This window comes from Streptomyces akebiae (genome assembly GCF_019599145.1).
Classification (GTDB): Bacteria; Actinomycetota; Actinomycetes; order Streptomycetales; family Streptomycetaceae; genus Streptomyces; species Streptomyces akebiae.
Genome location: NZ_CP080647.1, coordinates 5910176 through 5966330, shown reverse-complemented (window position 1 = coordinate 5966330; position 56155 = coordinate 5910176). Strand labels below are relative to the sequence as shown.

General features: G+C 71.7%; 54 protein-coding genes, 1 tRNA gene and 2 pseudogenes (2 of these 57 cut by a window edge). 25 read left to right on the top strand and 32 right to left on the bottom strand.

Going from position 1 to position 56155, the window contains the following annotated elements; genetic code table 11:
* Window positions 1-55, top strand: partial view of a DMT family transporter gene (locus tag K1J60_RS25830; protein ID WP_220648264.1) — the final stretch only. It extends 791 nt beyond the left edge of the window; the window shows 55 of its 846 coding nt (coding positions 792-846); its start codon lies beyond the left edge, outside the window; the stop codon is at window positions 53-55.
* Window positions 56-71: 16 nt separating this feature from the next.
* On the opposite strand, the gene K1J60_RS25825 is transcribed toward K1J60_RS25830, so the two are convergent.
* The gene (locus K1J60_RS25825; RefSeq protein ID WP_220648263.1) at window positions 72-809 is read right to left on the bottom strand and encodes a hypothetical protein; all 738 of its coding nucleotides are present in this window, start codon (window positions 807-809) and stop codon (window positions 72-74) included.
* Window positions 810-960: 151 nt separating this feature from the next.
* Here K1J60_RS25825 and K1J60_RS25820 point away from each other — a divergent pair.
* The 3 genes and pseudogenes from K1J60_RS25820 to K1J60_RS25810 form a co-directional block, all read left to right on the top strand.
* A pseudogene (locus tag K1J60_RS25820) lies at window positions 961-1065 on the top strand (EamA family transporter); the annotation flags it as partial.
* 113 nt (window positions 1066-1178) lie between these two features.
* Window positions 1179-1454 carry a DUF1876 domain-containing protein gene (locus K1J60_RS25815; protein WP_033532019.1) on the top strand — a complete coding sequence of 92 codons (276 nt, stop codon included), beginning with the start codon at window positions 1179-1181 and terminating at the stop codon, window positions 1452-1454.
* A gap of 184 nt (window positions 1455-1638) precedes the next feature.
* On the top strand, window positions 1639-2673 hold the full coding sequence (locus K1J60_RS25810; RefSeq protein WP_220648262.1) for a helix-turn-helix domain-containing protein: 1035 nt from the start codon (window positions 1639-1641) through the stop codon (window positions 2671-2673).
* 274 nt (window positions 2674-2947) lie between these two features.
* On the opposite strand, the gene K1J60_RS25805 is transcribed toward K1J60_RS25810, so the two are convergent.
* The 6 genes from K1J60_RS25805 to K1J60_RS25780 form a co-directional block, all read right to left on the bottom strand.
* Window positions 2948-4123, bottom strand: coding sequence for a serine hydrolase domain-containing protein (locus K1J60_RS25805; RefSeq protein WP_220648261.1), 1176 nt, complete (start codon window positions 4121-4123; stop codon window positions 2948-2950).
* Between the two features lie 195 nt (window positions 4124-4318).
* Window positions 4319-4825 carry an organic hydroperoxide resistance protein gene (locus K1J60_RS25800; protein WP_317619727.1) on the bottom strand — a complete coding sequence of 169 codons (507 nt, stop codon included), beginning with the start codon at window positions 4823-4825 and terminating at the stop codon, window positions 4319-4321.
* A gap of 146 nt (window positions 4826-4971) precedes the next feature.
* On the bottom strand, window positions 4972-5445 hold the full coding sequence (locus tag K1J60_RS25795) for a MarR family winged helix-turn-helix transcriptional regulator (protein WP_220648260.1): 474 nt from the start codon (window positions 5443-5445) through the stop codon (window positions 4972-4974).
* An 84-nt stretch (window positions 5446-5529) separates the two neighbouring features.
* Window positions 5530-6306 (bottom strand): energy-coupling factor ABC transporter ATP-binding protein, encoded by a 777-nt coding sequence (locus tag K1J60_RS25790; protein WP_220648259.1) that lies wholly within the window; start codon window positions 6304-6306, stop codon window positions 5530-5532.
* Window positions 6294-7055 carry a cobalt ECF transporter T component CbiQ gene (cbiQ, locus tag K1J60_RS25785; RefSeq protein ID WP_220648258.1) on the bottom strand — a complete coding sequence of 254 codons (762 nt, stop codon included), beginning with the start codon at window positions 7053-7055 and terminating at the stop codon, window positions 6294-6296. The genes K1J60_RS25790 and cbiQ overlap by 13 nt, the downstream gene beginning before the upstream one ends.
* Window position 7056: 1 nt before the next feature.
* The gene (locus K1J60_RS25780; protein WP_220648257.1) at window positions 7057-8127 is read right to left on the bottom strand and encodes an energy-coupling factor ABC transporter permease; all 1071 of its coding nucleotides are present in this window, start codon (window positions 8125-8127) and stop codon (window positions 7057-7059) included.
* A 286-nt stretch (window positions 8128-8413) separates the two neighbouring features.
* Here K1J60_RS25780 and K1J60_RS25775 point away from each other — a divergent pair, with 286 nt between their 5' ends.
* On the top strand, window positions 8414-8758 hold the full coding sequence (locus K1J60_RS25775) for an SsgA family sporulation/cell division regulator (protein ID WP_220648256.1): 345 nt from the start codon (window positions 8414-8416) through the stop codon (window positions 8756-8758).
* 180 nt (window positions 8759-8938) lie between these two features.
* The gene (locus tag K1J60_RS25770; RefSeq protein ID WP_259408313.1) at window positions 8939-9721 is read left to right on the top strand and encodes a histidine phosphatase family protein; all 783 of its coding nucleotides are present in this window, start codon (window positions 8939-8941) and stop codon (window positions 9719-9721) included.
* Here K1J60_RS25770 and K1J60_RS25765 read toward each other — a convergent pair.
* Both K1J60_RS25765 and K1J60_RS25760 read right to left on the bottom strand, forming a co-directional pair.
* Entirely contained in the window at window positions 9705-10592 is an 888-nt protein-coding gene (locus K1J60_RS25765; RefSeq protein WP_220648255.1) for an intradiol ring-cleavage dioxygenase, read from the bottom strand. The genes K1J60_RS25770 and K1J60_RS25765 overlap by 17 nt on opposite strands.
* 141 nt (window positions 10593-10733) lie before the next feature.
* Window positions 10734-11252: a hypothetical protein gene (locus K1J60_RS25760; RefSeq protein WP_220648254.1), complete on the bottom strand. Its 519-nt coding sequence runs from the start codon at window positions 11250-11252 to the stop codon at window positions 10734-10736.
* A gap of 101 nt (window positions 11253-11353) precedes the next feature.
* On the opposite strand from K1J60_RS25760, the gene K1J60_RS25755 reads away from it, so the two are divergent.
* Window positions 11354-11818, top strand: coding sequence for a hypothetical protein (locus tag K1J60_RS25755; protein WP_220648253.1), 465 nt, complete (start codon window positions 11354-11356; stop codon window positions 11816-11818).
* 22 nt (window positions 11819-11840) lie between these two features.
* Here the strand turns inward: K1J60_RS25755 and K1J60_RS25750 are convergent, their stop codons facing one another.
* The 3 genes from K1J60_RS25750 to K1J60_RS25740 all read right to left on the bottom strand — a co-directional run bounded on the left by K1J60_RS25750 (window position 11841) and on the right by K1J60_RS25740 (window position 15678).
* Entirely contained in the window at window positions 11841-12365 is a 525-nt protein-coding gene (locus K1J60_RS25750; RefSeq protein WP_220651699.1) for a DinB family protein, read from the bottom strand.
* A 201-nt stretch (window positions 12366-12566) separates the two neighbouring features.
* Window positions 12567-14918 carry an MMPL family transporter gene (locus K1J60_RS25745; RefSeq protein WP_220648252.1) on the bottom strand — a complete coding sequence of 784 codons (2352 nt, stop codon included), beginning with the start codon at window positions 14916-14918 and terminating at the stop codon, window positions 12567-12569.
* Between the two features lie 154 nt (window positions 14919-15072).
* Complete coding sequence (locus K1J60_RS25740; protein WP_220648251.1) at window positions 15073-15678, bottom strand: TetR/AcrR family transcriptional regulator; 606 nt, start codon at window positions 15676-15678, stop codon at window positions 15073-15075.
* 243 nt (window positions 15679-15921) lie between these two features.
* On the opposite strand from K1J60_RS25740, the gene K1J60_RS25735 reads away from it, so the two are divergent.
* Window positions 15922-19302, top strand: coding sequence for a S41 family peptidase (locus K1J60_RS25735; protein WP_220648250.1), 3381 nt, complete (start codon window positions 15922-15924; stop codon window positions 19300-19302).
* Window positions 19303-19344: 42 nt separating this feature from the next.
* On the opposite strand, the gene K1J60_RS25730 is transcribed toward K1J60_RS25735, so the two are convergent.
* Window positions 19345-20007 (bottom strand): NADPH-dependent F420 reductase, encoded by a 663-nt coding sequence (locus K1J60_RS25730; RefSeq protein WP_220648249.1) that lies wholly within the window; start codon window positions 20005-20007, stop codon window positions 19345-19347.
* 101 nt (window positions 20008-20108) lie between these two features.
* Between K1J60_RS25730 and K1J60_RS25725 the strand changes: the two genes are divergently transcribed.
* Window positions 20109-20465: a winged helix-turn-helix transcriptional regulator gene (locus K1J60_RS25725; protein ID WP_220648248.1), complete on the top strand. Its 357-nt coding sequence runs from the start codon at window positions 20109-20111 to the stop codon at window positions 20463-20465.
* Between the two features lie 89 nt (window positions 20466-20554).
* Here K1J60_RS25725 and K1J60_RS25720 read toward each other — a convergent pair whose 3' ends face one another.
* The 4 genes from K1J60_RS25720 to K1J60_RS25705 form a co-directional block, all read right to left on the bottom strand.
* Window positions 20555-20854: a hypothetical protein gene (locus K1J60_RS25720; RefSeq protein WP_220648247.1), complete on the bottom strand. Its 300-nt coding sequence runs from the start codon at window positions 20852-20854 to the stop codon at window positions 20555-20557.
* A gap of 101 nt (window positions 20855-20955) precedes the next feature.
* Window positions 20956-21852, bottom strand: a complete 897-nt coding sequence (locus K1J60_RS25715; RefSeq protein WP_220648246.1) for an SDR family oxidoreductase — start codon at window positions 21850-21852, stop codon at window positions 20956-20958.
* Window positions 21849-22784: an alpha/beta fold hydrolase gene (locus K1J60_RS25710; protein WP_220648245.1), complete on the bottom strand. Its 936-nt coding sequence runs from the start codon at window positions 22782-22784 to the stop codon at window positions 21849-21851. The genes K1J60_RS25715 and K1J60_RS25710 overlap by 4 nt, the downstream gene beginning before the upstream one ends.
* Window positions 22781-24340 (bottom strand): flavin-containing monooxygenase, encoded by a 1560-nt coding sequence (locus K1J60_RS25705; protein WP_220648244.1) that lies wholly within the window; start codon window positions 24338-24340, stop codon window positions 22781-22783. Before K1J60_RS25705 ends, K1J60_RS25710 begins: the two co-directional genes overlap by 4 nt.
* 157 nt (window positions 24341-24497) lie before the next feature.
* Here K1J60_RS25705 and K1J60_RS25700 point away from each other — a divergent pair, with 157 nt between their 5' ends.
* Both K1J60_RS25700 and K1J60_RS25695 read left to right on the top strand, forming a co-directional pair.
* Window positions 24498-25157 carry a MerR family transcriptional regulator gene (locus tag K1J60_RS25700; RefSeq protein WP_220648243.1) on the top strand — a complete coding sequence of 220 codons (660 nt, stop codon included), beginning with the start codon at window positions 24498-24500 and terminating at the stop codon, window positions 25155-25157.
* Between the two features lie 311 nt (window positions 25158-25468).
* Window positions 25469-25879 carry a zinc ribbon domain-containing protein gene (locus tag K1J60_RS25695; RefSeq protein ID WP_220648242.1) on the top strand — a complete coding sequence of 137 codons (411 nt, stop codon included), beginning with the start codon at window positions 25469-25471 and terminating at the stop codon, window positions 25877-25879.
* A gap of 83 nt (window positions 25880-25962) precedes the next feature.
* On the opposite strand, the gene K1J60_RS25690 is transcribed toward K1J60_RS25695, so the two are convergent.
* Window positions 25963-26808 carry an exodeoxyribonuclease III gene (locus K1J60_RS25690; protein ID WP_220651698.1) on the bottom strand — a complete coding sequence of 282 codons (846 nt, stop codon included), beginning with the start codon at window positions 26806-26808 and terminating at the stop codon, window positions 25963-25965.
* Window positions 26809-26836: 28 nt separating this feature from the next.
* On the opposite strand from K1J60_RS25690, the gene K1J60_RS25685 reads away from it, so the two are divergent.
* Window positions 26837-27319, top strand: coding sequence for a GNAT family N-acetyltransferase (locus K1J60_RS25685; RefSeq protein ID WP_220648241.1), 483 nt, complete (start codon window positions 26837-26839; stop codon window positions 27317-27319).
* 56 nt (window positions 27320-27375) lie between these two features.
* Window positions 27376-27891, top strand: coding sequence for a hypothetical protein (locus K1J60_RS25680; RefSeq protein WP_220648240.1), 516 nt, complete (start codon window positions 27376-27378; stop codon window positions 27889-27891).
* 4 nt (window positions 27892-27895) lie between these two features.
* Here the strand turns inward: K1J60_RS25680 and K1J60_RS25675 are convergent.
* The 7 genes from K1J60_RS25675 to galU form a co-directional block, all read right to left on the bottom strand.
* Window positions 27896-27969: transfer RNA gene (locus K1J60_RS25675), tRNA-Ala, on the bottom strand.
* 158 nt (window positions 27970-28127) lie between these two features.
* Window positions 28128-29480 (bottom strand): divisome protein SepX/GlpR, encoded by a 1353-nt coding sequence (gene sepX / locus K1J60_RS25670; RefSeq protein WP_220648239.1) that lies wholly within the window; start codon window positions 29478-29480, stop codon window positions 28128-28130.
* A 223-nt stretch (window positions 29481-29703) separates the two neighbouring features.
* Window positions 29704-30345 (bottom strand): GNAT family N-acetyltransferase, encoded by a 642-nt coding sequence (locus K1J60_RS25665; protein WP_220648238.1) that lies wholly within the window; start codon window positions 30343-30345, stop codon window positions 29704-29706.
* 17 nt (window positions 30346-30362) lie between these two features.
* On the bottom strand, window positions 30363-30944 hold the full coding sequence (locus K1J60_RS25660; RefSeq protein WP_220648237.1) for a MogA/MoaB family molybdenum cofactor biosynthesis protein: 582 nt from the start codon (window positions 30942-30944) through the stop codon (window positions 30363-30365).
* Window positions 30941-31423, bottom strand: coding sequence for a cyclic pyranopterin monophosphate synthase MoaC (gene moaC, locus K1J60_RS25655; RefSeq protein WP_220648236.1), 483 nt, complete (start codon window positions 31421-31423; stop codon window positions 30941-30943). Before moaC ends, K1J60_RS25660 begins: the two co-directional genes overlap by 4 nt.
* A gap of 84 nt (window positions 31424-31507) precedes the next feature.
* Window positions 31508-32830 carry a molybdotransferase-like divisome protein Glp gene (gene glp, locus K1J60_RS25650; protein WP_220648235.1) on the bottom strand — a complete coding sequence of 441 codons (1323 nt, stop codon included), beginning with the start codon at window positions 32828-32830 and terminating at the stop codon, window positions 31508-31510.
* Window positions 32831-32835: 5 nt separating this feature from the next.
* On the bottom strand, window positions 32836-33738 hold the full coding sequence (galU, locus tag K1J60_RS25645) for a UTP--glucose-1-phosphate uridylyltransferase GalU (protein WP_220648234.1): 903 nt from the start codon (window positions 33736-33738) through the stop codon (window positions 32836-32838).
* 133 nt (window positions 33739-33871) lie between these two features.
* Here galU and K1J60_RS25640 point away from each other — a divergent pair, with 133 nt between their 5' ends.
* A complete protein-coding gene (locus K1J60_RS25640; RefSeq protein ID WP_220648233.1) occupies window positions 33872-34447 on the top strand; it encodes a 5-formyltetrahydrofolate cyclo-ligase in 576 nt (191 codons plus the stop codon).
* A 50-nt stretch (window positions 34448-34497) separates the two neighbouring features.
* Here the strand turns inward: K1J60_RS25640 and K1J60_RS25635 are convergent, their stop codons facing one another.
* Window positions 34498-37269 carry a penicillin acylase family protein gene (locus tag K1J60_RS25635; protein WP_220648232.1) on the bottom strand — a complete coding sequence of 924 codons (2772 nt, stop codon included), beginning with the start codon at window positions 37267-37269 and terminating at the stop codon, window positions 34498-34500.
* Window positions 37270-37531: 262 nt separating this feature from the next.
* On the opposite strand from K1J60_RS25635, the gene K1J60_RS25630 reads away from it, so the two are divergent.
* From K1J60_RS25630 to mscL, 6 genes are all read left to right on the top strand, one after another.
* Window positions 37532-39097 carry a potassium/proton antiporter gene (locus tag K1J60_RS25630; protein ID WP_220648231.1) on the top strand — a complete coding sequence of 522 codons (1566 nt, stop codon included), beginning with the start codon at window positions 37532-37534 and terminating at the stop codon, window positions 39095-39097.
* A 340-nt stretch (window positions 39098-39437) separates the two neighbouring features.
* Window positions 39438-40727, top strand: coding sequence for an MFS transporter (locus tag K1J60_RS25625; protein ID WP_220648230.1), 1290 nt, complete (start codon window positions 39438-39440; stop codon window positions 40725-40727).
* A 69-nt stretch (window positions 40728-40796) separates the two neighbouring features.
* Window positions 40797-41123, top strand: coding sequence for an FmdB family zinc ribbon protein (locus K1J60_RS25620; protein ID WP_220648229.1), 327 nt, complete (start codon window positions 40797-40799; stop codon window positions 41121-41123).
* Between the two features lie 155 nt (window positions 41124-41278).
* Complete coding sequence (locus K1J60_RS25615) at window positions 41279-42187, top strand: S-methyl-5'-thioadenosine phosphorylase (RefSeq protein WP_259407915.1); 909 nt, start codon at window positions 41279-41281, stop codon at window positions 42185-42187.
* Window positions 42188-42397: 210 nt separating this feature from the next.
* A complete protein-coding gene (locus K1J60_RS46080; protein ID WP_259407914.1) occupies window positions 42398-43018 on the top strand; it encodes a CpaB family protein in 621 nt (206 codons plus the stop codon).
* A gap of 129 nt (window positions 43019-43147) precedes the next feature.
* Entirely contained in the window at window positions 43148-43624 is a 477-nt protein-coding gene (gene mscL / locus K1J60_RS25605; protein WP_220648228.1) for a large conductance mechanosensitive channel protein MscL, read from the top strand.
* A gap of 10 nt (window positions 43625-43634) precedes the next feature.
* On the opposite strand, the gene K1J60_RS25600 is transcribed toward mscL, so the two are convergent.
* On the bottom strand, window positions 43635-43823 hold the full coding sequence (locus K1J60_RS25600) for a hypothetical protein (protein ID WP_220648227.1): 189 nt from the start codon (window positions 43821-43823) through the stop codon (window positions 43635-43637).
* A gap of 163 nt (window positions 43824-43986) precedes the next feature.
* Between K1J60_RS25600 and K1J60_RS25595 the strand changes: the two genes are divergently transcribed.
* The 4 genes from K1J60_RS25595 (at window position 43987) to K1J60_RS25580 (ending at window position 48688) form a co-directional block, all read left to right on the top strand.
* The gene (locus K1J60_RS25595) at window positions 43987-45264 is read left to right on the top strand and encodes a low temperature requirement protein A (RefSeq protein WP_220648226.1); all 1278 of its coding nucleotides are present in this window, start codon (window positions 43987-43989) and stop codon (window positions 45262-45264) included.
* Entirely contained in the window at window positions 45254-46285 is a 1032-nt protein-coding gene (locus K1J60_RS25590) for a P1 family peptidase (protein WP_220648225.1), read from the top strand. The genes K1J60_RS25595 and K1J60_RS25590 overlap by 11 nt, the downstream gene beginning before the upstream one ends.
* 269 nt (window positions 46286-46554) lie before the next feature.
* Entirely contained in the window at window positions 46555-47772 is a 1218-nt protein-coding gene (locus tag K1J60_RS25585) for a L,D-transpeptidase (RefSeq protein WP_220651695.1), read from the top strand.
* A 157-nt stretch (window positions 47773-47929) separates the two neighbouring features.
* Window positions 47930-48688, top strand: a complete 759-nt coding sequence (locus K1J60_RS25580) for a DUF6227 family protein (RefSeq protein ID WP_220648224.1) — start codon at window positions 47930-47932, stop codon at window positions 48686-48688.
* A 71-nt stretch (window positions 48689-48759) separates the two neighbouring features.
* Here the strand turns inward: K1J60_RS25580 and K1J60_RS25575 are convergent, their stop codons facing one another.
* The 5 genes and pseudogenes from K1J60_RS25575 to K1J60_RS25555 all read right to left on the bottom strand — a co-directional run bounded on the left by K1J60_RS25575 (window position 48760) and on the right by K1J60_RS25555 (window position 55169).
* The gene (locus K1J60_RS25575; RefSeq protein WP_220648223.1) at window positions 48760-49038 is read right to left on the bottom strand and encodes a hypothetical protein; all 279 of its coding nucleotides are present in this window, start codon (window positions 49036-49038) and stop codon (window positions 48760-48762) included.
* Window positions 49039-49217: 179 nt separating this feature from the next.
* A complete protein-coding gene (locus K1J60_RS25570) occupies window positions 49218-51323 on the bottom strand; it encodes a PTS fructose transporter subunit IIABC (protein WP_220648222.1) in 2106 nt (701 codons plus the stop codon).
* Between the two features lie 172 nt (window positions 51324-51495).
* Window positions 51496-52443, bottom strand: coding sequence for a 1-phosphofructokinase (gene pfkB, locus K1J60_RS25565; protein ID WP_220648221.1), 948 nt, complete (start codon window positions 52441-52443; stop codon window positions 51496-51498).
* A 149-nt stretch (window positions 52444-52592) separates the two neighbouring features.
* Window positions 52593-53348 (bottom strand): annotated as a pseudogene (locus tag K1J60_RS25560) (DeoR/GlpR family DNA-binding transcription regulator); the annotation flags it as partial.
* A gap of 204 nt (window positions 53349-53552) precedes the next feature.
* A complete protein-coding gene (locus tag K1J60_RS25555; protein WP_259407913.1) occupies window positions 53553-55169 on the bottom strand; it encodes an MFS transporter in 1617 nt (538 codons plus the stop codon).
* Window positions 55170-55232: 63 nt separating this feature from the next.
* Between K1J60_RS25555 and K1J60_RS25550 the strand changes: the two genes are divergently transcribed.
* Window positions 55233-56155, top strand: the 5' portion of a protein-coding gene (locus K1J60_RS25550) for a helix-turn-helix transcriptional regulator (protein ID WP_220648220.1). The gene runs 52 nt beyond the window's last position; only the first 923 of its 975 coding nucleotides appear in the window; its start codon is at window positions 55233-55235; its stop codon lies off the right edge, out of view.

Sequence of the window (56155 nt, the reverse complement as noted above, 5' to 3'; positions counted from 1 at the left end):
GGTGGCGGCGGGGCTGCTGGTGGTGGGGATCGGGCTGATGCTGCGGGCCGGGTAGACGGGATACGTGCTGGCTAGGACTCGTCCGAGGGCAGGCCGCTCAGGTCCAGGACATCGGCCGCCGGCGGGGGCTGAATGTCCACAGGGTCACCGAAATCGCCGAACCGCGTGATTCGGCGGTAGTGGGAGTCCGTGTAGTCGATCCGCAGAAGGTACGGCTTGCCCTCTGCCGCGACGTAGTAGGTATAGGAAATGTCCTCGAACTCCGCGTCCTTCACTTTCACCGGGATGACCGGCTCGCCGTCGAGTTCGGTCGGGTTGTCCTTCCTCGTTTTGCCCAACGAGGAGGGGGAGTACGACCACGCGCAGTCGGCCAGGCCGTCAGCCCCCCTCGCCGCGCTCACCGGGCTCTTGAGCCAGGCTTTCTGTCGCATCGCGGGGACCGTCTTCCGCGACCACAACTGCAGGTACACGTCGTTGGGATGGATGTAGTCCGTCTCACCGATCCGGATCTGCTCCATCTCTGCCACCCCGGAGCCATAGGACGTGGTTTGCTTCCAGGTGCACCTGCTCTTGAGATCGGTCGTCAGGCGGCCGGAAGAGAGGTTGGCACCGCCCGAGGCCGCGGTGACATCCGTGCGGATGGTCACCGACGTGAGCGCCTTCATGGTGCGGTCGGCCTCGCCGAGCAATTGGTCGGCGGAGCGCGTGTCAGCCGTGTCAGTCGTGTCACTGGCGTTGGCACAACCGACCGCGACAGCACTCATGAACAGGCACAGCGCAGCGGTGATCGTCTTCGTGTTCGTGGGCACAATCCCCCCTGGCGTATAGGGCGGCACAGGCTACCGGAATAGATCGCTCCGCCTCCCGGCGGGCGTCCCAACCGGCCCCGACAGCCGCTCACGCTCCTGAAGCGAAGCCCGGCAAGCCTGCCCGGCAGGGGTCCCGCCGGCCTCGGAGCGCGCGGCGATCGGGGCGGTGTTCTTCAAGGAGCGGTTCGGGGCGCCCCGGCTGGTGGCGGCGGGGCTGCTGGTGGTGGGGATCGGGCTGATGCCGCGGGCCGGGTAGACGGGGAGACGGGACGGACACCGCCCAGACCCGCACGGACGGGCACCGCACAGGCCGTGCATCCGTCGGCGGGGAGGAGCACTCTGGAAAGAGCGGTTCCGGAGGTGATCGTGATGATGAAGACCGCAGTCGGATGGCACATCGAGCTGGAGTTCCAGGAGGACGATCAGCGCACCCGGGCGGCGGCCCTCGTGCGGCTCCCCGACGGGAAGGAAGTACGCGCCAACGGCTACGCCAGCCGCCACCAGACCGACGCCAATCAGCCCCGGGTCGGCGAGGAGATAGCCGGGGCCAGGGCCCTGAACGAGCTCGCCATGAAGCTTCTCACCAAGGCCCACGACGAGATAGACGAGGCATCGGGCCGGACGTCCCACCCGATAGCGCTCTGAGCCCCGTACCCCACCCCCCGGCCGTACCCGGCTGCGGGCGGTCGTCCCGCTGGGGCGGCAGGGGGTGGGCGCGGCGGCCCGTCGGCACCTCGCGAGCGCCGGTGGAACGAGGTCCGCCTGGTCTCGCGGTCGCGGCCCGCGGGTGCCAGGCGGCCCCGTTCGTGCCCTGTGGTTGACTGGCCCCGTGTTGCACGAGTCGGTCTTCCGGTCCGTGGACCTCCCGGTGGACGCCCGGTTCGAGGCCTGGGCGGAGCTGCTGCGGCAGACACACGCGCCCATGGACCTGGCCCCCATCCCGCTGTCGACGGCCGGCCGCGGCCACCACCCCGCCGCCGACTACCACGCGCACCAACGCCTGATCGCCCTCGGTGACGTGACGATCTGGCCCGCCACCTTCGACCCGATCGTCTTCCGCCGCACGCCGAGGATGGTCCGGCAGTCCGACCCGGAGACGTTCCATCTCTCCCTCCTCCTCCAGGGCGAGGGCGCCGCCAGCTGGGGCAGGCAGCAAACCGCGTACGAGGCGCAGGACTTCCACGTCAACTGCACGTCGATGGCGTACGAGATCCTCACCGGCACCGAACCGGTCACCACCGTCGGTGTCGAGATACCCCGCTCCCTCGTCGCCCTGCCCGCGCGCAAGGCGGACCAGGTGATCGGCAGCCGTCTGTCGGGCCGGGAGGGCGTCGGCGCGCTGCTCGCGCAGTTCCTGATGCGGCTGGCGGAGGACACCACCCCGTACGGGCCGGCCGACGCACCCCGTCTGGGCACGGTCGTCGCCGATCTGGTCACCGCGCTCTTCGGCCATGTCGCCGACACGGAGCCGCAGCTGACGCCGGAGGCCCACCGGCGGACGCTGCTCCTGAACGTCAAGGTGTTCATACGGCGGCATCTGGGCGACCCCGACCTCACCCCCGCGGCCATCGCGGCCGCCCACCACATCTCACGCAGCTATCTGCACCGGCTCTTCCAGTCGGAGGGCCTGACCGTCGCGACGTACGTCCGCGACCAGCGGCTGCGGAACGCGTACCGCGATCTCACCGCCCCCGACCCCGAGCTGCGGGCCACACCGATCCACGCGATCGGGGCACGCTGGGGGTTTCCGCGTGCGGCCGAGTTCAGCCGGGCGTTCCGTACGGCGTACGGGGTGCCGCCGAGTGAACTGCGGAGCCGGGTGGCCGTCGAGGGGGCGGTGAACAGTGGACTCGTTGCCAACTGACCGTGGACCGTCTGCCAACGACACGCGGGGGAATTCGGCGCATCCTGGTGAGCGCCGCCGCTGAGGGCGGCCGTCCGGATCTCCGGGATCGGGCCAGGACACCACGGGGGAGCCCTGGGCCGGTCCGGCCGCTCACCGTGACGGCCGCTCTCAGTGACGGCCGCCCTCAGTGACGGCCGCCCTCAGTGACGGGCTCTCGCCGTGACGGCTTCTCTCCCTGGCGGCCTGGTACCCCGCGCCCGGAAGGCCCTCATGGGCTGCGCCCCTCAGCCCTTCAGCCCTTCAGTGCCGCCTTCACCGCCGCCACCAGCGCCTGCGCCCTCGGGTCCGCCGTCACCGTCTTGCGGTAGCCGTTCGTGACGTAGCCGAAGGCGATGCCGGACTCGGGGTCGGCGAAGCCGAGCGGGCCGCCTCGGCCGGGGTGGCCGAAGGATGTCGGCGCCAGCAGCGGGGAGGCGGCGCCGTGGAGCATGTAGCCGAGTCCGAAACGGGTGTTGACGACCAGGACGCGGTCGGGGCCGGAGGACTCCTCGGCGCGGGCCGCCGCCAGGGTCGCCGGGCCGAACAGCCGTACGCCGTCGACCTCGCCGACGAGCGCCGCGTAGAAACGGGCCAGGCCGTCCGCCGTGGCGATGCCGTTGGTCGCCGGGAGCGCGGACGCGCGGTACGCGGGGTCGTTCTGATCGGGGAACGGGGTGATCGCGGCGAAGGCGCGACGCGTGAGGGAGTCCGGGTCGTCGTAGGCCTCGGTGACCGACCGCTTGGCGCGGACCCTGAGGCCGCCGGTGGGCTCGGGCGCCGCCGCCAGGCGTCCGGCGCGGCCGACCCGGCCCGTCGCCGCCACCGAGTCCGGCAGGCCCAGCCACAGGTCCCCGGCCAGGCCCAGCGGAGCGGCGATGTCGGACGCGATCCACTCGCCGGTGCCTCGGCCGGTCACGCGCCGGACCAGTTCGTCGAGCAGCCAGCCGTAGGTGAGGGGGTGGTAGCCGTGGGCGGTGCCGGGCTCCCAGGCGGGGGTCTGCGCGACGAGGGCCTCGGGGCCCCGGCGCGGGTCCAGGGCCTCGGCGGGGGTGAGGGGGTGGTCGAGGACCGGGAGCCCGGCCCGGTGGTTGAGCACCTGCCGCACCAGCACACCGTCCTTGCCGTGCGCCTTGAACTCCGGCCAGTACCGGCCCACCGGCGCGTCGAGCTCCAGTTCCCCGCGCTCGGCCAGCATCAGCGCGACGGCGGCGGCGACGCCCTTCGTCGCCGAGCGCACGATCTGGGCGGTGTCCCGCTGCCAGGGCTCGGTGCCGTCGACGTCCCGGGTGCCGGCCCACAGGTCGACGACCCTGCGCCCGTGCCGGTACACGACGACCGCCGCGCCCCGCTCGCCGAGCGCCTCGAAGTTGCGTACGAACGCAGCCCTGACCGGCTCGAAGCCCTCGGCGACCGTACCGTTCACGTCCACGTCGGCGCTCCCTGTCCGTTCCCTCGCCGTACTCGTCACGCCGTACTCGTCACGCTGTACTCGTCACGACGAACGGCTGCAACGTACACGCACGGCCCGGGATTCCCCCGCCCGGGGCCCGCCGAGCCCGAGAGAGCCCGGCTGGAGACCTCTGGAGCCCTCTGGAGAAGCCGCCTGGGTCCGCCAGGGTCCGCCTCAGCCGAGCACGATCGTGACGTCGATGTTGTCGCGGGTCGCGTTCGAGTACGGGCAGACCTGGTGGGCCGCGTCGACGAGCTTGGCCGCGATGTCCTGGTCGATGACCGGGAGGGAGACGCTGAGGGCGACGGCGAGGCCGTAACCGCGCTGCCGGTTGGGGCCGATGCCGACCTTCGCGGCGACGGTGGAGCCGGTGAGGTCGTATCCCGCGCGGCGGCCGACGAGGACCAGCGCGTTGTGGAAGCAGGAGCTGTACCCGGCGGCGAACAGCTGCTCGGGGTTGGTGCCGTCGCCGTCGCCGCCCATCGCCGGCGGCATCGCGACCTTCAGGTCGATCTGGCCGTCCTGGCTGCTGATGTAGCCGTCGCGACCGCCGTGCGCGGTGGCCTCGGCGACATACATGATCTTCGTCGGACGGGTGTCGGGCCGGTCCTCGCGAAGACCCTCCGGGCGGGCGTCGGGACGCGTATCGGAACGGGTCTCCACCGCGGTGTCGTCAGTCATTCCCTTGGCCTCCCCCGGGACAAGCGCGTGGCCTCCCCAGGACAGGCGCGCACGAATACATCGTGCACAAGGTACCGGGCGGTAGGCAGTACGCGGTTACCAGGGGGTAGTAACCACGGGTAACACAAGGTCACCGTCGGCCGCGCTCACCGGCCCGCCGCCTTGGTCGCCCGCGCCGTCAACTGCCACAGCTCCTCACGCAGCCGCGTCACCTCGGGGCCGTGCAGGCCGGTGGCGGCGGCGACCGTGGCGGGGACGGCCGCCGCGCGGTCACGGAGCTGTTCGCCGCGTCCGGTCAGGGTGATCCGCACCGAACGTTCGTCGCGCGGCGACCGCTCCCGACGCAGCAGTCCGGCCGTTTCCAGCCGCTTCAGCAACGGCGAGACCGTGCCGTAGTCGAGTCGCAGGGTGCCCGCCAGTTCCTTGACGCTGGTCTCCCCGTGCTCCCAGAGGGAGAGCATGACCAGGTACTGGGGGTAGGTCAGGCCGAGTTCGTCGAGCAGCGGGCGGTACGCGGCGGTGACCGCGCGCTGGGCCGCGTAGAGCGCGAAACACAACTGCTCGTCGAGGAGCAGCGAACCGTGCCGGGGCGCATCCGCTTGGTTTGTCACGGGGCCCATTGTCGCGGACGCGGTATTCGTCCGGGGGTGGGTGGGGGTCGCTCGCGCGTTTCCCCGCGCCCCGCCGTCCTCTGTCGGGCCGCCCTACCCCACCCTCACCGACCGCGGATCGAACCCGAACGGCAGCTCAAGCCGATGCGCCCGCATCAGGTCGTCGTCGACCAGGAGTTCACCCGTCGGGCCGTCCGCCGCGATGACCCCCTCGCTGAGGATCAGCGACCGGGGGCACAGTTCCAGCGCGTACGGCAGGTCGTGCGTGACCATGAGGACCGTGACGTCCAACGATCGCAGGATGTCGGCCAGTTCGCGCCGCGAGGCCGGGTCGAGGTTGGAGGACGGCTCGTCGAGGACGAGGATCTCCGGCTCCATGGCGAGCACCGTCGCCACGGCCACCCGGCGCCGCTGCCCGAAGGAGAGGTGGTGCGGCGGCCGTTCCTTGAACTCCGCCATGCCGACCTGTTCGAGGGCCCGGTCCACCCGGGCCTCCAACTCGGGCCCGGTCATGCCCGCCGCCGCGGGCCCGAAGGCCACGTCCTCCCGCACGGTCGGCATGAAGAGCTGGTCGTCGGGGTCCTGGAAGACGATGCCGACCTTCCGCCGGATCTCGGCCATGTGCCGCTTGCCGACGGGCATCCCGGCGACGGTCACCGTGCCCGCGCCCCCGGTGAGGATGCCGTTGAGATGCAGGACGAGGGTGGTCTTGCCGGCCCCGTTCGGCCCGAGCAGCGCGACCCGTTCACCGCGCCCGACGGTGAGGTCGACACCGAAGAGGGCCTGATGGCCGTCGGGGTAGGCGAAGGCGAGCCCGGCGACTTCGAGGGACGGGGCGACGGGGGGTTCGGACACGGTCACAGGCTCCATCCCAGCAGACAGACGACGAGCGCGGCGACCGGGAGGGCGAAGGCGTACGACCACTGCGCCCGGGACGCGGTCACCTCGTCGATGACGGGCATGGTGCCCGCGTACCCCCGGCTGATCATGGCCAGATGGACCCGCTCGCCCCGCTCGTACGAGCGGATGAACAGCGCCCCGGCCGACTTGGCGAGCACGCCCCAGTGCCGTACGCCGCTCGCCTCGAACCCGCGTGACTCGCGCGCGATCCGCATCCGCCGCATCTCGTCGGCGATCACATCGCCGTAGCGGATCATGAAGGACGCGATCTGGACGAGCAGCGGCGGCAGTCTGAGCCGCTGGAGGCCGAGGAGGAGCGCGCGGAGTTCGGTGGTGGAGGCGAGGAGGACGGAGGCGGCGACGCCCAGTGTCCCCTTGGCCAGGACGTTCCAGGCGCCCCACAGCCCGCTGACGCTCAGCGACATCCCGAGGACCTCGACGCGCTCGCCCTGCGCCACGAACGGCATCAGCACGGCGAACGCGACGAACGGGACCTCGATCAGCAGCCGCCGGAGCAGGAACCCGGCGGGGACGCGGGCCACGTACGCGACCACGCCCAACAGCACGGCGTACAGCCCGAACGCCCACATCGCCTCCCGCGGCGTCGACACCACGACGAGCACGAAGGCGAAGACGGCCGCGAGTTTGGTGTGCGGCGGCAGGGCGTGCACCGGCGAGTGCGCGTGCCGGTAGAGCTTGTGGACGTGGCCGGCGCCCATGTCAGGCGTTCTCGGGCACGGAGGTGGGGGACGCGGCGTCGTCCTCGCCGGTGCGCCGCTTGCGCACGGCCCAGAAGATCCCCGTACCGGCGACGACGGTGACGCCGACGCCGATCACGCCCGCGAGGCCGCCGGCCAGGCGGGCGTCGGTGAGGCCCTCGACACCGTAGTCGGCGAGCGGGGAGTCGGCGACGGCGTGGTCCTCGACCTTGGCGTCGAAGCCCTTGTCGGCGGCGACCTTCTCCAGGCCGTCGGGGCTGGCGGAGGCGTAGAAGCTGACGACACCGGCGAGGAGGAGGGAGGTGCCGAGGCCGGCGAGGATCAGCTTGCGGGGCGAGCGGGCAGCGGCGGGTGCGGTCGCGGTGGCCGGCTCGGCGGCGGGGGCGTCCACCAGCTCACCGTTCACCCGGAGCTTGAGCGGGGCGGTCAGGCCCCGGGCGCCGTGGACGAGGTCCGGGCGTACGGCGACGACGGCGCCGACCGTGGCGGCGGTGATCGCGGCCTCGCCGATGCCGATGAGGGTGTGGACGCCGACCATGGCGGTGAGGACCGAGCCGATCGGCACGTCCGTGGTGCCGCCGACCGCGTAGACGAGCGTGAAGGCGGCGGCCGAGGCGGGCACGGAGATCAGGGCGGCGACGAAGGCGGAGACGGTGATCGAGCGCCGCTTCCGGGGGAGGATCCTGACCAGCGCGCGGAAGACGGCGTAGCCGACGACGGAGGTGATCACCCCCATGATCGTGATGTTCACGCCGAGGGCGGTGAGGCCGCCGTCCGCGAAGAGGATGCCCTGCATGAGGAGCACCACGGACACACAGAGGACCCCGGTGTAGGGGCCCACGAGTATCGCGGCCAGGGCCCCGCCGAGCAGATGTCCGCTGGTCCCGGCCGCGACCGGGAAGTTCAGCATCTGCACGGCGAAGATGAACGCGGCGACGAGCCCGGCGAGGGGCGCCGTCCGCTCGTCCAACTCGCGCCGGGCACCGCGCAGACTCACGGCGACCGCAGCGGCGGCGACGACTCCGGCGACCGCCGAGACGGGGGCGTTGATGAATCCGTCGGGGACATGCATACGAGGGCTCGCTCTCCTGGCAGGGGGCCGGGCCACCGAGTGGGGACGCGCTGGCTGGAACCTTACGATGATAGAGCCTTATTGCGACTCTCTTGCAAGAGCGCGTACGGACCGATTAGCCAACGGGTCGCCGGACGCCCCGACTCCCCCGGCCGCCTTGCAGCGCTCTCGCGGCACCCTTCCAGGGCTTCCGGGCGCGCGCGGCCGAAAATATGCGACATTGGAGAGGCAGTGGACAGCGGATTCACAGCTTCTGCTTGTGTCACTCAGCGTGAGGAGCGGTTCGATGTCCGTCACCGTCGAGCAGTACGCCCGGGCCCATGTCGTCACGGACTCCCCCGAGGACCGGGACACCGTGCCGGTCCTCCTCCGCTACGACCCCGACAGCGCCGCCTCCGCCGTACACGTACGCCTCCCGGGCCCGGACGAGTGGACCTTCCCCCGTGAGCTCCTGGAGCGCGGCATCCGCACCCCCACCACCGCCGGTCCCGTGAGCATCTGGCCCTGCGGCCGGGTCCAGGCCGTCATGGAGTTCCACTCCGCCCGGGGTGTGGCGGTCATGCAGTTCGACACCAAGGCGCTGGTCCGCTTCCTGCGGCGGACGTACACGGCCACGCCGGTGGCGCACTGAGTGAGGCGTCCGGTGCGGGCCCGCGGGTATGCATGACGTCGACCGACACGCAGGCTCGGGTCGCCGGAAGCATGGGGGACTGGACGCATGGCAGCGCGGATGGACGACGCCACGGACACCGGGATCACGACGACGCACGGCGAAGGGCTGGCACCGCCGTACACACTCGCCGCGCTGTGGGTGGTACGGCATGGGCAGAGCACCGCGAACGTCGCGTACGCCGAGGCCGAGCGGACGGGGTCGACGCTGCCGCTGCCGGGCCGGGGGCCGGAGGTCCCCCTCTCCGACCTGGGCCGCGCCCAGGCCGGGGCACTGGGCGGGTGGTTGGCGGGGCTGGCCGGGGGGCGCGGGGCGGGCGGGAACGGGCCCGACCGGGCGAGCCCGGACCCGGCGAACGCGGACCCGGCGAACGCGGAGCTGGTCGGCCCGGAGCTGGTGGTGTGCTCGCCGTACGTGCGGGCGCGGCAGACGTGGGAGGTGATGGCGGGGCATCCCGGTGTGGTTCCGCCCCCGCTGCTCGTCGACGAACGGCTGCGGGACCGGGAGATGGGCGTCTTCGAGATGCACCCGCCGGCCGCGATGCGGGCCCGCGCGCCCGAGGAGGCGGCACGGCGGGCCCGCACCGGCGACTGGTTCTACCGTCCGCCGGGCGGAGAGGCGCTGGCCGATGTGGTGCTGCGGGTACGGGACTTCGTGGGCGAGCTGGACCGCGCCGCCCCCGGCCGCCGTGTCCTCCTGATCGCCCACGACGCGATCGCCGTCGCCGTACGCCTCGTCTGCGCCGGGGTCGGCGCGAGGGCCCCCGACCGGCTGCCGCCCGTCCCCAACGCCTCGGTCTCGTGGTGGGAGAACGACGGACAGCGGTTGCGGCCGGCGCGGTGGGGCGACACGGCGCACCTCGACCCACCGGGACCGGGCGGCTCCCCGGCTGCACCGGTTACACCGGCTACACCGGCACGGTGAGCGTGGCGGTGTACCCCTTGTCGGTGCTGCCCTCGACGGTGGCGAGCTGCTGGTCGTAGCCGTCGCTGAAGATCATGTCCGTCTCCAGGGAGAGTTCGCCGAGGTTGCGGACGCTGTCGCCGTAGCCGTCCGTCGCGTACACGGTGTCGCAGACGTCCTTGGGGAAGGCGAGCTGTGAGGTGGCGGCGATGTTCCGGGCGGCGGTGGCGTCGTCGAGGCTGTCGTAGACCTCGAAGTGGATGTGGGGCCAGCGACCGGTGTAGCAGCCGGGGAAGATCGAGGTGAAGGTGAGCCGGCCCTCGTCGTCGGTCTCCTGGACGCCGCGCAGGTAGTTCTCCTCGGTGACGCCGTCGGAGTAGAGGGAGTACCTGCCCTCCCGGTCGCAGTGCCACAGGTAGACGGCCGCGCCCTTCTTCGGGGTGTCACAGCCGGAGGACTGGTCGACGACCGTCAGCGTGATCGTCAGCGGGATGCCTTCGGCGACACCGTTCGACGAGCCGAAGCTCTTGGTGATGTCGCGCCGGACGACACCGCTCTCCGTGAGGACGTTCGGGCCGTTCGAGCCGTCTCCGGGGTACGGGCCCGCCGTCTCGCTCGGGATGACCTCGCAGTCGGAGCCGGAGGCGCCGGACGAGGACGAGGACGAGGACGAGCCGGAGGAGGCCGAGTCCGACGCGGAGCCGCTGCCGGACTCGTCCGAGGAACAGGCCGCCACCAGCGGGACCATGCTCGCTCCGGCCAGCAGTCTGATCATGCGGCGGCGGGCGAAGACGGGCAGGTCGTACGCGAGCCCTCTGTCGAACTCGTCGTCGTGGTGGTGGCCGTGGCCGTGGCCGTGGCTGCTACTGCTGCTCTTGGGTGCTGTGCTCATCTACGGAACCGCGCTTTCCGAATGTTCCCGTCATGGAATGCGCGTGATGCTATGAGTGATTCCTGTGTGAATCCCAGGACTTCGCCATGACGCTGTTGTCAGGCGTCGGTCTCCCCGCCGGGAGCGCCCCCCCCGTCAGCCTTACTGTCGTCGACGGCGCTCCTTGATCAGGTGGACGGCCCAGCTCCCGACCACGAGGAACCCGGCGTAGATCGCGCTCTGGACCCAGGTGAAGGGCGGGGTGCGCAGCTGGCCGACGAGCCAGAAGAGCACGAGGAAGACGGTCCAGTGGCTGAGCCAGAGCAGGCCCTCGAACCAGACCGGCAGGGCGTCGTCCCGGACGGGCGGCCGGGGAGGATCCCAGCGGAAGCCGCCGTTGCGCGCGTAATGGGCCTGGCGGCGGCGTTCGAAACGGCAGACGAGCCAGATGAACAGGCCTGCGCACACACCGACCGCAACCGCCTGGAGCATCCGCGCCGGATCGTGGAACGCGGACAGGGCCCACCCGAGCAGGCCTCCCAGCAGCACGCCGAAGACCACCCCGGCACCCACCGGATGCCGGGCCACGAACACCTGCACCCTCGGGGGCGGTTCCGCCCCACCGTGCCTCCGGTCGAACCTCAGGAACGCCTGCCGCAACCTCTCCGACCAGCCCGCCATCCCGCCCCACCCCTTCCCCGTTCCGCCCGTTCCGCCCGTTCCACCCGTCCGTCCGTCAGCCAGTGACTGTCGTCGACGTCGTCGCGTGATCAGCTTGGGGTGTGGAGACCATCATCGCCAGTGGCATAGCCGTGCTCGGGACCCTGCTCGGGTCGGGTCTGACGCTCGCCTTCCAGCAGCGCGCCACCGACCGGACCCACGAGTTCAGCCGCCGCGAGAAGCTCCGTCAGGAACGCCTCGACGCCTACTCCGTGTATGCCGGCGCGCTGATCAACTACCGCCGTTCCCTCGTTCACCTGTGGTTCTGCGAGCACGAACAGCCCCCGCCCGAGGACCCCGACACGGTCCGCGTCCGCGCGTACGACCTGCGGTCCGCCGCGCAGGAGGCGCTGTTCCGCGTGCAGATGCTCACGGCCGACGAGGACCTGAGCCGGGCCGCCGAGACCGTCCTCGCCGAGGTGACCGCCGTCGTCAAGACCGACAGCAGGCAGGAGTTCGTCGAGCGCCGGGTGCGGACCCGGGACGGCATCGCTCACCTCGTCAACACCGCCAAACAGCACCTCTAGCGTCGACGACGGCATCCGGGTCTCACGCCCCCACCGCCCCGTCCACCCCTTCCCGCAGGAGGTCCGCGTGGCCGTTGTGGCGTCCGTACTCCAGCAGGACGTGGACCATGACCATGCGGAGCGAGACCTCCTCGTCCCAGCGCGGCTGGTGGCCGACGAGGTCCAGTGACTCCGCCTCCCGTTCGATACGCCGCGAGGTCTCCACCTCCGCCTCCCACGCCCCGAACGCCTCCGCCCGCGTCGAGGCGCTCGCGTCGTACGCCGCCTGGAAGTCGATCTCCTTCGACCACACCATCGGCGCGTCGTGATCCTCGAAGACCCGGCGGAACCAGGCGCGTTCGACCTCCGCCATGTGCCGTACGAGGCCCAGCAGCGTCAGCGTGGAGGGGGGCATCGACCGCCGGCGAAGCTCCTCGTCCGTGAGCCCCGCGCACTTCATGGCGAGCGTGGCGCGGTGATAGTCGAGGAAGGCACGGAGCGTCTCGCGTTCGGTGCCGCGGTGGGGCGGTCCGACGCGGTCGTCATGAGTTCCCTCGGGCTCGCTGATCTCGACGAACTCGCCGATCTCGACGAACTTCTCGAAGTCCCCGAGTTCTTCGGTCTCTTCGGTCTCTTCGGTGTCTTCGGTGTCTTCGGTGTCTTCGGTGTCTTCGGTGTCTTCGGTCACCCGCCATGCTTACCCGGTTCACGCGAGAGCCGGTGAGGGCGCCCGTCCCCACGGGCCCTCACCGGCGGTCCTCCTCGCGCCTCAGACGCGGACCAGCGTCCTGTCCTCGTCCTCGTCCTCGTCGTCCTCGGCCCGCTTCCCCGCCGCGTCGTCGTGCGCCCGCAGGCCCTCACCCTCGACGTCGACGTTGGGCAGCGCGCGGTCGAGCCACTTCGGCAGCCACCAGGCCCTGTCGCCCAGGAGGGCGAGGACGGCCGGGACGATGGCCATGCGGACCACGAACGCGTCGAAGAAGACGGCGATGGCGAGTCCGAAGCCGATCATCTTGATCATCGACTCGCCGGAGCCGATGAAGCCGGCGAAGACCGCCATCATGATCGCCGCGGCGGCCGCCACCACCCGGGCGCTGTACCTGAAGCCCGTCACCACGGCCTGGTTCGGGTTCTCGCCGTGGACGTACGCCTCGCGCATCCGGGTCACGAGGAACACCTCGTAGTCCATCGCCAGACCGAAGACGACACCCACCATGAAGATCGGCATCATCGACATGATCGGGCCGGTCTCCTCGACCCCGATGAGCCCCGCCAGCCAGCCCCACTGGAAGACCGCGACCACGGCACCGAGCGCGGCCAGCACGCTGAGCAGGAAGCCGAGGGCCGCCTTCAGCGGCACCAGGATCGACCGGAAGATCACGATCAGCAGGAGGAAGGCGAGACCCACCACCAGCGCCAGATACGGGACCAGCGCGTCGGTGAGCTTCTGCGAGAAGTCGATGTTCATCGCGGTGGCGCCGGTGACCAGCACCTTCGCGTCCGTGTCGGCCGCCACGCCGGCGCCCGCGTCACGGATGGCGTGCACCAGGTCCTCGGTCTGCGTCGAGGACGGCTTGGACTCCGGGATCACCGTGATCATCGCGGTGTCACCGGCCTTGTTGAACGTCGCCGGGGTCACCGTCACGACGTCCTCAAGGCCCTTGATCCCGTCGGTCACCGCGTCGGCGGCGGCCTTCGGGGACGCGCTGTCCTGGGCGTCGACGACGACCATCAGGGGGCCGTTGAAGCCGGGCCCGAAGCCCTCGGAGAGCAGGTCGTACGCCCGGCGCTGCGTGGTGGACGTCGGCTGCGAACCGTCGTCGGGCAGGCCCAGTTCGAGCTGGGTGACCGGCAGCGCGATCGCGCCCAGGCCGACCACGCCGAACAGCAGCACGGCGACCGGACGACGGACGACGAAGCTCGCCCAGCGGGTGCCCAGGCTGGGCTTGACCACGGCGGAGCCCTCGGAGGAACCCCCGGCTGAGCTCCCGGCGGAACCCCCGGAGGATCCCTCGGCGGAGCCCTCGGCAGAGTTCCCGGCGGAGCCCTCGGCAGAGGCACCGGCGGAGTTCTTCGCCTTGCGGCGGCCCAGCAGTCCGCCCTTCTGGTCGGCCGGCCGGACCTTGCGGCCCGCGTAACCGAGCAGCGCCGGGATCATGGTGAGGGCGATGAGGACCGCGATGACGACCGTTCCGGCCGCCGCGAGACCCATCTTGGTCAGCATCGGGACGTTGACGACCGCGAGACCGGCCAGCGCGATCACGACCGTGAGTCCCGCGAAGACCACCGCCGAGCCGGCGGTGCCGACGGCCCGGCCGACCGCTTCCTCGCGCTCCCGGCCCTCGGCCAGTTCGGAGCGGTAGCGGGAGACGACGAACAACGCGTAGTCGATGCCGACCGCGAGGCCGATCATCAGGGCGAGGGTGGAGGTGGTGTCGCCGAGGTCGAGCGCGCTCGCGAGGGCGGTGATGGTGGAGACGCCGATACCGACGCCGATGATGGCCGTCAGCAGCGGCAGCCCGGCGGCGACGAGCGAGCCCAGGGTGACGACGAGGACGACGGCGGCGATGGCGAGGCCGATGATCTCGCCGGCGACGGCCGTCTCGGGCTCGGCCTGCAGGGCGTCACCGCCCATCTCGACGGTCAGCCCGGCGTCCTGCGCCTTGTGCGCGGTGGCCTCCAGAGCCTCCTTGGAGGAGTCCTTCAGCTCCATGGCCGGGACCTTGTAGGTCACCGAGGCGTAGGCGATCGTGCCGTCCCGGCTGACCGCGTTGGTGGTGAAGGGGTCGCTGACGGAGACGACCTCGGAGCCGTCGCCCAGTTCGCCGACGGTCTTCTCGACGATCGCCCTGTTGGCGGCGTCGGCCATCTTCTCGCCCTCGGGCGCCTTGAAGACGACCCGGGCGGTGGCGCCGTCGGCGCTCATCCCGGGGTAGCGCTGTTCCAGCAGGTCGAAGGCCTTCTGGGCCTCGGTCCCGGGGATGGAGAAGGAGGTCGAGCCCGCGGCGGGCGCGGTGGCGGCGCCGACGCCCGCGAGCGTCAGCAGGGCCACCCAGATCAGGGCAACGAAGTGTCGTCGCCGGAAGGCGAGTCGACCCAGCTTGTAGAGGAATGTGGCCACGGGGGCGTACTCCCGTTCAGGTCGTGGAGGTGCTTGAGGGCAGGACGGATCAGCCCGTGCCGTGGGGAGGAAGGAGGCAGGGCGGGGCAGGGTGGGGGTGATCAGCCCGACGACATGAGCGGGGTCGGACGGGTACGTGCCGAACTGCGGGGAACTACAGGGAGGTCGAGACGCCGAGAGCGGGGAGGACCACGGCGTCGAGGTACGACCGGAGGAAGCTCTGCGTGGGCGGCTGGTTCTCGATCATGCCCCGTGCGACGAAGGCGCCGACGAACATGTGCACCACGTAGTCGACGGCGGGGTTGTCCGGACGGACCTCACCCCGGTCGACGGCGCGCTGCACCACGCGGCGGATCTCCAGCATCTCCGGCTCGATGATCAGTTCACGGAAGGCCTTCAGCAGGTCGGGGTTTCCGTGCACCGCCATGGCCAGACCCCGCATCAGCGCGTTGTTCTGTTCCATGGCGCAGTCATCGGTACTCATCACCAGAGCGTGCAGGTCGCCCCGCAGGGATCCGGTGTCGACCGAGCCGATGTCGACACCCGGCTTGTTGTGCCGCATCGCCTTCGCGACGAGCTCGGCCTTGCCGCCCCACTGGCGGTAGAGGGTGGCCTTGCTGGACCGGGTGCGGGCGGCCACGGCGTCCATGGTGAGGGCGTCGTAGCCGACCTCGCGGAGCAGGTCGAGGACGGCCGCGTAGAGCTCGGCCTCGCGCTCGGGCGTGATCCGACTGCGGCGCGCCGTCGCGGTCTCAGTCATCCCACTCCCCTTGCTTCCAGGTTGCCGTTCGAGGCGACAAGGCTACCGGCCGTACGGCATGGCACGAATGACACCGGCCGGACGCTCCCGCTTCCCGAACGAAACGGTTTCGTACGCTTAAGAAGATACCCCGGGAGCCGAAGAAAACGAAACCGTTTCGTTCGTGTGGTGGGTCACGCGGGAGAAGTCGTGGGTCACGCGGCAGAAGTTGCCGGGGCCCCCGGACCGGAAAAGCATGGGTGGGTGAGCGACAGCTACGAGCAAGGAACGGGCCGGGACTCCGGCTACCTCCGCCACCCCCACCTCAGCGGCGACCGCCTCTGCTTCGTCGCCGAGGACGACCTGTGGCTGGCCCCACTGGACGGCACGGACCGCGCCTGGCGGCTCACCGTCGACCGTACGAAGGTCGCCACACCGCGTTTCTCGCCGGACGGCCGGCACATCGCGTACACGAGCTGGCGGAGCATCCTCCCGGAGATCCATCTGACCCCGGTGGACGGCGGCACCCCCGCCCGCCGGCTCACCTACTGGGGCAGCCCCGACACCGAGGTCCGCGGCTGGACACCCCCGACCTCCGACACCGGGGGGCGCTCGGACATCCTGGCCGTCGCCTCCCACGGCGAGCCGTTCTCGCACTTCACCTGGGCCTACAAGGTCGGCACGGACGGCGACCCCGGCCGCAAACTGCCCTGGGGCCCGGTCTCCGACATCCAGTGCGCCGAGCTCGACGGCGAGCGCCGCACCCTGCTGCTCACCGGCACGCCCCCGCACGAACCGGCCTCCTGGAAGCGCTACCGGGGCGGGGCCATGGGCCGCCTCTGGCTGCACGGCGAGCGGCTGCTGGCCGACCTCGACGGCCATCTGCACTCCCCCATGTTCGTCGGCGGCCGGATCGCCTTCCTCTCCGACCACGAGGGCGTCGGCAATCTCTACTCCTGCGCCCCCGACGGCTCCGACCTGCGCCGCCACACCGACCACGACGCGTTCTACGCCCGGCACGCGGCGAGCGACGGCACCCGGGTCGTGTACCAGTGCGCGGGCGAGCTGTGGCTCGTCGACGACCTCGCCGCCGACGCCGTCCCGCGCCGCCTCGACGTACGGCTCGGCGGTGCGCGCACCGGGCGGCGGCCGTACCAGGTGCCGGCCGCCCAGCACGTCGACGGCATCTCCGTGGACGACACGGGCCGGGCGAGCGCGGTCGTCGTACGCGGCAGCCTCTACTGGCTGACCCACCGCGACGGCCCCGCCCGGACCATCTCCGACACCCCGGGCGTCCGCGTCCGGCTGCCGGAGATGCTGGGCTCCAGCGGTCAGGTGGCGTACGTGACGGACGCGGACGGCGAGGACGCGATCGAGATCGCCCACCTCCCCGGAGCCACCGGCGCGCGCGAGCCCCGCCGCCTCGCCTCCGGCGATCTGGGCCGCGTCCTGGAACTGGTGTCCGACCCACGCGGCGAACGCCTCGCCGTCGCCTCGCACGACGGCCGCGTCCTGCTCCTGAGCGTGCCCGACAGGACGGCCGCCGCCGCGGGGACCGAGGAGTCGGACGGCGAGGTCGTCGAACTCATCACCTCCCTCAACGGCCCCGTCCGCGACCTCGCTTTCTCCCCCGACGGCGCCTGGCTGACCTGGTCCCACCCGGGCATCGGCCGCACCCTGCGCCAGATCAAGATGGCCCGCATGAAGGACCGGACCGTCGTGGACGTCACGAACGGTCGCTTCGAGGACGAGAACCCGGTGTTCACCCGCGACGGCCGCTACCTCGCCTTCCTGTCCTGGCGCGGCTTCGACCCGGTCTACGACGTGCACACCGGCGACCTGTCCTTCCCGCTCGGCTGCCGCCCCTACCTGGTCCCGCTCTCCTCCGCCACGCCCTCCCCCTTCGCCCTGAACCCCGACGGCCGGCCGGTCGCCGGGGGCATGGACCCCACCGAGGACGAGGACACCGTCGGCACGGTGACCGTGGAGACCGAGGGCCTGGAGAACCGTGTCACGCCGTTCCCCGTCACCGCCTCCAAGTACTCGGCGCTGTACCCGGTCGCGGGCGGCGGCCTGGTCTGGCTGCGCTGGCCGATCTCGGGCGCCCTCGGCGAGACCTTCGCCAACCCGGACGACATGACCGGGCGCCCGACCCTCGAATACTTCAACATCAGCAAGGCGAAGAAGTCCGAACTCGTCGAGCACCTGGACTGGTTCACGGTCAGCGGCGACGGCTCACGGCTCGTGGTGGTGGACGAGGGCGACCTGCGGGCCGTCCCCTCCACCGAGTCCGGCGACGGCGACACGACCGTCTGGATCGACCTGCGGCGCATCCCGCACGAGGTCGACCCGGGCGCCGAGTGGCGCCAGTCGTACGCGGAGGCCGGGCGGCTGATCCGCGCCTACTTCTGGGACCCGAGGATGAGCGGCATCGACTGGGACGGCGTCCTCGCCCAGTACCGCCCGCTGGTCGAACGGGTCGCCTCCCCCGACGAGTTCGCGGACCTGCTGAGGGAGGTGCTGGGCGAACTCGGCACCTCCCACGCCTATGTCTCCCCCGCCCGCCGCAACGAGGGCCCGCCGCACTACCAGCGCCGCCAGGGCTTCCTGGGCGCCAACTTCGTCCGCCGGGGCGACGACTGGACGATCCGCCGCATCCTGCCCGGCGACTCCTCCGACTCCAAGGCACGCTCCCCCCTGGCCGGCACCGGCATCCGGGAGGGCGCGGCCCTCACCCACGTCGACGGCCGCCCGGTGGACCCGACGACGGGCCCGTACCCCTTGCTGGCGGGCGCGGGCGGCACGACGGTCGAGCTGACCTTCGCCCAGCCCGTCGCCCCCCACCCGTCCGGGGAAGGCCCCGCGGACCCCTCCGACACGGAAGGGGACGACCGCCAAGGGGAGGACCGCCCCCGTCGCGTCGCCGTGGTCCCCCTCGTCGACGAACGCCCCCTGCGCTACCAGGACTGGGTCGCCAAACGCCGTGAGGTCGTAAGGGAGTTGAGCGGCGGCCACTGCGGCTACCTGCACATCCCGGACATGGGCGGATCCGGCTGGGCCCAGTTCAACCGCGACCTGCGCATGGAGGTCTCCCGGCCCGCCCTGATCGTCGACGTGCGCGGCAACGCGGGCGGCCACATCAGCGAGCTGGTGGTGGAGAAGCTGACCCGCACGATCCTGGGGTGGGACCTGACGAGGAACGCCCAGCCGGTGTCGTACGCGTCGAGCGCCCCGCGCGGCCCCGTCGTCGCCCTGGCCGACGAGGCGACCGCCTCCGACGGCGACATGATCACCGCCGCGTTCAAGCTGCTGCAGCTCGGCCCCGTCGTGGGCCTGCGCACCTGGGGCGGCGTCGTCGGCATGACCGGCCGCCACCAGCTCGGCGACGGCACGGTCATCACGGTCCCCATGAACGCCGCCTGGTTCGACGCGTACGGCTGGACCGTCGAGAACCGAGGCGTCACCCCGGACCTGGAGACCCTTCGTACGCCCCTGGACTGGGCCGAGGGCCGCAACACCCAGCTGGCGGCGGCGGTGGACCTGGCCCTCGAACTGCTGAAGTCCCACCCCCCGGCGGACCCCCCGGACTACACCAACGTCCCGAACAGGGCCCGCCCGCAGCTGCCACCGAGGCCGATCCCGTGACCGGCGAAGCGGGCGACGGCCACGGGAGCAGCCCCCGCCGCCTCACGGCTCCCGCCGCGGAGGGCCGGACGCGTGGGAGAGAGGCGGGGCGATCGCCTGCGCGTCGGCGCCCTCTGAGACCCACAGGGAGATGAAGAGCGCTGCGGTCGCCTCCAGGAGTCCCGCCCGTTCGAGGCCGCCACCTGAGACGGGTTCACAGCCCGTGTCCCGCACCAACGCGCGTACGCGGGCGAGGGCCGTCTCGTCGTCACCGCACACCGGTACGGCCAGGGGGCGCCCGTCGAACACGGGGGGCCGCATGCGCCACACATCCTCGTGGCAGAGGTTGAAGGCCTTGACCACCTGGGCTCCCGGCGCCGCCTCCGCCAGTCGCCGCGCGGCGGACGGGCCTTCCCCGGTCAGCAGCCGGAAGCCCGGCCCGACCGGGTTGGAGCAGTCGAGCAACACCCTGCCGTCCAGCGCCGGGCCCAACTCCCGTGCCACGTCCGCCCCCGCCCCGAAGGGCAGCGCGACCAGCACCACGTCCTGACCGGCCTCGGCCGCCGCCCGCAGACCGGCGGGCCTCGCGCCCCCACCGATCCGCGCCGCGAGCCGCTCCGCCTTGCGCGCGTCCCTGCCCCCGACCGTCACCTCGTGTCCGGCCCGCACCCAGTGGCCGGCCAGCGCGTCCGCCATGCCGCCCGTGCCCCACACGCCGATCCTCATCACGCTCTCCCCTCGCACCGCTCACGTCCGGTCAGGTCCGCGCACGTCGTCCGCGGACCGTCGCACCCACGCTAGGGAGGCGTTCGGGCACCATTCGGTACGTGACGACCGACGCCTTCCTCGCCGACTGCCGCGCCCGCCTGGCCTTCGACCTGCTCGCCAACACCTGGAACGCCGTGGTGCTCCGCGCCCTGCGAGACGGCCCGGCGCGCCCGGTCGAACTCCGGGAGCGGATCGGCGGCATCAGCTCCAAGGTCCTCACCGAGACCCTGCGCAGGCTCCGGTTCAACGGCCTGGTCGACCGACGGACGCCCCCCGACCGGCCCTCCCGGGTCGAGTACCGGCTCACCCCGCTCGGCCGCACCCTGCTGGGCCCCCTCGACGCCGTCGGCGCCTGGGCGTTCGAGCACGGCGACGAGGTCATGGCGGCCCAGGAAGCGGCCTGCCCGCGGGAGTAGTGGCCGTCCGGCGGAACGCGCGAACGCGGGGCACCCTCCGGTCAAGGAGGGCACCCCGCGTGTCACACGGCCGGGGCCGGGTGCGGGAGTTACACGTCGTAGTCCGCGCGGACGCGGTCTTCCTCGTCCCGCATCAGCCGCTCCGACTCCTCGTCACGCCGCCGCGCACCGCGCTCCGGCTGCCCGTGCTCGCGCTGGGGCCGGCCGTGGTCACGCTGCGGCTGCCCGTGCTCGCGCTGCGGCTGCCCGTGCTGCGGCTGCCCGTGCTGCGGCTGACGCTGGGGTTCGCGCTCACCAGGCCGCTGAGCCCGCTGCCGCTCCTCCGGCGACTGCCCGGCCTTCCGCTTCAGCTGCTCAGCCTTGTCCTGGAACTGGTCCTTCATGCCCATGTGGATTCACTCCCGTTTCGGGTGAGGGGATCGGGCCTCGACCAGACAAACACGCACGGACATCCCACGCATTTCGATCAGTTACGCTCGGTGACGCACCGCTATCGCGCCCCCGGATCCCCAACCCCCCGCGTCCGCTCGTCCGCCGCCCCGCCGGCCCCCACCAGCCCCTTGGCCACCCCGCGCAGCCGCGGCTCCATCCGTCGCACCTCGCGGGGCGCGAACGTCCCTATGAGCGCCGGGAGATACCCGCGTACGCCCTGCATCCCCCGCAGCCACCACTGCCCGTACACATGACTGGACCGCCGCTCGATCCCCGCGACGAGCCGGTCCACGGCCGGCCCCAGCGGATACGTCTTGCCCGCCGGCCACGGCAGCCGCTCCCGCAACTCCCGCAGCGCCTCGTCCTTGTCGGCCCCGCGCACCATGTCCGTGTCGGTCCAGGACAGATACCCGACCCCGACGCCCACGCCCTGGTGCCCGACCTCGGCCCGCAGACAGTGCGCGTACGCCTCGACACCCGACTTGGACGCGCAGTACGCCGTCATCATCGGCGCCGGGGTGATCGCCGCGAGGGAGGCGATCTGCAGCAGATACCCCCGGCTCTCGATCAGCGCCGGCAGGAACGCCCGCCCGGTGACGGCCGATCCGACGAGGTTGACCTCGATGACCCGCCGCCAGGAGTCGGGGTCGGAGTCCACGAACGGCCCGCTGTTGGCGACGCCCGCGTTGGCGACGACGATGTCGACCCGCCCGAACCGCTCCTTCACCTCGGCGGCGACCCGCGTCATCACCTCGTGGTCGGTCACGTCGGCGTGCCAGTACTGGCTCTCGCCGTACAGCCGTTCCGACACCCGCTTCAGTTCGTCCGGTTCGAGGCCGACGAGCGCGACCTTCACCCCCCGCACCGAGAGCTTGCGCGCGAGGAGTTCCCCGACGCCCCGCGCGGCCCCGGTGACGACCGCGACCCGCCCCTCCAGGGTGCTGCCGTTGCTCATGCGCCCGCCTCCTCCAACTCGTCCCGCCCAGCACGTACGTACATCGCCACCAGCTCGCGTATGCGCGCGGTGACCGCTTCCGGTGCCTCCACCGGTGTCATGTGTCCGACCCCGGTCAGCTCGCTCACGCCCACGCAGTCGGGCAGCGCGGCGGCCAGCGCCCGCGCGTGCACGGGCGGGGTCATCCGGTCCGCGGTGCCCACGACGACGGCCGTCGGCACCGTCAACCGCCGTACGCCGTCGTCGAGATCGAGCGAGTCGAGGACGTGCGACCAGGCGTGCCGCACCCTGGCCGGGCACGCGTGCACGATCCGCGCGCACGCCTCGACCATCACCGGTGACGAACCGGGGCCCATCGTGGCGTACTTGAGGATCCGCCGGGCGATGGGCGTGACCGGCCCGAGCGGCGCCCGGGAGCCGAGGACCTTCCGGGTCAGCCAGGTCCGCAGACGCCCCGGCCGCAGCGGCACGACCAGCGACTCGGCGACCAGCCTCGAACTGCCCGTGCTGCACAGCAGGACCGCCGCCGCGTGCTCCTGGAAGCCCGGCCGCCCGGCGGCGGCCATCAGGGTCATCCCGCCCATGGAGTGGCCGGCCAGCACCGCCTTCTCGCCCGGCGCGAGCGTCGCCGCGAGCACCGCCTCCAGATCGTCGGCGAGGCCGTCCGCGGTGCACGCGGCGGACGCGGGACTGCGGCCGTGCCCGCGCTGGTCGTAGACGACGACCCGGTGGTCGACGGCGAGGTCCCGGACCTGCGCCGCCCAGTACGCCGTCGAACAGGTCCAGCCGTGCACGAGCACCACCGTGGGCGCCTCCTGCGGGCCGTGCGTCTCGACGTGCAGCCGCGCCCCGTCGGCGGACACGGCCGCCAACTCCCGTACGGCGACGGGCGGCGCGTAGGGCCCGTGCTTCACATGGGTCAGTCGGGTCACGCGCCGGCCTCCACCTTCTCCGTGTCCTTCGCCCCGTCGGCGTTCCTCGTACCCTGCGGGGCCGGCCGCACCACCTCGTACTCGCTCAGATCGACCCGCCGGGTCGCGCTGCGGAACTCGGTGGTCGTGCCCGGCCAGACGGTCGTGTTGCGGCCGCTCGCGTCGAGGTACCAGCTGGTGCAGCCGCCGGTGTTCCACACCGTGCGCTCCATGCGCCGCTGGACCCTCCGGTTCCAGGCGTCCACGGCGTCGGGCCGCGCGTCGAGGGCCACCCGACCGCCCAGCACGTCCAACTGCCGTAGGAAGTCGGCCATGTAGGTGAGCTGGGACTCGATCATCAGGATCATGCTGGAGTTCCCGAGCCCCGTGTTGGGTCCGATGATCGTCATCCAGTTGGGGAACCCGGCCGCGGATGCCCCGCGCAGCGACCGCATGCCGCTGTCGGCCCAGGCCTCGGCGAGCGTGCGCCCGTCGGCGCCCACCACCCGGTCCGCGATGGGCATGTCGGTGACGTGGAACCCGGTGCCGAAGACGATCGCGTCGACCTCGGCGGCACTCCCGTCGGCGGCGACGAGCGTGGAGCCGTCGACCTTGGCCAGCCCCGAGGCGATAACGTCGACGTTCGGTCGCGTGAGCGCCGGATAGTAGGTGTTGGACAGCAGGATGCGCTTGCAGCCGATGCGGTAGTCCGGGGTGAGCCGGGCCCGCAGCTCCGGGTCCCCGACCGCCCGGGTCATGTGCCGCTTCGCCAACCGCTCCACCAGGCCCAGCTGGTTCGGCCGCTTGGTGAAGGCCTGCACCTGCAACTCCCGTACGCCCCACAGCAGTCCGCGCCGGGCCCGCGCGGTGAACGGTAGCTGCTTGTGCAGCCACCGCTCGGCCCCGCCGATGCTCCGGTCGACGCGGGGCAGCACCCAGGGCGGGGTCCGCTGGAAGAGGGTCAGCCGGCCGACCTCGGGCTGGATCGCCGGCACGATCTGGATCGCGGAGGCGCCCGTACCGATCATCGCGACCCGCTTGCCGCGCAGGTCGTAGCCGTGGTCCCAGCGGGCGGAGTGGAAGACCTTGCCGGGGAAGGAGCCGAGCCCCGGCAGTTCGGCCTCGGTCGGCACCTTCGGGTCGGAGAGCGGCCCGGTGGCGGAGACGACGAAGTCGGCGGAGTACGACCCGCCGCTGGTCTCGATGTCCCAGCACAGCCGCTCCGTGTCCCAGGCCATCCGCGTCACCTCGGAGTCGAAGCGGAGGTGCGGCCGCAGCCCGAAGGCGTCCGCCACATGCTCCAGATAGGCCCGGATGTGCTCCTGCCCGGAGAAGGCGCGCGGCCACTCGAAGTGGGGCGCGAACGAGAACGAGTAGAGGTGCGACGGCACGTCACACGCGCATCCGGGATAGTCGTTGTCCCGCCAGGTGCCGCCGACCGACCCCGCCCGCTCCAGGACGACGAAGTCGGTGATCCCCTCGCGCCGCAGCCGTACGGCCGCCCCCAGCCCGCCGAACCCGGACCCGACCACCGCCACCCGCACATGCGGCCCGTTCCCGCCCCTGTGCTCGCCCATCCGGTACCTCCACGCCTCATCGCGTGCGCACACCGCGTTCGCACCTGCACGTCCGCGCCAGTAATCACTGGCGCAGTGGGAGCGTAGGGCAGGACCGTACCGATGGGTAGGGGTCGCGCACTCTGGAGTTACCAGCGGTACGACATAGGCTGCGCGGGTGGCAGAAGACGGCGAGCGGCACGAGTACCGCATGGAGGAGCTGGCCGAGGCGGCCGGCATCACCGTACGCACCCTGCGCTTCTACCGGGAGCGGAAACTGATCCCACCGCCCCGCCGCGAGGGCCGCATCGCCTGGTACGACGACACGCACCTGGCCCGGCTGCGCACGATCGCGGCCCTGCTGGAACGCGGCCACACCCTGAGCGGCATAGCGGAGCTGGCCGAGGCCTTCGACGAGGGCCGCGACGTGGGCGACCTGCTCGGCCTCGGCGCACCCACCGAGGAGGTGCCGGTCCGCCTCACTCCCGAGGAACTCGCCGACCACTTCGGCGACCAGGCCACCCCGGAGAACCTCGCCGCCGCTCTCGACCTCGGCTATCTCGGCATCGACGGCGGCGAGATCGTCCACATCAGCCGCCGCCTCCTCGACGTCTCGGCCGCGCTGGTCCGCGAGGGCGTCCCCCTCGCCGACGTCCTCTGCGCCGGCCGCCGCGTCCGCGAACACGCGGAGGCCCTCGCCGTCCTCTTCACCGACCTCGTCCTCGCCCAGCCGGGCCGGACCCCCGAAGACCTCGCCCGCCTACGGCCACTGGCGAAGAGCGTGGCGGAAGCGGAACTCTCCCTGGCACTGGACCGGCGCCTGCGGGAGCAGCCGTAGGAGGCTGCGGGCCATGAATGCGCCCACCTTCCAAGGCATCATCTCGTAGACATATGCACCCCATCAGGGGCACTTTCCCCTAACCGCACAAGGATACGAGTTCAACATCCGAGAGTGAGATCGAAAAGGCCCCGGCGACTGTGCGACACGAGCTCTTGGAGCCGTGCGTCTCAGCAACCCGACCAGAGTGACCACCTCGCCGGACAGGCAGCGCGCCTGCATCCAACTACGCGCCGAGCCTCCGCACCCCGGCACTGATGGGCCACCGGGCGCACAAAGGCCAGACGGTCCGTGACACCAACGGCGCACCCGTGCCGATCGCCCCTCCGGTGCTCACCGAAGAGGAGTTCCAGGCCCTCCAGGATGTCCTCAACGCCCGCTCGAACGGTACTCGCGCCAAACGCCGGGAGACTTCGCTGCCCATCGGGGCCGCACACTGTGCCGGGTGTGGTGGCCGCATGTACTTCGCCACACGGAAGGCCTACGACTACGGCGACTACGTCTGCCGCGCCAGTGCTCGCGGCACGACGTGTCCCGCGCCCGCAGCCATGCGTGCCAGCCGGCTCGCTGAGTACACCGTCAGCCGCTGTCCCGAGGCGTTCGCCGTGGACGGCGAGGTGACACGCGAGCGACTCCTGAGCGACGCAGTTCGCGTCACCGTCGCCAAGGGACGGTCGGGCGGCGGGCCCGAGCGGCCGGCCGGACCCGACACCTCCCGCTGACCTTCACGGTCAGGACGCGTCTCTGATCCGCCCTGCGACGCGCGTGGGGGCGTGCCCATGCCGGCCCGCCCCCACGCTCCGTGTCACATGCCGAAGACGACCGTCACCGGAGCATGGTCCGACCACCGCTCGTCATGGCTCGCGGCCCGCTCCACGAACGCCTTCACTGCCTTGCTCGCAAGCCCCGGGGTCGCAACGGCAAGGTCGATCCTCCAACCCGTATCCCGCTCGAAGGCCCGCCCCCGGTACGACCACCACGAGTACGGCCCCTCGACATCGGGATGCAGCGCCCGCACGACGTCGACATAGCCCCCGTCGGCCTCGTCGAGGACCCGCCCCAGCCACGCCCGCTCCTCGGGCAGGAACCCGGAGTTCTTCTGGTTCCCCCGCCAGTTCTTGAGGTCGGCGGGCTGGTGGGCGATGTTCCAGTCGCCGCAGACCACCACCTCGCGCCCGTCGGCGGCGGCACGCTCGCGCAGCTCCTTCAGATAGGCGAGGAACTCGTCCATGAACCGGACCTTCTCGTCCTGCCGCTCGGTCCCGACCTCGCCGGAGGGAAGGTAGAGGCTGGCCACGGTGACACCGGGCAGATCGACCTCGACGTACCGCCCGCTGCCGTCGAACTCGGCCGATCCGAAGCCGATCCGGACCCGGTCGGGCTCACGGCGGCTGTAGAGCGAGACCCCCGCGCGCCCCTTGGCGGCGGCCGGCGCGTGCACGACGTGCCACCCCTCGGGCTGCCGCACCCCGGCGGGGAGCTGTTCCGGCTCGGCCCGCACCTCCTGCAGACACAGCACGTCCGCCGAGGTCCCGGCGAGCCACTCCACGAAGCCCTTCTTCGCGGCGGCCCGCAGCCCGTTCACATTCACAGAGGTCACAGTCAGCACCCGGGCACGATACCCGTCGCGCTGCGGAGCACCCTGGAGCATGCGCATGCATAGATGTACGATGCTTGACATGATTATCCGCCGGGTCCCCTTCGACCACCCCGACGCCGTCAAGCTGAACGACGAGGTCCAGGCCGAGTACAGCGTCCGCTACGGCGACGACGGCGACGCCACCCCCATGGACCCGGCCCACTTCGTCCCGCCGGCCGGGCTGTACCTGATCGCCTACGACCAGCACGGAAGCCCCCTGGCCACGGGCGGCTGGCGCAGCCAGGACACCAATGACGAGGGGTACCAGGACGGGGACGCCGAGATCAAGCGGATGTACGTCACCCCCGGCGCCCGGGGTCTGGGGCTGGCCCGCCGCATACTCGGTGAACTGGAGTCCGACGCCCGGGCCGGCGGCCGCACCCGCATGGTCCTGGAAACCGGCTCCAAGCAGCCCGAGGCCGTGGCCTTGTACACCTCCAGCGGCTACGAGCCCTGCGCGAAGTTCGGCTACTACCGTTTCCACGAACTGAGCCTGTGCTTCGCGAAGCCGCTCCACCCCTGACGCCGGGCCGGTAAACCCCGGTGCCCACCGGGGTGTCGGGCCCCTACGGTGTGCCTGTGAAGAAGAACACCCGCCTGCGCCGTCTCGTCGTGGGCGACACCACCTGGCACTGGACCGTCCGTCAACGCTCCCGAGTCGCCTACGACCACTGTCACCTGAAGCTGTCGCTCTACCCCGACGGCCCCCGGGGACGCCGTCTGGTCCTGCTCTTCAGCCCGGCGGAGAACCGCGCGGTCTCGAACTGCTACTTCGACTCCGGCGCCCTGGTCCGCCTGTCGGACCACACCTACCTCAACCTGCACGAGCCCGGCACGGTCCGCCGCCTCCTGGACGCCGCCGCCCCGAACCTGGCCCTCCACCCCACCATCCGAACGATCGAGCTGGACGGCTGGCCCTACTTCGACGCGATCACGGCCGACGCGATCACGGCCGACGCGAACACGGCCGACGCGAACACGGACCCGAACACCGGGCTGACGGAGGCCTGGGCTTCAACCCACCCCTCTGGCCCACCACTTGGCCCTGAAAACGACCAGAGGCCCGCTCCCCTGACGGGGAACGAGCCTCTGTGATGCGTGGACCTGAGGGGATTTGAACCCCTGGCCCCCTCGATGCGAACGAGGTGCGCTACCGGACTGCGCCACAGGCCCTTGCAACGAGTGAAACTCTAGCATCCCCATCGCGGTGCTTGGAAATCCGTTCCCGGGCGGCCGGAGAGCGGCCCGCGGCCGGCGCCCGGACGGCTCGCGGGCGGCTCGCGGGCGGCTCGTGGCTGGTCAGCGGGGCGGGCGGAGCCGGAGGGCGAGGGTCACTCGTTGGCCGCGCGCGGCCGGTCGCCGTCCTCGTACTGGTCGAAGAGCGGCGTACGCCCCCGCTCCCGGGAGCGGCGCGCGGACGCGGCCCGGCGGGCGTCGGAACGGGCGCCGTCGGGTGCGTCGGCCGCTTCCCCCGGGCCGGCGTCGTCCGCGTCCTCCTCGCCGCCGCACTCCCCCTCCGACGCGCGCCCGGAGGCGCTCGGGGAGTTCGCGGGGGTGCCCGACGAGCCGTGCGGGTCGGCGGCGCTGGAGCGCGCGGAACTCCACGCGTCCGGGGCGCCGAGGTCGACCCCGGACGTGGCCCGGGGCGCGACCGGCGCGGTGACGTACGTCGGGAGCGGCACCGGGACGGGGTCCCAGCTGTCGCCCTGGCCGGGCCGCCGCTGACGCTCACGCTGCTGGTCGACCCACTCGGCGTGGTCGGTCTGCTCGACGAGGGCCCGGCGGTCGGCCGCGAGCGCGGTCAGGTCGGCCCTGGTCTCCTCGCTCTCGGGTCCGTCCTCCGGCTCGTCGGTGTCCACCGGGTCCGGCGCGGGGCGCCGCCGCTGGGGCTGCCGCTCCCGCAGTCGCTGCGCCGCCGCCTCGGCCTGCCGCCGGTCCATGGTGTACGCGAACCGCTTCCGCTCCTGGCGGCGCAGGTGCGCGATGTAGGTGCTCAGGAGCACCGCCGGTACGGCCGGCGCCCACAGGAAGGCGAGTCCGCCGACCGCCGCGACGACCGCGCCGAGCGTGAAGGCGAGGAAGAGCATCACGGTCGTACGCCGTCGGCGCGCGAGCACCTTCGAGCGCTGGGCCCGCGCCTTGGCCTCCGCCGTGTCGTCCCTGCGTGCGCCCGCCGTCTGCTTGCCCGGCCGCTTCGTCCGCGCGGGAGCGGGCACTTGGGCCGCCCCCTGCTTGGGGGTCCCCTGCTTGGCCGCCGGCGCGCCGCTCTGCTGGGGCACCGGCTTCGCCTGCGCCGGTGCGGGGGCCTGCGTCGCCGGTTTCCCCGGCTGCCGCAGCTGCTGGCCCTGCTGCTGGCCCTGCTGCGGTGACTCACCCCGTTCCACCGGCAGTTGTGCCTTCGTGTGCTCCCGGTGCGGGGGCACGGCGAAGGCCCGGACGTCCACCGAGTCGGTGACGCCGTCCGGTTCGGCGCTGGGCTCCCCCTCTTCGGTGGAGCGCGCCCGCAGGTCCTTGGCGTATCGGCGCTCCATCCCCGCCCGGCCGGAAAGCAGCCGGATGGCGGTGCTGAAGCGTTCCGTCGGACGGGCTTCGTTCAGCTCGTCCTGCCTACGGAGCCACATCGGCACCAAGTAGGCGGCCCAGGCCCCGACGATGACTGCGTAGATGAGGCCGCTGCTGCTCACGACTCACACGGTAGAGGGGTTTGCGTGAGGCCATCCGCCAATTGAGCCGGTGTGTCGCACGATCTGGCTGATATTTCGAGCTTTTTTTGTGACCGATCCGATCAGCAGGCCACCGAGAGCGCGAAATTAACGTGCTGAGAACATGCCGAGAACGTACCGACTCGTTCAACCGATCGTTCACCCGGTCGCCGTCCGTGCAATTTTCTTCGAACACGTATTTCATTTATTGCGGCTGGCCGGGCTTGCCGGCGTCGGAACCCGCGTTCCGCGCGTTCCGCGCCCGTTCCCGCTGCCAGCGACCGAGCAGCCCCTCGGGCACCTCTTCGGCGGTGAGCGCGAAGACGAGATGGTCGCGCCAGGCGCCGTCGATGTGAAGATATCGTGGACGAAGGCCTTCCTCGCGGAATCCGAGTTTCTCCACGACCCGTCGGCTGGGCCGATTCTCGGGGCGAATACAGACCTCGATGCGGTGCAGTCCGACGGTCCGGAAGCAGTGGTCGACGACGAGCGCGACCGCTGTCGGCATCACACCCCGGCCGGCCACCGACTCGTCCACCCAGTAGCCGACGTGGCCGGAGCACATGGAGCCCCAGGTGATCCCGGCGACCGTCAACTGCCCGACCAGTCGCCCCTGGTACTCGATCACGAACGGCAGCATCCGGCCCGCGTTCGCCTCCGCCCGCAGATGGCGGACCATCTGACGGTACGTCGGGCGGTGCGCGATGGGGCCGCTGGGCGTGGGGGGCGGAATGGTCGCCTCCCAGGGCCGCAGCCAGTCCCGGTTGCGCCGGTTGACCTCGCGCCAGGCCCGCTGGTCGCGCATCCTTATGGGCCGGAGGACGACCTCGCCGTCCACCAGCGCCACGGGCCAGGATGGGCTGTTCAGCTCGCACCCCCACGGGGTCTGGAGGGGTCCTCCTCGGCCGGTGAGCCGCCGGGGGCCGGCCTCTGGTGGTCCCCGCCGCGGATCTGGTCGACGGCGTGGGTCAGCAGGGGTTCCAGGACGGCCAGGCCGTCCCGTACGCCGCCGGTCGAGCCCGGCAGGTTGACGATCAGGGTGCCGCGCGCGACTCCGGCGAGGCCCCGGGAGAGCACGGCCGTGGGCACCTTCTGCCGACCGTACGCCCTGATCGCCTCGGGGATGCCGGGGACCTCGTGGTCGAGGACCGCGCGGGTGGCCTCCGGGGTGCGGTCGGTGGGCGAGATGCCGGTTCCGCCGGTCGTCACGATCACGTCGTACCCGGCGTCGACGCCCGCCCTCAGCGCGGCCTCCACGGGGTCGCCGTCGGGCACGACCTGGGGGCCGTCGACGGCGAAGCCGAACCCCCTGAGTCCCTCGGCGATCAGGGGCCCGCCCCGGTCCTCGTAGATTCCGGCGGCGGCGCGGTTGGAGGCGGTCACGACCAGGGCGGCGTACGGCGCGGTGAGGGCGCCCCCGAGCGGTGGTTCCGCCGGGGCCGTCATGCCCGGCTCCAGTCGCCCGACTTGCCGCCCGTCTTCTCCTCGACGCGGACGTCCGTGATGACCGCGCCCTTGTCGACCGCCTTCACCATGTCGATCACGGTGAGCGCGGCGACGGAGACCGCCGTGAGGGCTTCCATCTCTACGCCCGTGCGGTCGGTGGTCTTCACGGTCGCGAGGATCTCGACGGCGTCGTCCGCGACCGCCAGGTCGACCTTGACGCCCGAGACCGCGAGCGGGTGGCAGAGCGGGATCAGGTCGGGGGTGCGTTTGGCGCCCATGATCCCGGCGATGCGCGCGGTGGCGAGGGCGTCGCCCTTGGGCACCCCCTCGCCGCGCAGCAGTTCGACCACCTTCGGGGAGACCAGGACCCGGCCGCTGGCGCGGGCGGTGCGCGCGGTCACGTCCTTCCCGGAGACGTCGACCATGCGAGCGGCGCCCGCCTCGTCGATGTGGGTCAGTCGGTCCTGCGGCGTACTCATGGTGGTGTGGCGCTCCCGGTCGGGGCCCGTCGCGGTGCGGCGCGCGGCCTGTTGTGCGCGACACGGTACGCCACCCTCGACGGTTCAGCCGAGCAGGACGACCTCCACCTCCGTACCGGGCTCGACCGACTCGGTGTCCTCGGGGATCACGATGAGCGCGTCCGCGTGCGCGAGGGCGGCGACGAGGTGCGATCCGGCACCTCCCACGGGGGTGACCTCGCCGTCGGCGTACGTGCCGCGGAGGTACTGCCGACGGGCCGCGGGCGAGGTCAGCGCCTTGGGGGCCCGCAGGGTCGCCGTGGTCGTCGGACGGTGGACGTCGTCGAGGCCCATCAGGGTGCGGATGGCGGGCCGGACGAAGAGTTCGAAGGAGACGTACGACGACACCGGGTTGCCGGGGAGCGCGAGGAGCGGGGTGTGGTCGGGGCCGATGGTGCCGAAGCCCTGGGGCTTGCCGGGCTGCATGGCGAGCTTGCGGAAGTCGATGCCGGCGCCTTCCTCGTCCTCGTCGCCGACGGACTCCAGGGCTTCCTTGACGACGTCGTACGCGCCCACGCTGACCCCGCCGGTGGTGACCACCAGGTCGGCGCGGACGAGCTGGTCCTCGATGGTGGAGCGGAGGGTCTCGGCGTCGTCGGCGACGGCCCCGACGCGGTAGGCGATGGCACCCGCGTCCCGGGCGGCGGCGGTGAGGGCGAAGCTGTTGGAGTCGTAGATCTGGCCGGCGGCCAGGGTGTCGCCCGGCGGGATCAGTTCACTGCCGGTGGAGAGCACCACCACTCGCGGGCGCGGGCGTACGCGTACCGAGGCGCGGCCGATGGCGGCGAGCAGGCCGAGCTGGGGCGGGCCGAGGATGGTGCCGGCCGCCAGGGCGCGTTCGCCGGCCCTGACGTCGCTGCCCTCCGCGCGCACGTGCGCGCGTGCCTCGGCGGCGCGGTGCACGGCGACCTGGCCGGTGGCGCCCTCGGGGCTCGCGCTGCGGGCGCGCATCCCGGAGACGGGTCCCTCGCCGAGGCCGCCGTCGGTCCACTCCACCGGGACGACCGCCTCCGCGCCGGGCGGCAGGGGGGCGCCGGTCATGATGCGGGCGGCCTCGCCGGGGCCCACCTGCGGCTGTTCGCTCTGGCCCGCCGCGACGTCGCCGATCACCGTGAGCACGGCGGGGAACTCCTCGCTCGCGCCCGCGACGTCCGCGACCCGCACCGCGTACCCGTCCATGGAGCTGTTGTCGAACGGCGGCAGTGACACCGGCACCGTGACGTCCTCGACCAGGACGCAGCCCTGGGCGTCGAGGAGTTGCAGTTCGATGGGCTCCAGGGGGTGGACGGTGGCGAGGATGTCCTCCAGGTGCTCGGTCACCGACCAGAGGTGGTCCCGGCCGGTGGTGCGGGTCGCGGCGGTGCTCAATGTGGCTACATCTCCTCGGCTACGTAACTGCGAAGCCAGGTCCGGAAGTCCGGGCCCAGGTCTTCACGTTCGCACGCGAGTCTGACAATGGCACGCAGGTAGTCGCCACGGTCTCCGGTGTCATAGCGCCGGCCCTTGAAGACGACGCCGTGCACGGGGCCGCCGACCTTCTCGTCCGCGGCGAGCTGCTGGAGGGCGTCGGTGAGCTGGATCTCGCCGCCGCGGCCCGGCTCGGTCCGGCGCAGGACGTCGAAGATCTGCGGGGCGAGGACGTAGCGGCCGATGACCGCGTAGTTCGACGGGGCGTCGGCCGGGTCCGGCTTCTCGACCATGCCCGTGACCTTGACGACGTCGCCGTCCTCGGTGGCGTCGACGGCCGCGCAGCCGTAGAGGTGGATCTGCTCCGGCGCGACCTCCATGAGGGCGATGACGCTGCCGCCGTTCTGTTCCTGGACCTCGACCATGCGCTGCAGGAGCGGGTCGCGGGGGTCGATCAGGTCGTCGCCGAGGAGGACCGCGAAGGGTTCGTCGCCCACGTGCGGGGCGGCGCACAGCACCGCGTGACCGAGGCCTTTGGGGTCGCCCTGGCGGACGTAGTGCATGGTCGCGAGGTCGCTGGACTCCTGGACCTTGGCGAGCCGGTGGGCGTCGCCCTTCTTCTGGAGGGCCGACTCCAGTTCGTAGTTGCGGTCGAAGTGGTCCTCAAGGGGGCGCTTGTTCCGGCCGGTGATCATCAGGACGTCGTCGAGACCGGCCGACGCGGCCTCCTCCACCACGTACTGGATCGCCGGCTTGTCGACCACCGGCAGCATCTCCTTGGGAGTCGCCTTGGTGGCCGGCAGGAACCGGGTTCCCAGACCCGCGGCGGGAATGACAGCCTTGCTGATCCTGGGGTTCGCCTCACTCATGGGCGGAACCATATCCGGCGCCTTTGTACGGAATCTGTGGCTCCGATGAATTCGTTCTCATATGAGCCGATTACGAAGAATACTGGAGCTACCTGTGGACCGGATGGGACCTGAACCGGAGCTTTCCAAGCGAATGTTGCGACGAGAGCTCCTCCTGATGAGGAGCGGGTTGACACCGGATGACGTCCGGGAAACGACGGGCGCCCTTGCGGGCCGGGCGCTCGGTCTGCCCGAACTGGCGCACGCGCGCACGGTCGCGGCGTACGTCTCGGTGGGGAGTGAGCCGGGCACTCTCGCGCTCCTCGACGCGCTCCGCGCGCGGGGCGTGCGCGTCCTGCTCCCGGTGCTGCTGCCCGACAACGACCTCGACTGGGGCGTCTACGAGGGAGAGGCCTCTCTCGCGCGCGTACGGCACGGCGGCCGCATGGAACTCCTCGAACCCGCCGGTGAGCGGCTCGGCCCCAACGCGGTGACCACCGCCGACGTCGTCCTGCTCCCGGGCCTCGCGGTCGACGCGCGCGGGATGCGTCTCGGACGGGGCGGCGGCTCCTACGACCGCGTCCTGGCCCGTCTGGACCGCGCGGGCGCCGACCCGGCGCTCGTGGTCCTGCTGTACGACACGGAGGTGGTCGACCGGGTGCCGGAGGAGGAACACGACCGCCCGGTGCACGCGGTGGTGACGCCCTCGGGGGTACGGCGCCTGACATGACGGTTCCCCGCGTCCCGAAGGAGCGCGGGGAACCGTGGCGGGCTGAGGGACTACGGCTTCAGCAAGAGCGTGTCACTGGTGCTGCCGTCGACCGCCTTGTCCGAGAACGACCAGGTGAGCAGCTCGCCCTTGACCCACTTCTCGGTCTGGTCGGTGTAGTGCGCGTTGTACGCGTGCCCGGAGGCGCCGGTGAGGTTGATCCACTTGGACTTGTCGAGGTCCCCGAGGTTCACCACCATGCGCATCGAGGGCACCCAGACGACCTCGTAGCCGCCCGCCGCGTTCCAGCCGGTGGCGTTGACCGTGGCCTCGCCGCCGCCCAGCTTCCAGGGGCCGCGGTTGAGCATGTACTGGAGGAAACCGGGGCCCTCGGTGCCGAGGGTCTGGTTCTTCAGGAACAGACGGTGCAGCCGGCCCCAGCTCCAGCTGTCGATGTCCTTGCCGAGCTTGGCGGTCAGCTCCCAACGGGCGTCCCGCATGGCCCGCTGGAACAGCTCGTCACGGGTGTCGGCGGCCTTCAGGTTGCGGGTCTTCGGCGTGGACCACCAGGCGTTGTCCTGGTCGTCGACGAGCCGGCGGACCACCTCGAACCAGCGGTCGCCGCCGTCCGGCTGCGCCTGGTCCGCGTCGCGCCTGCCGCACTCGCGCACCTTCTGGTCCTCGTCGGCGGGGCCCGTGGAGTCGACCGGCTCGACCGACAGGCACTGTCCCTCGACGCGCAGCTCCTTGGGCAGCTTGTCACCGAAGGCGAGCTTGAGGATGTTGCGCCAGACCGAGTTGAAGTACGCGGCGGCCGCCGAGTCGGCGTCCTGGGTGTAGTCCCAGCCCTCCAGGAGCTTCTGCGCCTCGCGGACGTGCTGGTCGCCGACGTCGATCTTGAGCAGCAGCGGCACGAGCAGCTTGGCGATCTCGCTGCTGTTGTCCATCTGCATCTGCCGCATGTCGTCGGTGGAGATCTTGCCGCCACCCTTGATCTTGGACTCGATCAGGCTGGTGATCCGCTGCGCGCGCGTGCCGTAGCCCCAGTCCGAGGTGAGCGTGTACGGGTACTTCTTGTCGACGACGGCCTGGTTGGCGGTGACGATGTAGCCGCGCTCGGGGTCGTACTCGTAGGGCAGTTCGTCCTGGTCGATGTAGCCGGTCCAGCGGTAGCGGGGGTCCCAGCCCGGGGCGGGCAGCGAGCCGTCGCCCTCGCCGCGGGTGGGGATCTTGCCGGGCAGCTGGTAGCCGATGTGGCCCTCGGTGTCGGCGTAGATCAGGTTCTGCGAGGGGACGTCGAACAGGGCGGCGGCCTCGCGGAAGCCGTCCCAGTCCTTGGCCTTGTTCATGGCGAAGACGGCGTCCATGGAGGTGCCGGGGTCGAGCGCGGTCCAGCGCAGGGCGATGCCGTAGCCGTCGCCCCGGTCCGGGGCGTCCTGGTCGACCGTGGCCTTCTTGCCGACCTGGACGAGTTCGTCGTTGCGGTCGGAGAGCAGGGGGCCGTTGTTGGTCGTCCGGACGACGATCCTCTTGGACGTGCCGCCGGCGACCTCGATGGTCTCCTCGCGGGTGTCGAAGGGCAGGACCTTGGAGCCGTACTGGTAGCCGTCGCCGGTGAGCTTCTCCAGGTAGAGGTCGGTGACGTCGACGCCGGAGTTGGTCATGCCCCAGGCGATGTCGGCGTTGTGGCCGATGACCACGCCGGGCATGCCGGAGAAGGTGTAGCCGGAGACGTCGTACTGGCACTTCGCGGAGACGGCCTTGCAGTGCAGGCCCATCTGGTACCAGACCGACGGCAGCGCCGCCGACAGGTGCGGGTCGTTGGCGAGCAGCGGCTTGCCGGTGATGGTGTGGTCGCCGGAGACGACCCAGGAGTTGGAGCCGATGCCGTTGCCGTTCACGCCGACGGCCTCGGGCAGGTCCTCCAGGACGTTGTAGAGGCCGTCCAGCTGGGTCTGGAGGGCTCCGGAGTCGGTGGACGTGCCGGCGGTCCCCGTACCCGTCCCGGTGCCCCCGGTGCCCTGTGTGGAGCCGTCGGCGCTCTGCGTCGACCCCGACCCGTCCGACCAGGTCTCGGTCAGCTCGTCGTACTGACCCTCCTGCACGATCGTCCCGTTGCGGCCGTAGGGGTACTGCGGGTACAGGTCGGCGATCTGCTTGGGGCCGAGGCGGCTGGTCATCAGGGCGCGGTCGATCTCGTCCTGCATGTTGCCGCGCAGGTCCCACGCCATCGCCTTCAGCCAGGCAACCGAGTCGACGGGGGTCCAGGCCTCGGGCTTGTAGTCGCCTGCGAAGCCGAGGGCCGCGTACTCGACGGAGATCTCGTCGCCGTCCTTGCCGGCCAGGTAGGCGTTGACCCCCTTGGCGTACGCGTCGAGGTACTTCTTCGTCTCGGCGGAGAGCGTCTTCTCGTACTCCTCCTCGGCGATCCGGTGCCAGCCGAGGGTGCGCAGGAACTCGTCGTTGTCGACCTGGCCCTCGCCGAACATCTCCGAGAGGCGGCCGGCCGTCATGTGGCGGCGCACGTCCATCTCGTAGAACCGGTCCTGTGCCTGGACGTAGCCCTGCGCCATGAACAGGTCCTCGTCGGAGGAGGCGTAGATCTGCGGGATCCCGTGGCCGTCGCGTTTGACGTCGACCGGTCCCGCCAGACCGTCCAGGGTTATCGAACCCTTGGTCTGCGGGAAGGAGGCGCGCACGGTGGAGACGGACCAGAACGCCCCGTAGCCGACGCCACCGATGATGGCCAGGACCAGGACGATCAGGAAAAGACGGACTTTGCGTCCCTTCTTCCTGCCGGACTTGCCGGACTGCTGGCCGGAGGGGGTGGTGTCGGTGGGCATCGCTGTCCTTGCTGTCCTAACACGAGCGGCAGGTCGGGCTGTGCTTTGTACTGAACGCTGGAGCAACCATAGGCGCAGGGCCCGACACGACTTGACGCGGAGTCGGGAACTGGCGCGGACGACTGTTCGATCTTGCCTGCGCAAGCGTCAAGAAATCGTCAAGAGTTAGGTAAGGTAACGAAGTACTCGCACTGACGTAACCGCAATCGCACGGTTTCCGTGATCGGCTTCGCATGCCCTCGCGCGCGCGTGCCCGCATCCAGTGCTCGGCACCCCACACTCGGAACCACGTGCGGTTCGGCAAGAAAGGTACGGCCCGCTGACTGTCCACGATCTCAACCAGCTCCTGCTCGTCTGCTCGCTCGTCCTTCTCGTCGCGGTCGCCGCGGTCCGGATCTCGTCGCGCAGCGGGCTCCCCAGCCTGCTCGTGTATCTGGGCATCGGCATCGCGATGGGCCAGGACGGCATCGGCGGGATCCACTTCGACAACGCCGAACTGACTCGGGTCATCGGCTACGCGGCCCTCGTCGTGATCCTTGCGGAGGGCGGCCTCGGCACCAAGTGGAAGGAGATCAGGCCGGCCCTGCCGGCCGCCACTTCACTGGCGCTGGTCGGAGTCGCGGTGAGCGTCGGCGTCACGGCCGCGGGCGCGCACTATCTGATCGGGCTGGAGTGGCGGCAGGCGCTCATCATCGGCGCGGTGGTGTCCTCCACGGACGCGGCGGCCGTCTTCTCCGTGCTGCGCAAGATCCCCCTCCCCGCGCGCGTGACGGGCACCCTGGAGGCCGAGTCGGGCTTCAACGATGCCCCGGTCGTCATCCTCGTCGTCTCGCTCTCCATGGCCGGGCCGATCGAACACTGGTACGTCCTCGTCGGCGAGATAGCGCTGGAGCTGGCGATCGGCGCGGCCGTCGGACTCGCCATGGGCTGGCTGGGCTCCTGGTGCCTCAGGCACGTGGCGCTGCCCGCCTCCGGCCTCTACCCGATCGCCGTCATGGCCATCGCCGTCGCCGCGTACGCCGTCGGCGCCCTCGCCCACGGCAGCGGCTTCCTCGCCGTCTACCTGGCCTCCGTGGTCCTCGGCAACTCCAAGCTGCCGCACTGGCCGGCCACGCGCGGATTCGCCGAGGGCGTCGGCTGGATCGCCCAGATCGGCATGTTCGTCCTGCTCGGCCTGCTCGTCACCCCGCACGAGATGGGCGACGACATCTGGCCCGCGCTCGTCATGGGCCTGGTGCTGACCATGGTGGCCCGACCGCTGAGCGTCGTCGTCGCGCTGACGCCGCTCCGGGTGCCGTGGCGGGAGCAGACGCTGCTGTCGTGGGCCGGACTGCGCGGCGCGGTGCCCATCATCCTGGCGACGATCCCCATGGTGAGCGGGATCGACGGCAGCCGCCGGATCTTCAACATCGTCTTCGTGCTGGTCGTCGTCTACACCCTCGTCCAGGGGCCGACGCTGCCCTGGCTGGCCCGCAAGCTGCGCCTCGGCGGCTCCGGCGACGAGGCCGCCGACCTCGGCATCGAATCGGCGCCCCTGGAGCGGCTGCGCGGCCACCTGCTGTCCGTCGCCATCCCCGAGAAGTCCCGTATGCACGGCGTCGAGGTCAACGAACTGCGACTCCCCGCGGGCGCCGCCGTCACCCTCGTCGTCCGCGACGGCACGTCCTTCGTCCCCCTGCCCACCACGGTCCTGCGCCGCGGCGACGAACTCCTCGTCGTCGCCACCGACCCCGTCCGGGACCAGGCGGAGCGCCGGCTCAGGGCCGTCGGCCAGGGCGGCAAGCTGGCCGACTGGCTGGGGACCGGCAACGGGGGGTCCCGGCGCTGAGGACGGGGGCGGGTCCCGTCACTGAGGGGCGGGGGCGGGTTCCGTCACTGAGGGGCGGGGGCGGGTTCCGTCGTTACGGGCAAGTTTCGCATCGTTCACACCCTCAGGATCGCGGGGTGCGGCCGCCCATGGTGCTCACTTTCACAGGCGACCCTCCCCGTCCCCCTGTACGATGAAGGCGCACTTGATCGGACCAACTCTGTCTGACGCAGAGCTGGCGCGACCGTATGGCGGCCGTCACGCCCCCTCTCGTGGGCCCGGCATCTACCGCAGTGGCGCAAGAGGACAGCTCTCGGCGCCCCCGCACAGGCGCGCTACCAGGCGGCGGAAAGGCACGGCCGTGGCATCCACGGTCTCCTCGAACACCTCGAACACCTCCAAGGCGTCCCGTCCGGGCTACGGGCAGCTGCTGCGCACCCGTGGCGCGTGGACGTTCCTCCTGCCCGGCTTCGCGGCCCGCCAGCCGTTCGCGATGCTGACGCTCTCCATCGTGCTGCTCGTCCAGCACACCACCGGCTCGTACGGCGCGGCCGGCGCCGTGGCCGCCGCGACCGGCGTCTCCATGGCCCTGTTCGCCCCCTGGAGCGGCCGTCTCGCCGACCGGCACGGCCAGCGGGCCGTCCTGATCCCCGGCATCCTCGTCCACGGCGCGGCCGGCCTCTCCCTGACGGCGCTGGCCCTGATGGACGCCCCCCTGTGGGCGCTCTTCGCCGCCGCCGTGCCCACCGGGGCCTCGGTGCCGCAGATCGGCCCCATGGTGCGCGCCCGCTGGGGCGTCAAGCTCCAGGACTCGCCCCTGATGAGCACCGCGGCCGCCTTCGAGTCCGTCACCGACGAGCTGACCTTCGTCCTCGGCCCGCTGCTCGCGACCGCGCTGTGCACCGCCGTGCACCCGGCCGCCGGCCTGCTCACCGAGGCCGCGCTCACCCTGATCGGCGGCCTGCTGTTCGCCGCGCAGCGCGGCACCCAGCCCCGTGTCGTTCCCGTGGCCCACGCGCGCGTGGAGCGGGTTTCCGCCCTGTCCGTCCCCGGAGTGCGTGTCCTGATCGTCACCTTCCTGGGCATCGGCTCCGTCTTCGGCGGCATGCAGGTCTCCCTCGCCGCCTTCTCCGAGTCGATCGGCGAGCCCGGCCTGAACGGTGTCCTGTACGGCGTGTTCGCCGCCGGCAACATGCTCTCCGGCATCGTCTGCGGCGCGATCGCCTGGAAGGCGGCCCCGCAGCGGCGTCTGGTCATCGGCTACACGGCTCTCGCGCTGGCCGCATCCGCCCTGTGGACCGCGGACTCCGTGCTCGTCCTCGCGGCGCTCGGCCTCCTGGTCGGGATGTGCATCGCCCCCGCCCTGATCACCGGCTACACGCTGGTCGACTCCCTGGTCCCGTCCGGCGCCCGTACGGAGGCCTTCACCTGGCTGACCGGCGCGGTCGCGCTCGGCCAGGCGGCCGCCGTCACGGCCGCCGGTCAGCTGGAGGACCGGCTGTGGACCGGCGCCGGATTCCTGGTGCCCGCGGCCGGTACGGCACTGGCCCTGGCGACCCTGTTCGCCCTGCGTACGCGGCTGGCGGGCAGCCCCCGCAGCCGGACCGTCGCGCGTGTCGTCGGTCACCGAGTGCCGGTGACAGTGGACTGATCCCCGGGGAATAGGTCACTATGGACCGTCGTTAGCACTCATCGAGTGAGAGTGCCAGGAGGAAGACCAGTGCCGACGTACCAGTACCAGTGCACCGAATGCGGTGAGGGCCTCGAAGCGGTGCAGAAGTTCACCGACGACGCCCTGACCGAGTGCCCCAGCTGCAACGGCCGCCTCAAGAAGGTGTTCTCGGCGGTCGGCATCGTCTTCAAGGGCTCCGGTTTCTACCGGAACGACAGCCGGGGCTCGTCGTCGAGCAGCAGCCCGGCGACGTCGAAGTCCTCCTCGTCCTCCTCGGACGCGAAGTCCTCGACGTCGTCCTCGTCCTCGTCGTCCTCCGACGCGAAGTCGTCGTCCTCGGGTTCTTCCTCCACCAGCAGCACCTCGGCCGCGTAGCACCTCGGCCGCGTAGCGCTTCGGCCGCATCGCGTGTGCGGCCGCGTGGTGCTCGCGCCGCGTGAGCGCTTCCAAGCGGCTTCCGTCCAGGACCCTGCCGTCGCACGACGACCTGCGGGGTCCTTGGCGTTTCCGGGCCCGGTTAGGGTGCGGGCATGGCGAACACGGAGCACGTGGACAACGGGGTCGGGCCGACGAGCGGGACCGGCACGACGGACAGCACGGCGGCGGCGGGACCGGCCGAGATCGGTGTCATCGGAGGGTCGGGCTTCTACTCCTTCCTCGACGACGTGACCGAGATACAGGTCGACACCCCCTACGGACCGCCCAGCGACTCCCTCTTCCTCGGCGAGATCGCCGGACGCCGCGTCGCCTTCCTCCCGCGCCACGGCCGCGCCCACCATCTGCCGCCGCACCGCATCAACTACCGCGCCAACCTGTGGGCGCTGCGCTCCGTCGGGGCGCGCCAGGTGCTCGGCCCGTGTGCGGTGGGCGGTCTGCGGCCCGAGTACGGACCGGGCACGCTCCTCGTCCCGGACCAGCTCGTGGACCGTACGAAGTCCCGCGCCCAGACCTATTTCGACGGCCTCCCCCTGCCCGGCGGTGCCGTCCCCAACGTCGTCCATGTCTCGCTCGCCGACCCTTACTGCCCCGTCGGCCGCAAGGCGGCCCTCGAAGCGGCACGCCGGTGCGACTGGGAACCGGTGGACGGCGGCACCCTCGTCGTGGTCGAGGGCCCCCGCTTCTCCACTCGCGCCGAGTCCCTGTGGCACCAGGCCCAGGGCTGGTCCGTGGTCGGCATGACCGGCCACCCCGAGGCCATCCTCGCCCGCGAACTGGAGCTCTGCTACACCTCCCTGACCCTCGTGACCGACCTCGACGCCGGCGCCGAGACCGGCGAGGGCGTCTCCCACGAGGAGGTCCTCCAGGTCTTCGCCGCCAACATCGACCGCCTCCGAGGCGTCCTCTTCGAGGCGGTCGCCGCCCTGCCGCCGAACGACGGCCGCGACTGCCTGTGCACGAAGGCGCTGGGCGGGATGGACCCCGGGTTCGATCTGCCGTGACGGGGTGACCACACCACCCGGCCGGGGTGAGGCCGCTGGGGGGGTGGGGGGAAGTACGGGGTGCAGGGTGCGCAGTGCGCGGTGCGGAAGTCCTCGTTCGGGTGGCGGGGTTTTCCACAGTCGTCGAGTGGTCCACAGGCCCCAGCGGGCTCCGCCGCGAAGCCTCATCGTGGGACCGCAAGCCGATCCCACACCGCAGGTGGTGACCCCATGTCCCGTTCCTCGTCCCCCTCCACGTCCACGTACTCGTCGTCCTCGACGTCCGCGTCCTCGTCGTCCGCGTACTCGTCCTCCCCCACCTCTCCCCGCCTCCCCTCCTGGGCCGCCGGCCCACCCGGCACCGATGCCCCTCCCACCTGCGAGGTTCCGCACTTCGCCCCGCTTCGGGTGAGCGGCGGAGCACATCGGCTCCGCCGTCTCGCCCGCTGCCGACGGCGTGCCATGGCCGCGGGTCTGGCGGTGACCGCCGCCGCCCTGTTGGCGACAGGCGCGGGCCCGAGGGACGCCGGACGGGTCAGGGGCCACCCTGTGGCCGACCCGGTCCCCGAGCGCCCCGCCACCGTGGGCACGGTGACCGCCCCGGTACGCATCGCCGACGGCGCGACGGTCCGGCTGCTGCGTCCCGGTGACCGGGTCGACGTGATCGCGGCCGAGGAGTCCGCGACGGGCGGCGCCGCGAGGGTCGTCGCCCGGGGTGCCCGCGTCTCCGAGGTGCCCACCGCCGACACGGCCGAGAGCGGAGCCCTGGTCGTCCTGACCGTCCCCCGGCGCACGGCGGCCCGGCTGGCCGGTGCGGGCGCCACGTCCCGCTTGGCGGTGACCCTGTGGTGACCGCGCGTCCCACCGTCGGGCACCGCTCGTCAAGTGCCACGAGAGAGGGACCCGGTTGGACACTCGGGCCCGGCCCTGACGTAGGTTGCGGAGTCGTTTGTCCCACAACCAGCGCAGAGAGGCCTCGTGGTGAGCGAGAAGAAGGATCCGAGCGTCTGGGAAGGCTTCAAGGCCTTCCTGATGCGGGGGAACGTCGTCGACCTGGCCGTCGCCGTGGTCATCGGCGCGGCCTTCACCAACATCGTCAACTCGGTGGTGAAGGGGGTCATCAGCCCGCTGGTGGGGGCGTTCGGCACGAAGAACCTCGACCAGTACCGCTCGTGCCTGAAGGCCCCCTGCACGGTGTCGGCGGACGGAACGGTCACCGACGGCGTCGCGATCCTCTGGGGCACGGTGCTGAACGCGACGCTCACGTTCCTCATCACCGCGGGCGTCGTCTACTTCCTGATGGTGTTCCCCATGGCCAAGTACCTGGCCCGCCAGGAAGCCCGCCGCAAGGCCAAGGAGGGCGCGCACGAGGTCATGGAGGTGACCGAGCTGGAGGTCCTGAAGGAGATCCGCGACGCCCTGGTGGCCCAGCGCGGTTCGGGCCACGACCGCACATAGCTCGGCGCTGTCAGATGTGGTGGGGCGGCTTCTCGTCGAGGAAGCGCTTCAGGTCGGCCGCGCCGTCGCCGCCGTCGCCGGACCGCTCGCCCCACCCGTGGTCCGTGTCGTCGGACGACGGCCGGCTGAGCGGGTCGTCGAAGACCAGCGCGGCCTTGGGGTCACGCGGTTCGGAGCCGGGGGCGGGAGCAGTACTCATGCCTCCAGAGTACGGCCCCGCGCCCGGACGACCTCCGGCGCCGGCCCCTCCCCCGGCTCCTCCTCACCCGCCCCGGGCCCGTCCGCGCACACCCTCGGTCCACCCCGGCACTGGTGAACACCTGAGCGAGAATTCCACCGGGATCTCTGGTGTGCTTGGCCCCATGACGTCAAGTTCCACGCCCCCGCCCCCCTCGGCTCCCGGCCCTTCCTCCGGCGCAGGACGGGCGCCGGTGCGCAGGCTCGTCGCACGGGGCCGTGGGGAGGAGCACCGGGTCGCCTCGCCGCTGGAGCTCTTCTTCGACCTGTGCTTCGTCGTGGCCGTCGCCCAGGCGGGCGTCCAACTGGTCCACTCCGTCGCGGAGGCACACGCCGCCGAGGGCATCCTCAACTACGCGATGGTCTTCTTCGCGATCTGGTGGGCCTGGATGAACTTCACCTGGTTCGCCTCGGCCTACGACAACGACGACGTGCCCTACCGGCTGGTGACCCTCGTCCAGATAGCGGGTGTACTGGTGCTCGCCGCCGGGGTCGGCCGGGCCTTCGAGGACCACGACTGGACCCTGGTCGTGCTCGGCTACGCGATCATGCGACTGGCGATGACCGCGCAGTGGCTGCGGGCCGCGCGGACCGCGACGGACGCGGAACGGGTCACGGCCCTGCGGTACGCGGGTGGTGTGGCGCTGTGCCAGATCGGCTGGCTGGGGCTGCTGGTCCTGCCGGAGCCGGCCAGACCGTGGCTGTTCCTGGTGATGGCGATCGCCGAACTGTCCGTCCCGCTGTACGCGGAGAGAGGCTTCCAGACGTCCTGGCATCCACATCACATCGCCGAGCGGTACGGCCTGTTCACCATCATCGTGCTGGGCGAGACGATCCTGGCGGCCACGGTCGCGGTGAAGTCGGCGGCCGACGAGAACGACGCGTTGGGCGAGCTGCTGCCGATCGCGGTGGGCGGGCTGCTGATCGTCTTCTCGGCGTGGTGGATCTACTTCACCGTTCCCATCCACGGCCATCTGCGCTCCAGCAAGGAGAGCTTCCTGTGGGGGTACGGCCACTACCTGATCTTCGCGTCGGCCGCCGCGATCGGCGCCGGTCTGGAGGTCGCGGTCGAGGAGACGGTACACAAGGCGCACATCTCCACCCTGGCCGCGTCGGCGGCGGTGACCCTGCCGACGGCGCTGTACCTCATCTCCGTGTGGGCGCTGCACGCCCGCCACTACAAGGTGGGGACGGCACAGCAGACCGTGCTGCCGCTCGCCGCGCTCGCCGTGGTGCTGTGCACGTTCCTCGGGCACTGGGCGGTGCCGGCGGCGGGCGTCGTGGCGACCGTGACGGTCGCGGTCGGGGTGGCGCTCACGTCCCGTGGCCACGGCACCCCGCACGCCCACGGGACGAGGGAGCAGGAGCAGGCCCCCCACACCAGGGGTTCTCATGGCAGTTGACGCGTTGACCGATGTGTCCGGCCTGCGGGTCGGGCATGCCACCCGGATCGGCGAGGGCTGGCTCACCGGCACCACGGTCGTGCTGGCTCCGGAGGGCGGCGCGGTCGCGGCCGTGGACGTGCGCGGCGGCGGGCCCGGCACCAAGGAGACGGACGCGCTCGACCCGCGCAACCTGGTGCAGAGGGTCGAGGCGGTGGTGCTGACCGGCGGCAGCGCGTACGGGCTGGACTCCGCGTCGGGTGTGATGGCCTGGCTGGAGGAGCGGGGACGGGGCGTGCGGGTCGGCCTCGACCCGGCACACGTGGTGCCGGTCGTGCCGGCCGCCTGTGTCTTCGACCTGGGCCGGGGCGGCGACTTCAAGGCCAGACCGGATGCCGCCGTCGGCCGGGCGGCGGTGGAGGCGGCGGACGCGAGCGGGCCCGGGGCGCCCGTGGCGGAGGGATGTGTGGGGGCCGGGACGGGGGCGACGGTCGGGCTGCTCAAGGGCGGCATCGGCACCGCGAGCACCGTGCTGGACTCCGGAATCACGGTGGCCGCGCTGGTGGTGGCCAACGCGGCGGGATCGGTGACGGACCCGGAGACGGGGGTGCTGTACGGGGAGTTGTTCCAGGGGCGTGCGACGTATCCGGCGCCGGAGGTGCACGAGAGTGCGCGGCGGCGGATCGCCGAAACCGCCGCGACGAGTCCCCCTCCCCCGATGAACACCACGCTGGCCGTGGTCGCCACCGACGCCGACCTGACCCGCGCCCAGGCCCAGAAGCTGGCCGGCACGGCACACGACGGCATCGCCCGCGCCGTGCGCCCCGTGCATCTGCTCAACGACGGGGACACCGTGTTCACCCTGGCGACGGGCGCGCGACCGCTGCCACCCCGGGCCGGCCCGCTCGCCCTGAACGAACTCCTCGCGGCAGGAGCGGACTTGGTGACCCGCGCGATCGTACGGGCGGTACGGGCGGCCGAGTCGGTGGCCGGTCCGGGCGGAGTGTGGCCTTCGTACGGGGAGTTGTACGGGAGGGGTTGAGGGGCGAGGGGCGAGGGCGGGGCCCGTTGCATGGCCACGGGGGCGGGGAGGGGGAGGGGGAGGGAGAGGGGGAGGCCCCCCCGGGGGGGTTGCGGGGCCGTGGGCGGCCGGTGGTTTCAGTCGGGTCGCTGGGAGCGATTGTCCCGGTTCTGTCACGTGATGCGCTGAGGCGGGAGGCGCGGGAACCCGCCGGGCCGCCGTTCGCTCTATGTCCACGTACCGGAGCGGATGACGTGGATCGCCTAGAAGCGAAGAAGCTGGAGCAGATCGTGACAAGGCCGAAGATTGCTGTACGGCGGGCACTGGGGACCTGTGCCGTGCTGGTGGTCGGTGCGCTGACCCTCACCGGCTGCGGCGGCGACGCCCAGGCCGACAACAAGAGTGATGGCAAGGGGACTTCGGCCGAGGACACGGCGGCGCGGATCACGATCTCGGCGAAGGACGGTTCGACGGGCGCGTCCATCAACGCGACCGGGGTGAAGGTCAGCGGCGGCAAGCTGACCGAGGTGGAGATGACCGTCGCGGAGGGCGGCGAGGCCGTGGCGGGCGAGATAGCCGCGGACGGGCGGTCCTGGAAGCCGAAGGAGCAGTTGGAGCGCGGCACGAAGTACCGGATCTCGGCGACCGCGAAGAACGCCGACGGCAAGACGTCGGCCGCCAACTCCATCTTCACGACCGTGTCGACGGCCAACAGCTTCATCGGCACCTACACGCCGGACAACGGCACCACGGTCGGGGTGGGGATGCCGGTGTCGTTCACCTTCGACAAGGCGATCACGGACCGCAAGGCCGTGCAGTCGCACATCACGGTGACGTCGAGCAGCGGGCAGGAGGTGGTGGGGCACTGGTTCGGGGAGCAGCGGCTCGACTTCCGGCCCGAGGAGTACTGGAAGGCCGGGTCCAAGGTCACGATGAAGATCGACCTGGACGGCGTGGAGGGCGCGAACGGGCTCTACGGGGTGCAGGACAAGACCGTCACCTTCACGGTCGGCCGGTCTCAGGTGTCCACGGTCGATGTGAACACCCAGACCATGACGGTCGTGCGGGACGGAAAGACGATCAAGAGCGTGCCGATCTCGGCGGGCAGCGCCGCGACCCCGACGTACAACGGTCAGATGGTGATCTCGGAGAAGTTCCGGCAGACGCGGATGAACGGGTCGACGGTGGGCTTCGGCGGTGAGTACGACATCGCGGACGTGCCGAACGCGATGCGGCTGACGACGTCGGGCACCTTCGTCCACGGCAACTACTGGTACAACAGGGGCAACCCGCCCTTCGGACGGCAGGGCACCAGCCACGGCTGCGTCGGTCTCGCGGACGCCCGGGGCGCGAGCAGCGACACGCTCGGCAAGTGGTTCTTCGACAATTCGCTGATCGGTGACGTGGTGACCGTCAAGAACTCCCCCGACAAGACGGTCGCGCCGGACAACGGCCTCAACGGCTGGAACATGCCGTGGAGCGAGTGGACGGCGGGCGACGCCATCTGACCACGTCGTTCCGGTAGTTCGTCGGGCCGCGCGGGAACCAACCGCGCGGCTCCGGCGTTTTAGAGGCGTACGTTTTCTCGGTTCCCGGACATGATGTCCGACCGAGGGGCTACGGTATGCACCCACAAGGTGACATGCAGCAACGCCGGGAGAAACCTTGAGCGTTCCGTACGAGACGGCAGCGTACGAGCCACCCGAGTCGCCCGAGTCTCCTGAGGAGCACCTCGCGCGACTCCTCGGCCGCGCCCTGAACTCCTTCGAGCTGCCCGACGAGGCGATACGGCAGCTCGACTGCGCTCTCGCGCACGACAGCTCGCTGCACTCCGCGCACTACAGTTCGGGGCTGCATCGGGCGACGTACCGGCACACCTGGCTGCTCGCCGACGGCTCGGCGGTGACCTTGTGGGAGCTGGTGCACAACACGGTGCCCGGCAGCGACATCCAGCACGAGGTGTACACGGACGACGAGGAGCTGCGGGCCGCCACCGCGCGGTTGCCGCTGCCGTCGGACGCCCCCGACTTCGAGCTGCCGGTCACGGTGGAGCTGGCGGCGTTGCCCGAGCCGCGTCACGAGTACGTGCCGGACGACTCGGCGGATCACGCCCGTCGGCTGCTGCGGCGCGCGGAGAACCCGGACCCTCCGGGGGACGAGTTGGCCACGCTGCTGCTGCGGACCGCGTTCGCGCACGAGATCACCCAGGCCTTCGGCCGCCCTCACCGCCCCGCGCGCCGGGGTCGGCCCGGCCTCAGCTTCTCGCTCTACGAGCATGCTTTCCTGCTCACCGACGGGCAGGAGATCTCCCTCTGGGAGGTCGAGCACACGGCCACTCCGGACGGTCGCCACATGTGCGAGGTGTACGCGTCGGAGGACGCGGCCCGGGACGCGATGGAACGCCGGGCGGGGACGCTCGGCTGACCGACGCCGGGCGGGGACGCTCGGCCGACCGACGCCGGGCGGGGACGCTCGGCCGACCGCAGGAAGGCGTCTCAGGCCAGACGGTCGTCGCTGAACTGGCGGGCCAGGAAGGCGAAGGCGTCCTGTTCCGCCGGCGTCAGCTCCACGTGTTCGACGTGGGGGCCCTTGCGGCGCTGATGGGGCAGGCCGCGCAGCCGCTGTCCGCGTCGGCGGGCCAGGTCGGCGAAGCGGCCGTGGTGGATCTCGCGGTCGCGGCGCAGTACCCGCACGAGCACAGCGACCCAGATGACCGCTGCGAGGGCGAGGGCGGCCCCGCCGAACAACTGGAGTATCGACACGTGCTCAGGCATGCCGTCCAGTAGACACCACCGGATGGGACTTTGAGCCCGGACCGTGACGTATCTCGCAGGTGCGGCTTACACGTCACACCGGTTGTAAAGGCGCCCAAAGGGGCGCACGGGGCGGAAACGCGGACGGCCGCGGCCCCCTCTCGTGGGAGGGGGCCGCGGCCGTCGTACCGGTCCCGGGTTCAGGCCGCGACCGGCTCCTTCGTCTCCGCCGTGGCGGCGGGAGCGGACTGCGGGGCGGCGCCCGGCTGGGTCTTGCGCATGCCCTTCAGGACGATGACCAGGCCGGCCGTGACCGCGGTGCCGATCGCGATGGCGAGGAGGTAGAGGAACGGCTTGCCGATCAGGGGGGTGACCCAGATGCCGCCGTGCGGGGCGCGCAGGGTCGAGCCGAAGGCCATGGCCAGCGCGCCGGTGACCGCGCCGCCCGCCATGGAGGCGGGGATGACGCGCAGCGGGTCGGCGGCCGCGAACGGGATCGCGCCCTCGGAGATGAACGAGGCGCCGAGCACCCAGGCCGCCTTGCCGTTCTCGCGCTCGGCGGTGGTGAACAGCTTCTTGCGGATCGTGGTGGCGAGGGCCATGCCCAGAGGCGGGACCATACCGGCCGCCATGACCGCCGCCATGATCTTCATCGCGGAGTCACTGGGGTCCTGCACGGCGATACCGGCGGTGGCGAAGGCGTAGGCGACCTTGTTGACCGGGCCGCCGAGGTCGAAGCACATCATCAGGCCGAGGAGGACGCCGAGGAGGATCGCGTTGCTGCCGGAGAGGCCGCTCAGCCAGTCCGTCATGCTCTTCTGGGCCTCGGCGATGGGCTTGCCGATCACGATCAGCATCAGGAAGCCGACGATCATCGAGGAGACCAGCGGGATCACGACCACGGGCATGATGCCGCGCAGCACCGGCGGGATCTTGATCCGCTGAATGCCGAGGACGACCCCGCCGGCGATCAGACCGGCGGCCAGGCCCCCGAGGAAGCCGGCGTTGATGTTGGCGGCGATCATGCCGCCGACGAAGCCGGGGACGAGGCCGGGTCGGTCCGCCATGCCGTATGCGATGTAGCCGGCGAGGACGGGGATCAGGAAGCCGAAGGCGACGGCGCCGATCTGGAACAGCAGGGCGGCCCAGCTGTCGACCTGGAGCCAGTCGAAGTGTTCGGTGACCGGCTTGGCGTTGTTGATCTCCCAGCCGCCGATCGCGAAGCCGAGGGCGATGAGGAGACCGCCCGCGGCGACGAACGGGACCATGTAGCTCACGCCGGACATCAGCCACTTGCGCAGCTTGGTGCCGTAGCCGTCGCCGGAGTCGCCGGCGCGGTCGACGGGGGTGCCGGGGCGGGCGGCGGCCGTGGTCTCACCGCGTTCGGCCTTGCCGCGGACCTCGGAGATCAGTTCGGCGGGGCGGTTGATGCCCGCCTTCACACCGACGTCGACGGTGGGCTTCCCGGCGAACCGGTCCTTCTCCCGTACGGGGACGTCGTGGGCGAAGATCACGCCGTCGGCGGCGGCGATGACGGCCGGGTCGAGGCGGGTGAAGCCGGCCGAACCCTGTGTCTCGACGACGATCTCGACGTCACCGGCGTCGCGGCCGGCGTTCTCCAGCGATTCGGCGGCCATGTAGGTGTGCGCGATGCCGGTGGGGCAGGAGGTGACGGCGACGATGCGGAAGGGACGGGCCTCGGCGGGGGCCGCCGCTTCGGGCGTCGTCGGGGCCGGGGTCGCCGGGGCGGGTGTCGCCGGGGGTGTGCTGCCCGCGGCGGCGTCGGGGGAGGCCGTTCCGCCCGACGCCGCCGCGGAGTCTTCGGTGCCCTCGGTGGCTTCGCCGCTCTCGGTGCCGTCGGTCGCGGCGTCGCCCCGGATCAGGGCGGCGGCGCGGGCCGCGTCGTCCACGGCGCGCAGCGCGTCCGTGAAGTCGGTGTTCATCAGCTGGCGGGCGAGGGAGGAGAGGATCGTCAGGTGCGCGTCGTCCGCGCCCGCCGGGGCGGCGATCAGGAAGATCAGGTCGGCGGGGCCGTCGGGTGCGCCGAAGTCGACGCCGGCCGCGCTGCGGCCGAAGGCGAGGGTCGGCTCGGTGACGTGCTCGCTGCGGCAGTGCGGGATGCCGATGCCGCCGTCGAGGCCGGTCGGCATCTGTGCCTCACGGGCCGCGACGTCGGCCAGGAAGCCGTCCAGGTCGGTGACCCGGCCCTTCGCCACCATGCGCTCGGCGAGGGCACGCGCCGCCGCTTCCTTCGTATCGGCGGACAGGTCGAGGTCGACCAGGTCCGCGGTGATCATCTCGCTCATCGCGGGCTCCTTCGCACGCGTATCGCCCGGGTGCTGGGGTGGGCGGGGGTGGGGACGGAAGTGTGGGGGGCGTGGGCCTCGGGGGCCGACCAAGGGAGGGTGGGGAGGGGGAGAAGGGGGGCTAGGGGTAAGGAAAAACGAAGGTTCGTTCGCGGGCGTCCGCTCACGGCTCTCATGACACCGGCTCCCTCAGCGCACGGTCCGCCGGAACCTCCGCCGTCACCGTCACCGCTGCCGGGTCGAGGTCGCCGGGGGTCGGCATGACGCTGCCCGGGAGCTGGACGGCGGCGGCTCCGTGGGCCACGGCCGAGGCGAGGGCTTCGGGGCCGTGGCCGCCGGCGATGAGGAAGCCGGCGAGGGAGGAGTCGCCGGCGCCGACGTTGCTGCGGACGGCGTCGACGCGGGCGGTGCCGAACCAGGCTCCGGAGGCGTTGACGAGGAGTTGTCCGTCGGCGCCGAGGCTGGCCAGTACCGCGGCGGCGCCCATCTCGCGGAGTTCCTCGGCGGCCTTGACGGCGTCGCCGACGGTGGCGAGGGGGCGGCCCACCGCTTCGGCGAGTTCCTCGGCGTTGGGCTTGACCACGTCGGGGCGTTCGCGGAGCGCGGCGAGGAGGGCCGGGCCGGAGGTGTCCAGGGCGATGCGGGCGCCGGCGGCGTGGGCGCGGGCGACGAGTTCGGCGTACCAGGAGGGGGCGAGGCCGCGCGGGAGGCTGCCGCAGCAGGCGATCCAGGAGGCGTCGGCGGACTGGGCGTGGACGGTCTCCAGGAGGAGTTCCCGCTCGGCGGCCGAGAGCTCGGGGCCGGGCGCGTTGATCTTCGTCAGGACACCGTCCGCCTCGGCGAGGGCGATGTTGGAACGGGTCGCCCCGGCCACCGTCACGCGTGCGACCTCGATGCCCTGTGCGTCGAGCAGGTCCGCGACCAGTGCGCCCGGCGCGCCGCCGAGCGGCAGTACGGCCACGGTGCGGCGTCCCGCGGCGGCGACCGCTCGGGAGACGTTGACGCCCTTGCCTCCCGGGTCCATGCGTTCGCCGGTGGCCCGGATGACCTCGCCGCGGTCGAGGGAGGGGACCTCGTAGGTGCGGTCGAGGGAGGGGTTGGGGGTGACGGTGAGGATCATGAGAGGTGTTCTTTCCGGCCGTCGGTCGGACCGTTGATCGCGTCGGCGGTCCGGCTGTCGGTCTGGCCGTCGGGTCGGCCGTCGGACCGGCCGTCGGTCCGACCGCGGGTTGCGCCGTGGCTCCCGCCGGGGGACTCGGTGCCGGGGACGCGCAGCACTTCGGTGCCCTCGCGTTCGATGGCGAGTGCGTCCTCGGGGCTCAGGCCGGTGTCGGTGATCAGCAGGTCCACGTCGCTCAGGTCGCCGAAGCGGGCGAAGTGCTCCTGGCCGTGCTTGGAGGAGTCGGCGAGCAGCACCACGCGGCGGGCGGCGGTCAGCGCCGCCCGTTTCACGGCGGCCTCGGCGAGGTCGGGGGTGGTCAGGCCGTGGTCGGTGGAGAACCCGTTGGCGGCCACGAAGAGGACGTCGGCGCGGATCTCGCCGTAGGCCCGGAGCGCCCAGGCGTCCACGGCGGCGCGGGTGCGGTGGCGGACGCGACCGCCGACGAGGTGGAGCTGGATGCCGGGGTGGTCGGCGAGGCGGGCGGCGATCGGCAGGCTGTGCGTGACCGCGGTGAGCGTGGCCTCCAGCGGGATGGCGGCGGCGAGGCGTGCGATCGTCGTACCGGCGTCGAGGAGGACCGTGCCGTCGTTCGGGAGTTCGGCGAGGGCGGCCTGTGCGATGCGGTCCTTCTGGTCGGTCGCGGTGCCCTCGCGTTCGGCGAGGTCGGGCTCGAAGTCCAGGCGGCCTGCGGGGATCGCGCCGCCGTGCACCCGTTGGACGAGGCCGGCGCGGTCGAGGGCCTTCAGGTCGCGGCGGATCGTCTCGGCCGTGACCTGGAACTCCTCCGCCAGCGACACCACGTCCACCCGGCCGCCGTCACGGGCGAGCCGGAGGATCTCCTGCTGCCGCTCCGGTGCGTACATGTCCGTTCGCCTCCGACTGATGCCCGATTCTGTGGTTTCGCTCGGAGGCTACGCCCGGATTTCCAAAAAGTAAACAGGTTCGGGCAACACTCGGGCCGACTCGGACATGATCGGGCGTCAGGAGGCCTCCGGCGCGCCCATACGGCGCGCGAGTGGGGCCTCGCACCCACGAAGGTACGGGGCCCCACTCGCGCGCCGACCGGTCTAGTCGGCCGCGACGGCCGACTCATCGGTCCCCTCGCGCTCGCCCGCGTCCGCGTCCGCGTCCGCTGCGGAACGTCCCGGCAGGGCGAACATCAGCAGGAAGATCGCGATCAGGACCGCAGCCACCCAGCCGAGCGCGTACTCGAAGGCGTCGACGTAGGCGGGGCCGAGGTCGGACGGCGCCGGACGGTCGTCCATGACGCCGAAGAAGACCACGGCGACCAGACCGAGCCCGAGGGCGTTGCCCATCTGCTGGACCGTGCTGATCAGCCCGGACGCGGAACCGGCGTGCTCACGCGGCACCCCGGAGAGGATCGCGTCGGTCAGCGGGGCGACGATGAGCCCCATGCCCGCGCCCATCACGGTCAGCGGGAGCGCCATCTGCCAGGGGGTGATGGCGAGGCCGTACCGTTCGGACTCCGCCAGGTAGAGGAGCACACCGGCCGCCATCAGCAGCGCGCCCGCCTGGAGGACCTTGCGGCCGAAGCGCGGGACGAGTTTCTGGACGGACAGCCCGGCCGCGACCGACACGGCGAGGGAGAACGGGATGCCGGTGAGGCCGGCCTTCAGGACGCTCCAGCCGAGGCCGGTCTGGAGGTAGAGGGTCCAGACGAGGAAGAAGACGCCGAGGGCGATGCCGAACACGGTCTGGACGGCGATACCGGCCGCGAAGCTCTTCACCCGGAACAGGGACAGTTCGATCAGCGGGGATCCGTCACGCGCCGACTTGCGCCGCTCGTACGCCACCAGCGCCGCGAACACGCCGAGCGAGCCCGCCATCGAGACGTGGCCCCACAGCGGCCAGCCCGTCTCGTGGCCCCGGGTGAGCGGGTAGAGCAGCATCAGCAGCCCGCCGGTGACGAGCGCGACGCCGACGAGGTCCAGTTTCAGGGCCTGCGGGGCCTTGGACTCGGTGATGAAACGGCGGCCCAGGACCATGCCCGCGACGCCGACCGGCAGGTTGATCAGGAAGATCGCCCGCCATTCGAGACCGAGCGGGTTCCACTCGATGAGCAGGGCGCCGAGCAGGGGGCCGGAGACCGCGCCGAGCCCCACGATCGCGCCGAACAGCCCGAAGACCTTGCCGCGTTCGTGGGCGGGGAAGGTCGCGTGCACGATCGACAGCACCTGCGGCACCATCAGCGCGGCGGTCGCGCCCTGCGCGATCCTCGCCGCCACCAGCATCTCCGGGTTCGCGGCGAGACCGCACAGCGCGGAGGCGAGCGTGAAGCCGCCGATGCCGAGGAGGAAGATCCGGCGTCGGCCGTGGATGTCGCCGAGCCGGCCGCCGGTGACGAGGCCCGCGGCGAAGGCGAGGGCGTAGCCGGCGGTGATCCACTGGATCTGGCTGAACGTGGCGAGTTCGCCTCGCTGGATGGAGGGGACGGCGATGTTGACGATGGTGACGTCGACGAGGTCCATGAAGGCGGCCGTCATGACGACGGCGAGGGCGATCCAGCGGCGGCGGTCGGAGTCCTGGGGTGCGGGGAGCGCCGTCTCCGTGGCCGGGACCGTGGTCGGGTCGCCGACGGTTGCTTGTGACTGATCGCGCCCACGTACCGGAGTCGCGGACGCATCAGTCCCGCGCCCCTTCAGGGCGCTCGTTGTCGAGGTCATACAGGGAAACCTAGAGGGCCAATAGGCCAGATCGTGTCCTACTTCTCCGGCATGCTCGGGGGCATGACTACGGACACGCCGGCGCGGCTCCTCCAACTCCTCTCCCTCCTCCAGACACCCCGCGAGTGGCCCGGGGGTGAACTCTCCGAACGGCTCGGGGTGTCCCGGCGTACGGTGCGCCGGGACATCGACCGGCTGCGGGAGCTCGGCTACCCGGTGCAGGCGACGATGGGGGCCGACGGCGGCTATCGGCTGGTGGCGGGGAAGGCCATGCCGCCGCTCGTGCTGGACGACGAGGAGGCCGTGGCGATCGCCGTGGGGCTGCGGGCCGGGGCCGGGCACGCGGTCGAGGGGGTGGACGAGGCGTCCGTACGGGCGCTCGCCAAGCTGGAACAGGTGCTGCCGTCGCGGCTGCGCCACCGGGTCTCCACGTTGCAGGCCGCCACCACTCCCCTGACCAGCGGTGACGGGGCGACCGTCACGCCCGAGACACTGACCGTGATGGCCTCGGCGGTGGCGGGGCACGAGCGGCTGCGGTTCGCCTACCGCTCCGGCGACGGGACGGACTCGCGACGCCACTGCGAGCCGTACCGGCTCGTCTCGACCGGGCGCCGCTGGTATCTCGTCGCGTACGACCTCGACCGCGCCGACTGGCGGACCTTCCGGGTGGACCGGGTCGAGGAGCCCTTCGCCACGGGCGCCCGGTTCACGCCGCGCGAGCTGCCGACGGGGAGTGCGGAGGAGTATCTGAAGCAGTCGATGTACCGGCGGCAGGAGACGTACGAGTGCGACGTCACCTTCGCCGCGCCGGCCGAGTTCATCGCGGCCCGGCTGCCCCGGTGGTTCGGTACGCCCGAGCCCGTCGACGAGCACAGCTGCCGGTTGCGGGCCTCCGTCGGGGACTCCGTGGAGTGGCTGGCGGTCCGGCTCGCGGTGGTCGACTGCGATTTCACGGTGCATCGGCCACCGGAACTGGTGGGGTACGT

Excerpts from the sequence above, each read along its gene's own strand:
- K1J60_RS25815 (WP_033532019.1), top strand. The coding sequence starts at position 1,179 with ATGATGAAGACCGCAGTCGGATGGCACATCGAGCTGGAGTTCCAGGAG.
- K1J60_RS25800 (WP_317619727.1), bottom strand. The coding sequence starts at position 4,825 with ATGACTGACGACACCGCGGTGGAGACCCGTTCCGATACGCGTCCCGAC.
- K1J60_RS25795 (WP_220648260.1), bottom strand. The coding sequence starts at position 5,445 with ATGGGCCCCGTGACAAACCAAGCGGATGCGCCCCGGCACGGTTCGCTG.
- K1J60_RS25790 (WP_220648259.1), bottom strand. The coding sequence starts at position 6,306 with ATGGAGCCTGTGACCGTGTCCGAACCCCCCGTCGCCCCGTCCCTCGAA.
- cbiQ (WP_220648258.1), bottom strand. The coding sequence starts at position 7,055 with ATGGGCGCCGGCCACGTCCACAAGCTCTACCGGCACGCGCACTCGCCG.
- K1J60_RS25780 (WP_220648257.1), bottom strand. The coding sequence starts at position 8,127 with ATGCATGTCCCCGACGGATTCATCAACGCCCCCGTCTCGGCGGTCGCC.
- K1J60_RS25775 (WP_220648256.1), top strand. The coding sequence starts at position 8,414 with ATGTCCGTCACCGTCGAGCAGTACGCCCGGGCCCATGTCGTCACGGAC.
- K1J60_RS25765 (WP_220648255.1), bottom strand. The coding sequence starts at position 10,592 with ATGAGCACAGCACCCAAGAGCAGCAGTAGCAGCCACGGCCACGGCCAC.
- K1J60_RS25760 (WP_220648254.1), bottom strand. The coding sequence starts at position 11,252 with ATGGCGGGCTGGTCGGAGAGGTTGCGGCAGGCGTTCCTGAGGTTCGAC.
- K1J60_RS25740 (WP_220648251.1), bottom strand. The coding sequence starts at position 15,678 with ATGACTGAGACCGCGACGGCGCGCCGCAGTCGGATCACGCCCGAGCGC.
- K1J60_RS25730 (WP_220648249.1), bottom strand. The coding sequence starts at position 20,007 with ATGAGGATCGGCGTGTGGGGCACGGGCGGCATGGCGGACGCGCTGGCC.
- K1J60_RS25720 (WP_220648247.1), bottom strand. The coding sequence starts at position 20,854 with ATGGGCATGAAGGACCAGTTCCAGGACAAGGCTGAGCAGCTGAAGCGG.
- K1J60_RS25715 (WP_220648246.1), bottom strand. The coding sequence starts at position 21,852 with ATGAGCAACGGCAGCACCCTGGAGGGGCGGGTCGCGGTCGTCACCGGG.
- K1J60_RS25705 (WP_220648244.1), bottom strand. The coding sequence starts at position 24,340 with ATGGGCGAGCACAGGGGCGGGAACGGGCCGCATGTGCGGGTGGCGGTG.
- K1J60_RS25690 (WP_220651698.1), bottom strand. The coding sequence starts at position 26,808 with ATGCTCCAGGGTGCTCCGCAGCGCGACGGGTATCGTGCCCGGGTGCTG.
- K1J60_RS25685 (WP_220648241.1), top strand. The coding sequence starts at position 26,837 with ATGATTATCCGCCGGGTCCCCTTCGACCACCCCGACGCCGTCAAGCTG.
- K1J60_RS25660 (WP_220648237.1), bottom strand. The coding sequence starts at position 30,944 with ATGACGGCCCCGGCGGAACCACCGCTCGGGGGCGCCCTCACCGCGCCG.
- moaC (WP_220648236.1), bottom strand. The coding sequence starts at position 31,423 with ATGAGTACGCCGCAGGACCGACTGACCCACATCGACGAGGCGGGCGCC.
- galU (WP_220648234.1), bottom strand. The coding sequence starts at position 33,738 with ATGAGTGAGGCGAACCCCAGGATCAGCAAGGCTGTCATTCCCGCCGCG.
- K1J60_RS25640 (WP_220648233.1), top strand. The coding sequence starts at position 33,872 with ATGTTGCGACGAGAGCTCCTCCTGATGAGGAGCGGGTTGACACCGGAT.
- K1J60_RS25635 (WP_220648232.1), bottom strand. The coding sequence starts at position 37,269 with ATGCCCACCGACACCACCCCCTCCGGCCAGCAGTCCGGCAAGTCCGGC.
- K1J60_RS25615 (WP_259407915.1), top strand. The coding sequence starts at position 41,279 with ATGGCGAACACGGAGCACGTGGACAACGGGGTCGGGCCGACGAGCGGG.
- K1J60_RS46080 (WP_259407914.1), top strand. The coding sequence starts at position 42,398 with ATGTCCCGTTCCTCGTCCCCCTCCACGTCCACGTACTCGTCGTCCTCG.
- K1J60_RS25600 (WP_220648227.1), bottom strand. The coding sequence starts at position 43,823 with ATGAGTACTGCTCCCGCCCCCGGCTCCGAACCGCGTGACCCCAAGGCC.
- K1J60_RS25595 (WP_220648226.1), top strand. The coding sequence starts at position 43,987 with ATGACGTCAAGTTCCACGCCCCCGCCCCCCTCGGCTCCCGGCCCTTCC.
- K1J60_RS25590 (WP_220648225.1), top strand. The coding sequence starts at position 45,254 with ATGGCAGTTGACGCGTTGACCGATGTGTCCGGCCTGCGGGTCGGGCAT.
- K1J60_RS25575 (WP_220648223.1), bottom strand. The coding sequence starts at position 49,038 with ATGCCTGAGCACGTGTCGATACTCCAGTTGTTCGGCGGGGCCGCCCTC.
- K1J60_RS25570 (WP_220648222.1), bottom strand. The coding sequence starts at position 51,323 with ATGAGCGAGATGATCACCGCGGACCTGGTCGACCTCGACCTGTCCGCC.
- pfkB (WP_220648221.1), bottom strand. The coding sequence starts at position 52,443 with ATGATCCTCACCGTCACCCCCAACCCCTCCCTCGACCGCACCTACGAG.
- K1J60_RS25555 (WP_259407913.1), bottom strand. The coding sequence starts at position 55,169 with ATGACCTCGACAACGAGCGCCCTGAAGGGGCGCGGGACTGATGCGTCC.